Source organism: Variovorax ginsengisoli (assembly GCF_030486595.1).
In the GTDB taxonomy this organism is placed as follows: Bacteria; Pseudomonadota; Gammaproteobacteria; order Burkholderiales; family Burkholderiaceae_C; genus Variovorax; species Variovorax ginsengisoli_B.
In genome coordinates, this window is the sequence record NZ_JAUJZH010000008.1 from 223,045 (window position 1) to 265,405 (window position 42,361).

A 42,361-nucleotide genomic window follows, 5' to 3' on the forward strand; every position below is an offset into this window, starting at 1 on the left:
CCGCGAACAGCAAGGCGAAGAGCACGGTCAGCTCGAAGCCGCGGGCGCAGGCGCGCCGCGCGAGCGCGGCGTCGCCGGCGCCGAGCCAGTAGCTGACGCGCGCACTGGTCGCGATCGAGAGCGACAGCGGCACCATGTAGGCGACCGCCGTGAGGTTGGCGGCGATCTGGTGGGCCGCCGAGGCCGCGGTGCCCAGCCGGGCGATGAACAGCGCCATCAGCGTGAACGACGTCACTTCGACCAGCACCGAGAGCCCGGCCGGCACGCCCAGCCGGGCGAACTGGCGCAGCTGGCGCCAGTCGGGCGGCTCGATGCGCTGCCAGAAGCGGTAGCCGGTGTAGAAGGGATCGCTGCGCAGAAGCCAGACGGCGGCGCCGAGCATCGCGTAGTTGACCACCAGCGTGGCCCAGCCGCAGCCCACCAGTCCCAGCGCCGGCAGCCCGGCGCCGCCGAAGGCGAACCAGATCGACAGCGGCAGCTTCAGGCCCAGCGACGCCAACTGCAGCCAGGTCACGAGCTGGGGCTTGCCCAGGCTCTGGCTGAGAGTGCTGAAGACGCGGAACAGCAGCGCCGGCGCCAGCGCGAAGGCCAGCACCTGGAGGTAGGCCTCGACGTCATGTCGCATGGCCGCTGGCACCTCGGTCCAGCGCAGCAGCGGTGCGGGAAAGAGCAGCAGCCCCATGCCGAGCGCGATCGCGGCGGCGCAGAGGTAGAGCGACTGGCGCACCGAGCGGCCGACATCGGCGGTGCGGCGGCCGCCGTGCAGTTCGGCCCAGATCGGCAGAAGGGCCTGCAGCCCGCCCATCAACGAGACGTAGACGCTGATGAAGATCGCCGAGCCGACCGACAGGGCGGCCAGTGCGCCTTCGGCGTAGCGGCCGGCCACGATCGTGTCGGTGACGCCGAAAGCCATCACCGCGAGCTGGCCGACCAGCACCGTCGCGGCGTGGCGTGCGATCAGGCCTCGGTCCCGGCTGGCGCCCGGCTTGCTAGCCACCGCCACCGGCCGGCGTGATGCGTTGGTAGAGCAGCAGGTCGTCGCTCGGGCTGGTCGGGCGGCGCAAGGTGCCGATCAGGCGCCAGCCGTCGAGGCTCACGATGTCATGCAGGCGGGCGATCGCCGCCGGGCTCACCAGCAGCCAGGGGCAGGGCGCCTCGGTGGCGAGCGACCTCAGCTTGAAATTGCCGTGGTAGCGCAGCGCGGCGATGTGCGGCCGGCTGAGCGCGAGTTCGGAGATGCACTCGGTCTGGCCGACTTTTTCGGAAATCGCGTGGACCTGGGGGATGTAGCTGCGCGCGTAGTCGAGCAGCGGCAGCCACAGCGTCATCAGCAGCATCCAGCACAGCGCGGCGCCGCCGGCCGGCAGCACCAGGGTCTTCCAGAGCGCGGCGCGATGGCGGCCGGTGCGCCAGCGCACCAGCCAGGCCCAGGCCAGCGTCGCGACCAGCGCGAAGACGAAGGCCACGGCCGAGAAATGCGGCACGAAGCCGGGCGCCAGCTTGGCGACGTTGGCGGCCGGCTTGGCCGGCACGCCGGTCTGCATCGCCACCCACATCACCCAGATGATGATGGCCGAGCCGGTGAAGAACAGCAGCGTGAACCAGTCGATCAGCGCCGCCACGCTGCGCCGCAGGGTCGGCAGCGCGAATGCCGCCAGCGTGGCGAGGGCCGGCAGCCCGAGCAGCAGCGAGCGCTCGGAGAAATCGGTGGTCCAGGTCGCCAGCAGCGGCACCAGGGCGAACCACAGCGGCAGCGCCACGTGGCGCGCGAGCAGCTGCCGACGCCAGCGCCAGAGGGTCCACACCGCCAGCGGCCAGGTCGGCCAGGTGAACCACAGCAGCAGCTTGGCCTGGTCGCGCAAGTCGGCGATCAGGCGCACGTTCGGGTCGCTGCCGGGCAGGTCGATCTTCCATTGGAAAAGGCCGAGCCCGACGCCGAGCGCCGCAGCCAGCAGCGTCGTGCCGAGCACGGCGGCGATGGCGCCGCGGCTGTAGATCGGCTCGGATTCAGGCTCTTCATCGTCGCTGCTGCGGCGGCGCTCGGCGACGAGCACCCCGACGCAGCCGAGACCCAGTGCCAGGCCGACCGTCGGTCCGCCGGACAGCACCAGGCCGAGGCTGCCGACCAGCAACGCGACGAAGGCGCCGATGCGGTGATGGGGCAGCGCCGCGACGCCGTAGAAGAGGTGCGCGGCGAAGAACAGCTGGGCCAGCGCCGGCGTGGTCTCATGGCCCAGTTGCGCCAGGCCCAGCGAGGCGATCAGCGCCATCAGGGCGCCGTCGGCGATGGCCCGCGCATAGTCGGTGGGCCGGGCCTCGCCGCCGAAGGCGAAGGCCACCGGCTGCGCCCGCCGCGTGCGCGCCAGGTAGTAGGCGGCATACCAGGTGGCCGCAAAGGCACCGGCCAGGAGCAGGGCGAAAGCGATCCGCACGGCGAGGTCGGGATTGATCCAGGCCGGTGCGATCTTGATCGCCCAGGCGCCGATCCAGTACGGCAGCAGCGCTGGCGTCTCGGGACTCAGGCTCAGCAGCAACGGATCGAACCAGCGGGCCAGGCCGCCGCCGCCCTGCGCAAGCTCGGCCATGAAGCCGAAGGCCGCGATATCGGCGCTCTTCCATGGCCCTCGGCCCAGCAACCCCGGCATCAGGTAAGCCGCACACAGCAGCAGCAGCGCGATCCGCGGCAGGCGGCGCACGGCGCTTTGGGCAACGATCGCGGGCGTCGGCTGGTTCAAGGGTCGGGAGTTGGAGAGAGGCAGATGTGAAAAAGGGCAGCGCGGTAAACCGGGCTGCCCTCGACGCGGAAGCGCCTTCCTTACTTGGAGGCGGCGCCGGTCGTCTTGCCGAAGCGGTTGCGGAACTTCTCGACGCGGCCACCCATGTTGTCGACCGACTTTTGCGTGCCGGTGTAGAAGGGGTGCGACTCGCTCGAGGTGTCGAGCTTGAAGAGAGGCAGTTCGCGACCGTCGTCGGTCTTGCCCATTTCCTTGGTGTTCGCGCACGAACGGGTCACGAACTTGAAGCCGTTCGAGAGGTCAACGAACAGAACTTCGCGGTAGTTGGGGTGAATGCCTTCTTTAGCCATGATTCAAATCCTTTGGGTCGATGCGAGAGCCACTTGCCGGGCAGGACGCCAACGAGAGCACTTTTCGCTAAGCCCGCAATTATCGCATACTGGCCTGTTTCAGCGCCAGAGGCCCGTTTCAACATGCCATCTCCCACCCTGAAGGCCGGCCTGGTCGGCTACGGATTCGCCGGCCAGACCTTTCATGCGCCCGTGCTGTCGGCGGTTCCGGGGCTCGAGCTCGGTGCTGTGGCCAGCTCCCAGCCGAACAAGGTGCATGCCAACTGGCCGCGTGTCGACGTGGTCCCGGACGTCGGTGCGCTGTTGCGTCGAAGCGACATCGATCTGGTGGTGGTGGCCGCCCCCAACGCCCAGCATCATCCGGTCGCGCGGGCGGCGCTGGAGGCCGGCAAGCACGTCGTGGTCGACAAGCCCTTCACCCTCGATGCGGCCCAGGCGCGCGATCTCGCGGCGCTGGCGAAGCGCCAGGGGCGGCTGCTGTCGGTGTACCAGAACCGGCGTTTCGACTCGGACTTCCTGAGCCTGCGCGACCTGCTCGCGCGCCGCGAGCTCGGTCGTCCGGTGTTCTTCGAATCGCACTTCGATCGCTTCCGGCCGCAGGTGCGCGAGCGCTGGCGCGAGCAGCCGGTGCCTGGCGCCGGCCTGTGGGTCGATCTGGGCGCCCACCTGGTCGACCAGGCGGTGCAGCTCTTCGGGCGGCCCGACACGCTGCAGCTGGACACCGCCGCGCTGCGCGAGCGGGCGCTGGTCGAGGACTATTTTCATGCCGTGCTGCGCTACGAGAGCGGCGAGCACGCGCCCTTGCGGGTGGTGCTGCACGCGACCACGCTGGCGGCGTTTCCGGCGCCGCGCTACATCGTGCACGGCACTCGCGGCAGCTACCTGAAGCGCGGGGTCGATCCGCAGGAAGACGCACTGCGCGCCGGTGGCCGGCCCGGCGATGCGCAATGGGGCGCCGACCCGGTCGATGGCGAACTCACGCTGGTGGGGCTGGATGGCAGCGCACGCACGCAGAAGCTTCCCACGCAGTCGGGGAACTACGTGAGCTACTACGCGGCGGTGCGCGATGCGATCCTGGGGAAGGGCCCGAATCCGGTGACGCCGGAGCAGGCGGTCGAGCTGATGGAACTGCTGGACCTGGGGCGCCAGAGCGCGGCGGAAGGCCGGGCCCTGGCGGCGCGCTGACAAGGCGTCAGCGCGAGGAGGCGTTCAGCCTCCGCGACGCATCATGTCGAAGAACTCGACATTGGTTTTCGTCGCCTTCATGTTCTTGAGCATCAGCTCCATCGACTCGATCTCGTCCATGTTGTACATGAGCTGGCGCAGGATGCGGGTCTTCTGCAGGATCTCGGGCGCGAGCAGCAGCTCTTCGCGGCGGGTGCCGCTGCGGTTGAGCTGGATCGAGGGGAACACGCGCTTTTCGTAGAGGCGGCGGTCGAGGTGGATTTCGGAGTTGCCGGTGCCCTTGAACTCTTCGAAGATCACTTCGTCCATGCGGCTGCCGGTGTCGATCAGGGCGGTGCCGATGATCGTCAGCGAGCCGCCTTCTTCGACGTTGCGGGCCGCGCCGAGGAAGCGCTTGGGGCGCTGCAGCGCGTTGGAGTCGACACCGCCGGTGAGCACCTTGCCCGACGACGGCACGACGTTGTTGTAGGCGCGGGCCAGGCGGGTGATCGAGTCGAGCAGGATCACGACGTCCTTCTTGAGCTCGACCAGGCGCTTGGCGCGCTCGATCACCATTTCGGCGACGTGTACGTGGCGCGCGGCGGGCTCGTCGAAAGTCGAGGCGATGACCTCGCCCTTCACGGTGCGCTGCATCTCGGTGACTTCTTCGGGCCGCTCGTCCACCAGCAGCACCATCATGTGCACTTCGGGGTAGTTGGCGCTGATCGCGTGCGCGATGTGCTGCATCATCACGGTCTTGCCGCTCTTGGGCGGCGCCACCAGCAGGGCTCGCTGCCCCTTGCCGATGGGGGCGATGATGTCGATGATCCGGCCGGTGATGTTCTCTTCGCCCTTGAAGCCGTCGCGCTCGAGCTTCATCTGCTCCTTCGGGAACAGCGGCGTCAGGTTCTCGAACATGACCTTGTGCTTGTTGTTCTCGGGCAGGCCGTCGTTGACCTTGTCGAGCTTGGTCAGCGCGAAGTAGCGCTCGCCATCCTTGGGCGTGCGCACTTCGCCTTCGATCATGTCGCCGGTGTGCAGGTTGAAGCGGCGCACCTGGCTCGGCGAGATGTAGATGTCGTCGGTGCTGGCCGTGAAGCTGGTGTCGGGGCTGCGCAGGAAGCCGAAGCCGTCGGGCAGGATCTCGAGCACGCCGTCGGCAAACACCTGTTCGCCGGCCTTTGCGCGCTTCTTGATGATCGCGAACATGAGCTCCTGCTTGCGCATGCGCCCGACGTTTTCGATCTCAAGGGCTTCGGCCTGCTTGAGGACTTCGGACACGTGGAGTGCCTTGAGTTCGTTTAAGTGCATGGAATGACCCCGTGCGGGGAAATCAGTCTGAAACCAGGAGGGGGAGGTTTGAGGAGAGGCGAGAAATGCCTCACAAACCGGGGAACTCGAACCGGGTCCCTGGAAGGGCCGGTGATCTGCGGGAGATTATGACAGGAAAATCGGCGGCTGCCGGCGCATTGCGCGCAGGCAGCCGGACAAAGCTTCAGGCGAGCTGCTGGTCGATGAAGGCCGTGAGTTGCGCCTTGCTCATCGCGCCGACCTTGGTGGCGGCGAGCTGGCCGTCCTTGAACAGCATCAGGGTGGGGATGCCGCGGATGCCGAACTTGGCGGGGATGTCGCGGTTCTCGTCGACATTCATCTTGGCGATCTGCAGCTTGCCCTCGTAGGTGTTGGACACCTCGTCGAGGATGGGCGCGATCATCTTGCACGGGCCGCACCATTCGGCCCAGTAGTCGACCAGCACGGGCTTGCCGGACTTGAGCACGTCGGCTTCGAAGGAGGAGTCGGAGATGTGTTTGATGAGGTCGCTGGCCATGGGGTTGTGTCCTTCTGCGCGGAGAGTTTCGGTGTCGCCAAAGTGCAGGTCATTGTGACAGAAACCAAGTGGCGACGTGCCCGGCGCGGACGCTATGGCGCCGATAGCCAAAGCGGTGACACTCGACGCATGAATCAGACAAGAAATGTTGCGGTGGTCGGTGGCGGCCCCGCCGGATTGATGGCCGCGGAAGTGCTCGCAAAAGAGGGCGCCGAGGTGCACGTCTACGACGCCATGCCCTCGGTCGGGCGCAAGTTCCTGCTTGCCGGCCGCGGTGGCCTCAACCTCACGCACTCCGAGCCCGGCGAGCTCTTCGCCACCCGCTTCGGCGAACGCAATGCGCAGATCGAGCCGCTGCTGCGGGTCTTCGGTCCGGACCAGATCCGCGCCTGGGCGCACGGCCTGGGCATCGAGACCTTCGTCGGCACCTCGGGGCGCGTGTTCCCGAAGGACATGAAGGCCGCGCCGCTGCTGCGTGCCTGGCTGCATCGGCTGCGGCAGGCCGGCGTGCGCTTTCACATGCGCCATCGCTGGCTCGGCTGGGACGACGCGCAGGCCGTGGCCACCACGCTGCGCTTCGCCGCGCCGGACGGCGAAGCCGCGGCCTCCCATGACGCCGTCGTGCTGGCGCTCGGCGGTGCCAGCTGGTCGCGGCTGGGGTCCGATGGCGCCTGGGTGCCGTGGGTGGCTGGGCGCGGCGTCGGGGTGGCGCCCCTGCTGCCGGCCAATTGCGGCTTCGACCTCGGCTGGACGCCGCACTTCGCCGAGCGTTTCGCCGGCATGCCCTTCAAGTCCGTGGCGATCGCGTTCAGCGATTCGCACGGTCGCAGCTTTGCGCGCAAGGGGGAGTTCGTCGCCACCGCCACCGGCATCGAGGGCAGCCTGGTCTATGCGGCGTCGGCCTTGCTGCGCGACGAGATCGCCGAGCGCGGCAGCGCCACGCTGATGCTCGACCTGCTGCCCGATCGCAGCGCCGAGCAGGTGCGCGCCGCGGTGCTGCACCCACGCGGCGCACGGTCGCTGGCCAGTCACTTGAAGAGCCGGCTCGGCATCGAGGGCATCAAGGCCGGTGTGCTGCACGAGGTGCTCGACCGCGACGAGATGCATGCGCCGGACAAGCTGGCCGAGACCCTCAAGGCGGTGCCGCTCCGGCTGAAGGCCGCGCGACCCATCGACGAGGCGATCAGCACCGCCGGCGGCGTGCGTTTCGATGCGCTCGACGACCAGTTGATGGGGGTCGCGCTGCCGGGAGTTTTCTTTGCCGGCGAGATGCTCGACTGGGAGGCGCCGACCGGCGGCTACCTGCTGACCGCATCGATGGCCAGCGGTGCAGCGGCCGCGCGCGGCGTGCTGGCACGCTTGAAGTAGCGTCCGTTGGCCTCAGGCCGGGCCCAGCCAGTGGCGGGCGGTGGTGGCGATGACCTGTGCCGCCCGGGCCTTGATCTGCGGCGCTGCGGGCAGCTCGCAGGCCACCGGAAACGGCCAGGACCTGCGCCTCGCAACGCGGGGCCGAGGCTCGAACGGCAGCACCCTGCCGGCGTTCGACGAGGGCGTGGGGTGGGGCATGGTCTCGCCTTGCGTGGTGATGGTGGGCGGTTCATTCTACAGAAGTAACTGTATAAAAACACAGGATCTTCAAAACTCGACCAATACCTTCGACTTAAGGCAGTCCTCAGCAACCTCGTCGATGCTAGGGTCATGAGCCCGAACCCCACACACACCGCCGCGGACCTGCTTGCCAGGGGTGGCCGCGCGGACGCACAAGCTTCAGCCCTGAGCCCCGAGACATCGACCGCCTGCCGACGCGCTGCGCGCGCGCTGACGGCCCATCTGCGCGCCTGCGGCGAGCAGGCGCTGAGCTATCCGCAGGTCAACCTGGTTCGGGCCCTGTATCTGGCCGAGACGGCCACCGGCCGCCCGCTGCGCAGCGCCAACCAGACCATGGGCATGGTGGCGCAGTTCTTCACGCCGACGCAGATGGACTTCGCCGTCGAGTTGCTGACCGAGGCTTTCGATGGGGAGGAGGGCGAAGCCTGGGCCATCCTCTCGGAGCTCGAGCGCATCGCCGATGAAGCGGTGCCGGGTCGCCCGGACGCGAGCCGGCATCCCGACTGAGCGTGGAGGCGCCGCAGCCCATGTTCACCAAGCTTCTGGCGCTGGCCGGGGACTGCGCGCGCCCGCGACCGCCCCGGCGGCCCCTGGCTCCGATCCACATCGAGGTCCAGTGGGAGACGGCCTTCGAGGAGCGGCCCCGGATCCGGGTCCTGCCCCTCCGGGGCGCGGTCTGGGTGCCGACATCGGATGTGCGCCATGCGTTGAGCCCGTCGGCCGACGAACTGGCGCACGGGATGCGGCAGTCGATCGCCACCCACCGACCGGCGCCGGTTCCCGTGACGCTTCCGGTGTTGTCGGGGTGCCCCGGTGCGGCGCACGAGGCGCTCGGCTGCGTGCGGATTTCCCAGTTGGACGCGCTCGGGGCTTATTGGGGGTGCGAGGCCCGCGCTCGCTACCTCCGGCATTACCTGTCGCTGGCCTTGGGCGAAGGGGGGCGGGTGCTGACGCGCTAGATGGCCTGCTTCCGCTGTCCGACCGCCGCCGACGGCACATCGGCACGCAGCAGTGCGCAGATCCCGCGAACCTGCTTCTGGATGATTTTCGCCACCTCGACCCGCCGCGCGGGGCCGAGCCGGCTCGATATGGCGGCCACGCTGATGGCGGCGATAGGGTTCTTTGGAGGAAAGGCGACCCCGACGGCTGCCGTGCCCGGCGTTGCGGCACTGTCCAGGAACGAATAGCCCCGGGCACGGCTTTCGATCAGTGCCGCACGCAGGAAGCCAGGGTCGAAGGCGGAGCCGAACTTCGCATATTGCGCGCCGCTGGCCTCGACGATGTGATCGGCTTCGGCTTCGGGCAGCGCGCTGAGGATGGCGAGCCCACCTGCGCCGACTCCCATCGGCCGGCGGATCCCGACGTCGAGCGTCAGCGCCTTGATGGGGTAGTCGCCGAGCGCGCGGCTGGTGCAGATCGATTCGGCTCCGCGCCGCTCGCTCAGGTAGACCGTGTCCTGCGTCTGATCGGCGATCACCAGCAGCGCTTCGTTGCACAGTTCGCTCAGTTGATAGCGCGGCTGCGCCAGCAGTCCGAGCTCGTAGAGCAGCGGGCCCAGGTGGTATTTGCGCGTCAGAGGATCGCGATAGACCAGCCCTTCGAGTTCCAGACGCTGGAGCATGCGAAAGCAGGTGGACATCGGCAGACCGCTGACGTCGACCACGTCTGCGATGCGCATGCCACGACGTCCGCGCGTTGCGATCACGCGCAGCATGCCCACCACCCGCTCGATGCTCTGGGTGCCGCTTCGTGCCTGCTGCTCTGGAACTTCGGAAGTCGCGGGCACGCGCTTTTTACCTGGCTTGTCTTTAGTTTCCACCATGTGGCAGTAATTCGGGTTGCACCCGAACGGTATCAAAGGGAGGGTCAATATAGTCGAAAGCACTGACAAACGAAAACCTCCCACATAGTGGGAGTGAAACGGAATCACCCATGCCCCACACGATGACCGAGAAGATCCTGGCCCGCGCCTCCGGCAAGGAGAGCGTGATGCCGGGCGAAGAGATCACGGCGCGCCCGGACTTCGTCATCACCTACGACTTTCCCGGCTACACCGACGTCTTCTTCAAGGAGACGCGCGAGGATTTCGGCATCGAGAAGGTGACCAGCCCGGAGCGATTCGTCCTCTTCATCGATCACATGGTCCCGGCTGCGGCGCCGAAGGAAGAAGAGCTGCACAAGATCACCCGCGCCTGGGGCAGGGAGCAGGGCGTTCCGGTCTACGAGCGCGAAGGCATCGGCCACCAGGTGGCGGCCGAACTGGGCTATGCCACGCCGGGCGGCTTCGTCGTGCACTTCGACGGCCATGTCAGCCAGCTGGGTGCCTTCGGCAGCTTCGCGTTCGGTGCCCGCAAGGGCGTGATCGAATCCTTCGTGACGGAGAACGTGACGATGACCGTGCCGGCGACGGTCAAGGTGGAGCTGGTCGGTACGCTTCAGCCCGGCGTGATGGCGCGCGACGTGTTCCATCAGATGGTGCGCGTGATGGGGCCGGATTCATGCTGCTTCAAGGCGGTCGAACTCTGCGGTCCCGTCATCGACCAGATGAGCATCGAAGGCCGACAGACCATCTGCGGCCAGGCGATGTTCCTCGGCGCGACCACCATGCTCATCGCACCCGATGCGAAGACCCTGGCTTACGTGGAGGGCCGCTCGAAGGTCGACCTGGCGCCGGTCTATCCCGACGCCGATGCCGTCTACGAGCGCGTCGTGACCATCGATGTGTCCACGCTCGAGCCCATCGTGGTGGTGCCGCCCAGCCCGGCCAACACGCGCGACCTCAAGGACTACGTCGGGGTGGAAGTTCATACCGGCTACCTCGGTTCATGCGCCAGCGGGCGGCTGGAAGACCTGCGCGTGGCGGCCCAGGTGCTGCGCGGCCGCCGCATCCAGCCCGGCTTCCAGCTGCATGTGGTGCCCACGTCGAAGGCCATCATGGCGGCAGCGGCACGCGAAGGCCTGATCGAATGCCTGGTCGAAGCCGGCGCCTTCATCAGCTCGCCCAGCTGCGACTACTGCTTCGGTCGGATCGCCACCATGAGCGCCGGCCAGCGCGCCGTGTCCACCGGCACGCTGAACACGCCGGGCCGCATGGGAAGCGTCGATTCCGAGATCTACATCTGCAACGCGGCCGTGGTGGCGGCATCTGCGCTGGAGGGCCGCATCGCCGATCCGCGCCCGTACCTGGCCGAAGCGGCCAATGTCGCCGGAGCCGCCGCATGAGCCTCGTCAACCTGCGCGGGCGCGTGGCCTGGATCTTCGACGAAGACGATTTCGACATCGACCTGATCGTCGGCGTGCGCAACATCAAGATCACCGACGTATCGGAACTCGCCGCCCTGGCAATGGCCGACTACCTGCCCGACTTCGCCAGCACCGTGCAGCAGGGGGACGTGCTCATCGGCGGGCGCAACTTCGGCTACGGCCATCCGCACTATCCGGCCATGCGTGCGATGCGGCACCTGGGAATTTCCTGCGTGATCGCGGAGTCGTTCTCGCCGGGATTCTTCCGCGGAGAAATGAGCATGGGCTTTCCGCTGGTCACCTGTCCCGGCATCCGCGCCGCGGTCGCGCGAGGCGATGCGCTGGAAGTGAACTGGGACACCAGCGAAGTGAGCATCACCCGCACCGGCCAGACCTTGCCGCTTCAGCCGTTCTCGGCATCCGAGCGCGGCATGCTCGATGCGGGCGGCCTGATCCCCTATCTCAAGGCGCGCATCGCGAAAGCCGAGAACCGCGAGGCGCATGCGCCCTGACGCCATTGGCGCCCGCGCGCCATGCGGACTTTTCTCAATCAACCGTGCCGCGGACCGCCTCGGACAAGCGCACGATCTTCTGGAGTAGTGAAATGACCCCAAGCCGCCAGGCGCTTCGCCAACGCATCACCCACGGGCCCACCTTCTGGTTCGGCGGCGCACAGGACGCCCTGTCGGCCCTGCTCGTCGACCAGTCGGACTTCGATGGCGTCTTCAGCACGGGCTTCGGCATTTCAGCCTCGCTGCTCGGGCAGCCCGACATGGAGCTGTATACGCTGAGCGAGAACGTGGCGACCGTCAACCGGATGGTCAATGCGGTTCGCAAGCCGGTCTTTGCCGATGCCGATACCGGCTACGGCAACGTGCTGAACGTCGGGCGTACCGTGCGCGAGTTCGAGAAGGCCGGCGTGGCCGCGCTCTCGCTGGAAGACCAGGTCAGCCCCAAGCGCTGCCCGGCTGCGGCTACGCAATCGATCGTGGTGTCGATGGAGGCGGCGGTGGCGCGCATCAAGGCCGCCGTGGACGCGCGCCAGGACTCCGACTTGCTCATCGTCGCGCGCACCGATGCGATGGATGCGGGCGAGGCCCTCGAGCGTGCAGCCCGGTATGCCGAAGCCGGCGCCGATCTGATCCAGCCCATCTCGCGCACTTTCAGCAGCTACGAGCAACTGGTCCAGCTGCGCGAGGTGTGCGGCCGCCGCCTGTCGCTGCAGCTCATGGCGGGCACCTGGATGACGTCGCTGAGCCGGGCCCAGATCGAGCAAGTCGCGGCCTTCGCGACCTACCCCATTGCCAGTCTGCTGAGCATCGTGCAGGCGGTGCGCGGCAACCTGCAGGAACTGGCGCGGCGACGCTCCGGCGATTTCGACGGTCTGCCCTTCGAACAGACGACGATGGCGGCCTTCAAGGACATCATCGGCTGGCATGCCCTCGAGGAGCGGCAGGCCCACTACGAAGTCGGCGGCAGCCACTGAACGCGCGACTTCTTCCACCCAACCTTTCCTTTCCTCCCAGCAAAACGATCAGGAGCAAACGTGCGTACTTTCAAGCTGATGGGCCACCTCGTGGTGGCCGGCACTCTGGCGCTGGCTTTTGGCGCAGCGATGGCGCAAGGCAGCGCCTATCCGACGAAGCCGATCCGGATCATCGTGCCGTACCCGGCGGGTGGCGCGACCGACGTGGCGGCGCGCATGCTTGTCCCTCGACTCCAGGAGGAACTCGGCCAGCCCATCGTGGTCGAGAACCGCCCCGGCGCCGGCGGCAACATCGCGATGAACGCCGTGGCGCAAAGCAGCCCCGATGGCCACACCCTGGCGATGACGCTGACGGGGATGCTGTCGATCAACCCGGTGATCTACAAGAAGGCCGGGTTTGCTGCTTCCGACTTCGTGCCGGTCGCCCAGGTTTCGCTGGCGCCGCTGCTGCTGGTCGTGCCGGAAAACTCTCCCTACAAGAACGTGCAGGAACTGCTGGCGGCGGGCAAGAAGGCCGGCAAGGACGGGCTGGCCTTCGGTTCGGCTGGTGCGGGCGGCCTGTCGCACCTGGCTTCCGAATCGATCAATGCGCACGCGAACGGCAACTTCGTGCACGTGCCCTACAAGGGCGGCGCGCCGCTGGTGCAGGCGCTGATGGCCAACGAGGTGGCGTGGGGCCTGCTCGGTACGGGCGATGCGCGCAGCTTCGTGCAATCGGGCAAGCTGCGCGCCATCGGCGTGCTGCGCAACGGCCGCTCAGAGCTGTGGCCGGGCATCCCCACACTGACCGAGCAGGGCGTGCCAGGGGGCGTGGACTTCGACGTCTGGTTCGGCGTGGTGGCGCCGGCCAAGACGCCGGCGCCGGTGGTGAAGCTCCTGAACGAAAAGATCGCGCAGATCGTCGCCGAACCGGGCTTTCGCAAGCGGCTGAACGAACTCGGCGGCGTGGCGCCGGTCAGTGGCAACAGCACCGCGGATTTCGCGGAGGTGCTCAAGCGCGAGTTGGCGGTTCTCCCCAAGGCAGCGCAGGCGGCCGGCCTGCAGCTCGACTGACCGAGAGGCCTGCGGCTTCAGCATCGCGGATCGACAGGGAGGATTTGCAAGTCCTTGTCAGCGCGTGAGTTGTTGAAAAACTCACGGCTTTTTTATAGGTTGACGAGCCTTACCCCCGGCACTGGCTACGCAGTTAGGGCTGCTTGGTTCCCCACCTGACCCGGTTGGCCACTTCACCATGCGGGGAGGCCCGTCAACCGAGGATTGTAAGCGACCGCGAAAGCCTCGGCCTTCACCAGACCATCAACGAGGTTTCGAGCGCCGCGTCGGCGTAGTAGAGGCGCACGCCCACCTGGTACTTGCGGCCCTTCAGCAGCCGCATCGTCACCTTGGCATTGAGGTCGGTGCCGCTGTCGTCCGCGCCGGCGATCTGCACGTTGCCGGTCGGCGTGACCTCGAACAGCACCAGCACGGTGTCCGAGGTGCCGAAGGTGCCGATGTTGTAGGTACGGGTGCGGGTCGGCGAGAACTCGAAGGTGCGGGTCTCCCCGGCCTTGAGCTTCAGCAGTTGCGACAGCCCGATCTTCAGCGGCGTCGCCGCCGGCGTCCGGACGCCCGGGTACGACTCCACCACCCAGGCCTTGTCCGCGAAAGAGAGCCCGCCCTTGGGCTGCAGGCCGGCCTGGTATTTCTCCGGCGCGATGATCAACCCGGCATCGAACTGGTACTCCATGACCGAGTCCGGGTCCCAGGTCGTGCCCTTGATCTCCGACACCGGGATCTTGCGCAGGATGTTCCACTCGATCTGCGACTCGTCCCAGTTGTTCGGCGGCCCCTTGAAATAGCTCAGCACGGCGTCGCGGTTCCAGGAGATGCCGGCGTTCGGGTTCTGGTGCTCGTGCTCGAGGCCGAGCGTATGGCCGATCTCGTGCAGCGCCGTGTCATGCCCGTAGGCGGTGGTCAGCGACCAGCCGAAGTTCATCGTGCGTTCCTGCGGCGACCGGGTGTTGAGCACATCGCGCCCGACATAGGACCAGGAACCGTCCTGCGGATCGAAGCCGATCCGCACCATCGCATCCTCGGGCGCCTCCACGCGCCGGAATCCGATGCTGAGCCCGAGCTTGGCCCAGGTTTCGAAGGAACTGTCGACGACCGCGATATCGGCGCCGCTGCCCTGCCAGGCGGCGGGCACGCTGTCGCCGCGCTTGAAGCAGTAGTAGGTGATCTGGGTGCCGCCGACCCACTTCTTGCCTGCGGCCAGGATGGCACGCACGCGGCCGGCAGCGACGCCGGCGTCGAACTGGCGCACCGGCTGCACCGGCTGCGCACAATAGCGCCGCGCCTCGACGGCGCCGCGCGCGCTGGATTTCTTGGCGGCAGCCGGGCGGGCCGCCTTGCGGGTCGCAGTGGGCATGTCGATCTCCTCGTGTTTTTCCATGCTAGGCGCGGCGAGCGCGAAAGCCATCCGCAAGATGGCCTAGGCCGCTGCGCGAGGTGGTCGCCGCGTCGCCCTAAAATGCGGCGATGGCCTACCTCGTGCTCGCTCGCAAACACCGTCCCCGAACCTTCAGCGAGATGGTCGGCCAGGAGCACGTCGTCCAGGCGCTCGAGAACGCGCTGACCTCGCAGCGGCTGCATCACGCCTACCTCTTCACCGGCACGCGCGGCGTCGGCAAGACCACCGTCTCCCGCATCCTGGCCAAGTCGCTCAATTGCCAGGGGCCCGACGGGCAGGGTGGCATCACGGCCACGCCGTGCGGCCTATGCCAGGCGTGCAAGGACATCGACGCCGGCCGCTTCGTCGACTACACCGAGCTCGATGCCGCCTCCAACCGGGGCGTCGACGAGGTCCAGGCGCTGCTGGAGCAGGCGGTCTACAAGCCGGTGCAGGGCCGTTTCAAGGTCTTCATGATCGACGAAGTCCACATGCTCACCGGCCACGCGTTCAACGCGATGCTGAAGACGCTCGAGGAGCCGCCCGAATATCTCAAGTTCGTGCTGGCCACGACCGACCCGCAGAAGGTGCCGGTCACGGTGCTGTCGCGCTGCCTGCAGTTCAACCTGCGGCCGATGGCGCCCGAGACCGTGCTCGAACACCTCACGCAGGTGCTGCAGTCTGAAGCCGTGCCGGCCGAACCCCTGGCGCTGCGCCTGATTTCGCGCGCCGCCCGCGGCTCGATGCGCGATGCGCTGTCGCTGACCGACCAGGCCATTGCCTTCGGCAACGGCGAACTGCTGGAGACGGGCGTACGCCAGATGCTCGGCAGCGTCGATCGCGGGCACGTGTTCCGGCTGATCGAGGCGCTGTCGCAGGGCGATGGAAAGACGGTGGTCGAGACCTCCGAAGGGCTGCGCCGCGACGGTCTCTCCGCCGCTTCCACGCTGGAGGAAATGACCACCGTGCTGCAGGCGATGGCGGTGCTGCAGGCGGTGCCTTCGCGGGCCGAGTCGCGCGATGGCGCCGACCCAGACGCGGCGGAGACGGCCCGCCTCGCGGCCCTGCTGCCGGCCGACGAAACCCAGCTGCTCTACAGCCTCTGCCTGCACGGCCGCGGCGAGCTCGGCCTGGCGCCCGACGAGTACGCGGCGCTCACGATGGTGCTGCTGCGCCTGCTGGCCTTCAAGCCCACCGCTTCGGCCGGCGCGGAAAAAAAAACTCTGAATGACGCCGTGCCTGCGGCTGCGCAGGCACCCACGGCCGCGCCGCTGTCTCCTCCCCCGGTGGCTGCGCCAGTGCCGGTCGAGCCGGTGCGGCCCCCAGCGGTGGCGGCTCCCGCGGCGCCGGGCCATCGGCTGCCGGTGGTCGAGGCCCCGGCGCTGAGCGCTGCCGCGCCGCCCAGGGCGGCCGCCACGCCCGAACCGGCCGCCAGGCTGATGGCGATGCCGGTGCGCGTGCAGCCGCCGGCCGGCGCCCGCGAGGCGCCGTCGGCGGTAGCCTCGACGCCGATCCCGCCGAGCGAGGAGGGCGATTTCTGGCATGCCACCGTGACGCGGATGGTGGTGGCCGAGGCGATCACTGCGCTGACGCGCGAGCTCGCCCTGCAATCGCAGCTGGTGGCGCGCGATGTGGACCAGTGGCTGCTGCGGGTGGAGCGCGAGTCGCTCAACCAGACCAGCAGCCGCGAGAAGCTGCAGGCGGCGCTCGCGGCCCTCGGCCACTCGGTGACAATCGCCATCGAGATCGGCGGCGTGGTCGACAGCCCGGCCCGCCGCAACCGGCAGGCCGCCGAAGAACGCCAGCGCATCGCCGAGGAAGCGATCCACAACGACCCCGAGGTGCAGTCGATGATGCGCGACTGGGACGCGAGAATCGTTCCGGGGACGCTGCGGCCCTCCTGAGACCTTGCGGGACAGATCAAGAAACTGCGAAGCAGTTTTTGCTCTGTCCTCAACTGATTAGAACCTTGCGGGACAGATCAAGAAACTGCAAAGCAGTTTTTGCCGTGTCCCCAACTGACTAAACTCTTTTTTCAACGATCAACAGGATCCCCCCATGTTCAACAAAGGACAACTGGCCGGCCTCATGAAGCAGGCGCAGGCGATGCAGGACAACCTCAAGAAGGCCCAGGAAGAACTGGCCACCATCGAGGTCGAAGGCGAATCGGGTGCCGGTCTCGTGAAAGTCGTCATGACCTGCAAGCACGACGTCAAGCGCATCACGATCGACCCCAGCCTGCTGGCCGACGACAAGGACATGCTCGAAGACCTGGTGGCCGCAGCCTTCAATGCCGCCGTGCGAAAGGCCGAGGAAACCAGCGAGCAGAAGATGGGCAAGCTGACCGCCGGCATGCCCGGCCTGCCGCCCGGCATGAAGCTGCCCTTCTGAGCCTCCATCGGTCCTCGATGGCGGATTCCAGTTCGCTCGATGCGCTGGTCGAGGCGCTGCGCCGGTTGCCCGGCGTCGGGGCCAAGTCGGCCTCGCGCATGGCCTTCCACCTGCTGCAGCACGACCGCGAAGGCACGTTGATGCTCGCGCGCGCCCTGCAGCAGGCGGCCAGCAACGTGCGCCATTGCGAGCGCTGCAACACCTTCACGGAAGGCCAGGTCTGCAGCGTCTGCCAGGATGCCCGGCGCGACGGCACCAAGCTGTGCGTGGTCGAGACCCCGGCCGACCAGGCCGCGCTCGAGCGCACCGGCGTGTTCCGCGGCTACTACTTCGTGCTGATGGGCAAGCTGAGCCCGCTCGATGGCGTGGGGCCGAACGACATCGGACTCGCGAAGCTGTTCGCGCGCGCGCTCGACGGCACCGTGAGCGAAGTGATTCTCGCCACCAACTTCACAGCCGAGGGTGAGGCCACGGCCCATGTGATCGGCGATGCGCTCAAGCAGCGCGGACTCTCGGTGACCCGGCTGGCGCGCGGCGTGCCGGCCGGCAGCGAGCTCGAATACGTCGATCTCGGCACCATCGCCCATGCGCTGGTCGACCGTCGCTGAGGGCCGGGCAACGGCCTTTCAGTTTACGTAAAAACCCGCACGGGATGTTCCCGATGCAGGGGCAGGGGGCCGCCCCTAAGCTCGATTCGAATCACACGAAAAGAGCCTGCGGGCGCCACTCATGCTCAATCGCCGTACCTTTACCGTTGCCGCAGCGCTGGGCGCCGCTGCGATTGGGGCGCCGCTGGTCCACAGCCAGCCGAAGCTCGAAAAATCCAAGGTGTCCATCGCGGTCGGCGGCAAGGCGGCGTTCTACTACCTGCCGCTCACCATCTCCGAGCAGCTCGGCTACTTCAAGGCCGAAGGACTCGACGTCGAGATCTCGGACTTCGCCGGCGGCGCACGAGCGTTGCAGGCGGTGGTCGGCGGCTCGGCCGATGTCTGCTCGGGCGCCTTCGAGCACACCATCAACCTGCAGGCCAAGAACCAGTTCTTCCAGGCCTTCGTGCTGCAGGGGCGCGCGCCGCAGATCGCGATCGGCGTGTCGACCAAGAACATGCCCGGCTACACGGGCATCGCCGACCTCAAGGGCCGCAAGATCGGGGTCTCGGCGCCGGGCTCGTCGACCAACATGGTGGCCAACCTGGTGCTGTCGCGCGGCGGGCTCAAGGCCAGCGACGTGAGCTATATCGGCGTCGGCGTGGCCGCCGGCGCGCTGACGGCGCTGCGCTCGGGCCAGATCGACGCGATCAGCAACACCGATCCGGTGATGACCATGCTCGAGCAGAAGGGCGACGTGAAGATCATCAGCGACACCCGCACGCTGAAGGGCACGCAGGAGGTGTTCGGCGGCCTGATGCCGGCCGCCTGCCTCTATGCCTCGTCGGAATTCATCCAGAAGAATCCGAACACCTGCCAGGCGCTCGCCAATGCCATCGTGCATGGCCTCAAGTGGCTGCAGACCGCCGGCCCGGGTGACATCATCAAGACCGTGCCAGAGACCTACCTGCTGGGCGACCGGGCCCTGTACCTTGCATCGTTCGACAAGGTGCGCGAGGCCATCGCCGTCGATGGACTGGTGCCGGCCGACGGCCCCAAGACCGCGCTCACCGCCATCGCGAGCTTCGATCCCACGGTCAAGGCCGACAAGATCGACCTGGCGAAGCTCTACACCAACGAATTTGCGCGGCGCGCCAAGGACAAGTTCAAAGCTTGACCCCGGTGTCGCTGCAACCCGGCCCAGGCCGGGTTTTTTCTTCCAAGCCCATGGCCGTCCACGCGCTCGAACTGATCGATATCCGCTGCACCTTCCGCGCGAAAGACGACCACAGCCAGCGCTACACCGCGGTGGCGGACACCACGCTGCGCATCGCCGACGGCGAGTTCGTCTCGGTGGTCGGACCGACCGGCTGCGGCAAGTCGACCTTGCTGAATGTCGGCGCCGGCCTGCTCGAACCCTCGTCGGGTTCGGTGCGGGTGTTCGGCCAGCCGCTGTCCGGCATCAACACGCGTGCCGGCTACATGTTCCAGAGCGAAGCCCTGTTGCCCTGGCGCAGCGCGCTGGACAACGTGAAGGTGGGCCTGCAGTACCGCGGCGTGCCCGATGCCCAGGCCAGGGAGCAGGCCGAGGCCTGGCTCGCGCGGGTCGGCCTCGCTGGCTTCGGCGACCGTTATCCGCATCAACTTTCCGGCGGCATGCGCAAGCGCACCGCGCTGGCACAAGTACTGGCGCTCGATCCGGACATCATCCTGATGGACGAGCCCTTCAGCGCGCTCGACATCCAGACCCGGCAATTGATGGAGAACGAAGTGCTGGATCTCTGGGCTGCGAAGAAGAAGGCGGTGCTTTTCATCACCCACGATCTCGATGAAGCGATCGCGATGAGCGACCGCGTGGTGGTGCTCTCCGCCGGCCCCGCGACCCACCCGATCGGCGAGTTCGAGATCGACCTGCCGCGGCCGCGGGACGTCGCCGAGGTCCGGGTGCATCCGCGCTTCGTCGAACTTCACACGCAGATCTGGAACGTGCTGCGCGACGAGGTGCTCAAGGGCTATGCGCAGCAGTTGAAGGCAGTGGCATGAGCTCGCCCCCAGGTTGGCTCACTTCGTGTAGCCGCCCACCCCCTACCGGGGGCAACACCAGCGGGCTGGCAAAGCCAGTTCCGCGGTGTTTCACGAAGGGGCCTGGCTGCGCCGGCCAACTCAACCCGGTCGGCATCTGTTTTTCGGCTGCGCGCAGCGCGCCCATTCGTGGGCAGTCGCGGAACCGGCTTTGCCGGGCCGCTGACTGCGCCCCCGGCAGGGGGTGGGCGCCCGGACACGAAGTGCCGGGCAACCTGGGGGCGAGATGAAGCTCCGACCCAGGGAGAGCAATGCGCGCCTCTGGCAGCTGGCGGTGCTGGTCGCGCTGCTGGCGGGCTGGCACCTGGCGTCGCGCAACCAGCAGTTCGCCTTCTTCGTCGGCGAACCGATCCAGGTGGCCGGCCGGATCTGGAGCTGGTTCATGCCGTTCGCGATTCCACCCAATCCGCTGTTCCCCGATGGGCTCGCGGGCAACGCCGACATCTACCTGCACCTGGGCACCACCTTGCTCGAGACCGTACTGGCCTTCGTGATCGGCACCGTGCTGGGCCTGGCCTGCGGCCTCTGGCTGGCCCTGGCGCCGACCGCGAGCCTGGTCTTCGATCCCTACATCAAGGCGGCGAACTCGATGCCGCGCGTGATCCTGGCGCCGATCTTCGCGCTGTGGTTCGGCCTCGGCATCTGGAGCAAGGTGGCGCTGGCGGTCACGCTGGTGTTCTTCATCGTCTTCTTCAACGTCTACCAGGGCGTGCGCGAAGTCAGCCCGGTGGTGCTGGCGAATGCGCGCATGCTCGGCGCCAGCCAGCGGCAGCTGCTGCGCACGGTCTACCTGCCGAGCGCGACCAGCTGGGTGTTCTCCAGCCTGCACACCTCGGTCGGGCTGGCCTTCGTGGGTGCGGTGGTGGGCGAGTACCTGGGCTCGGCGCGCGGCGTGGGCTACCTCATCCTGCAGGCCGAGGGCACCTTCGACGTCAACACGGTGTTTGCGGGCATCGTGGTGCTGACCGGTTTTGCGCTGCTGCTCGATGCGATCGTCGGCGTGCTCGAGAAGCGCCTCATGAAATGGCAGCCTCGCAGTGGCGAGACCGAAAAGCTCTAACGCTTTTTCTTCGACGGCGTGCCGCCGCGCTTCTCGCGCACGACTTCCTTGCTGCTGCTCGACGTCTTGGTCAGCTTGGCGGTTGAGCTCTTGGCGGTCGTGCCGCCGCGGGGCGCCACGGCGCTGCTCTTGAGCACCGGCGCGCGGCCGAAGCCCGAGCCCACGCCGGCGGTCTTCGCGGCCCGCACCGGCAGGAACACCACCACTTCATAGCCGCGCTGGAAGGTGTGGTTGGCCTTGACGTCGTTCCATTCGGCCACGCTGGCCGGGCTCAGCCGGTAGCGCCGCGCGATGCTGGCGACGCTGTCCTGGCGCCCGGCCTTGATCACCGTGCGGCGGGTGACGATCTCGGGCTGGAAGCTCAGCTGCCCGGTGTCGGCGACCACCGCCGCGACGTCTTCCTGGACTCGCGCGCTGCGCGGAACGATCAAGGTCGAGCCCGACTTGATCAGCATGCGCGGCGGCACGTTGTTGATGGCCCGCAGGTCGGCTTCGCTCATGCCCGAGCGCTGTGCGGCGTCGGCCACGGTCATGGTCGAGGGCACGGTCCAGGCGGTCCAGCTGGCGTACTGGCCCTGGCTGTAGGCCTCGAAGTTGCGCTGGAACACGGCGGCGTTGTCCCACGGCAGAAGGATCTCGGGCGTGCCGGCCGCCAGCAGCACCGGTTTGTGGGCCGACGGATTGAGGGCCCGGAAGTCCTCGATCTGCACGTCCGCCAGCTTGGCCGCCAGCGAGACGTCGAGATCGCGCTTGAGCGTGACGGTCTGGAAGTAGGGGTGGTTGGCGATCAGCGGCAGGTCGACATTGAAGCGGGCCGGATTGGCGACGATGTTCTTCACGGCCTGCAGCTTCGGCACGTAGAGCCGGGTCTCGGCCGGCATCGACAGGTCGCTGTAGGTGGCCGGCAGGCCGGCGCGCTGGTTCTTGGCGATCGCCTTGGCCACGTTGCCTTCGCCCCAGTTGTAGGCCGCCAGCGCGAGCTGCCAGTCACCGAACATGCCGTAGAGCCGCTGCAGATAGTCGAGCGCCGCGCGGGTCGAGGCGACCACATCGCGGCGGTCGTCGCGGAAGATGTTCTGCTTCAGGTCGTAGTCGGTGCCGGTGGCCGGCATGAACTGCCACATGCCGGCGGCGCGCGCGCTCGACACGGCCTGCGGATTGAAGGCGCTCTCGATGTAGGGCAGCAGCGCGATCTCGGTCGGCATGTCGCGACGTTCGAGTTCCTCGACGATGTGGAAGATGTAGCGGTTGGAGCGCTCGGTCATGCGCTGGATGTAGTCGGGCCGGGTGGCATACCACTGCTCGCGATCGCGCACCAGGTCGCCGTCGAGGTCGGGCATCTTGAAGCCGCGGCGGATGCGGTCCCACATGTCGACCGGCGGGGCGAGCGTGACCACGGGGCGCGACTTGGTGTCGCCGGAGGTGATCGGCGTGAGGCTGCCGCGCGGGTAGACCGGCGAGGCACCGCCCGAGGCGGCACCGGACGACGACCCATCCATCGACGGACCGGTGCCTGTGGCGCAGCCCGCCAGGAACAGGGAGCCCGCGAGGCAGGCAGCTAGCAGAAATTTCATCGAAAATCGTTCTTCCATTGGTGCGGGGCAGCGAGCAAGGGCCGTGGCAGCTCGCAGCGCGCACGCAATGCGGCGCAAGGCGCCGTGGAGTGAGTGGGATCCGGCTTGCGGGGTTCCATGCTTTGCACGAATCTCAGGTTAGCAAGTGTGTATCCATGGTGCGTCGCCACACCGTCGACGCCGTCGGCGCGAGGGCGCGTGACTAGAATCGCGGCCAGTTGCAGTTGCTCGCGCCCGGGTGCATCGAACACGGGTGTTGCATCCCCTGGGTCGACCTCGATCGCGTTGCGCCCCTGCTGCAGCATCCAGATGTAGTTGTCGGCACGGGCGGGCAGCGGAACGAGGGTCATGAGCGGTCAAATTATAGGTTTGCACGATTGGTTCGAGACCCCCCCGGGCCGCTACCTGCTGGCTTGGGAGCAGGCCCAGTTCGACCAGGCGGTGGCCGACATCTTCGGTTATCACGCGCTGCAGCTGGGCCTCAGCGAGGTCCAGGGGCTGCGTGCCAATCGAATGCCGCACCGCTGGCTGGCGCTGTCCGATCCGGCGCAGGCCGGCGCGCCCGCGCTCTGGACCGACTTTTCGGCCCTCCCTTTTCCGGCCAACAGCCTTGACCTCGTGGTGCTGCCGCACACGCTCGAGCTCAGCCCGGACCCCCACGCGACCCTGCGCGAGGTCGAGCGGGTGCTGGTGCCCGAAGGGCGGGTCGTCATCTGCGGCCTGAATCCGGCCAGCCTCTGGGGCATGCGGCAGCGGCGCGCCCACCTCTACCGCGGACTCGGGTTCGGCGAGCTGTTCCTGCCCGAGGCCGGTGACTTCATCGGCTACCGGCGCATGCGCGACTGGTTGCGGCTGCTGAGCTTCGAGGTCGAGTCCGGGCGATTCGGCGTCTACCGGCCGGCGGTCCGCAGCGAGGCCTGGCTGGAGCGCTGCCGCTGGTTCGATGCCGCCGGCGAGCGCTGGTGGCCGATCTTCGGTGCGGTCTATTTCCTGGTGGCCGTGAAGCGGGTGCGGGGGCTGCGCCTCTTGAGCGCCGACTGGCGCCGCGCCGCATCGCGCGCCAGCGCGCCGGTACCGATCGCCGGCAAGATGCACCGGGGGCGCGACAATGGCGGCCAGCTAGAAGAAGGAAGCGGTTCTTGAACGAAGTACAGATCTACACCGACGGTGCCTGCAAGGGCAACCCCGGTCCCGGCGGCTGGGGCGCATGGCTCAAGTCGGGCGCCACCGAAAAAGAACTTTTCGGCGGCGAACTCAACACCACCAACAACCGCATGGAACTGCAGGCCGTGATCGAAGGCCTGGGCGCGCTCAAGCGCCCGTGCAAGGTCGTCCTCTACCTGGACAGCCAGTACGTGCGCATGGGCATCACCGAGTGGATTCGCGGCTGGAAGGCCAAGGGCTGGCGGACCTCGACCAAGCAGCCGGTGAAGAACGTCGAGCTCTGGCAGCAGCTCGACAAGCTGGTGGCCGAGGGCGGCCACCAGATCGAATGGCGCTGGGTCAAGGGCCATTCGGGCGATCCGGGCAACGAGCGCGCGGATGCGCTCGCCAACAAGGGCGTCGAGCGCGCGCTCGGCCGGATCTAGCGCCGCAGCAGCCGTTCCGGTGTCTCGGGCACGTCGCCCATGCTGGCCCTGAAGAGCAGGTCGTCCGTGATCCGCAAGCGGCGGCTCATCTCGCGGGCGATGTTCATCTGGATCAGCGCGAACTGCTCGACATCGCGCTCGAACACCCGGTACAGGTTCGCGGAAGTGAGTTCGATCGCGCTGCAGTCGACGTCGGCCCGGACCGAGGCGCTGCGCGGGAAAAGGTCGAGCAGCGCCATCTCGCCGAAACAATCGCCCTGTGCCAGGCGCCGGATGAGCAATTCGTGCTGCTGCCAGCTCTTGGAGATCGTCACGCTGCCGCGCTCGAGCACGAACATGCCGTGGCCGGGCTCGCCCTCGCGGAAGAAGTAGCCCCCGCGCGGCACCTCGACCACCGGCGCAGCCGCCAGCAGGAACTCGACGGTGTCCGCGGCAATGGCGCCGAAGATCGGCATCTGCTGCAACAATTCGATCCTGCTCGCTGCCATGCGCAACTCCGGTGAGGCCAGGGCGGGGACAGACCTTACACCACGCCGTCGAAGATCATGACGTCGACCGTGTCGCCCGGCGCCACGCCGGCCTGGTCATGGTGCAGCACCACCAGGCCGTTGGCCTCGACCATCGAACTCAGCACGCCCGAGCCTTGGTTGCCGGCGATGCGCACCTGCGGCAAGGCACCCGCCACCTGCTCGACCCGGCCCCGCTGGTACTCCGTGCGTCCGGGCTTCTTGCGGATCGCGTCGACGCTGGTGGCGCGCAGCAGCGGCGGCGGCGCGGCGCAGGCGGGGTTGCAGCCCATCATCCTGAGCAGCGCCGGGCGCACGAAGGCGAGAAAAGTGACCATCACGGCGACCGGGTTGCCCGGCAGCCCGAACAGCACGGCCGGCCCGCGGGGCGCGCCTGGGGCGGGGATCAGGCCGACCGCCATCGGCCGGCCGGGCCGCATGGCGACGCGCCAGAACGCCATGTCGCCGAGCCGCTGCATGACGGCGCGCGTGTGGTCGGCCTCGCCGACGCTGACGCCCCCGCTGGTGATGATGGCGTCGGCCTGCGCGGCGGCGCGGCGCAGCGCCGATTCGAGCGCCGCCGGGTCGTCGCGCACCAGGCCGAGGTCGATCACCTCGCAGCCCAGCCGCGTCAGCAGGCCGAACACCGTGTAGCGGTTGCTGTCGTAGACCGCGCCTTCGCGCGGAAGCTCGCCAAGACTCAGGATCTCGTCGCCGGTGGAGAAGTAGGCGACGCGCAGGCGCCGCAGCACCGGCACCATCGGCAGCCCGAGGCTGGCCACCATGCCGAGCGCGGCCGGGGTGACGATCTGGCCGCGCCGCAGCGCCGGCTGGCCCTGCATCAGGTCTTCGCCGGCGAAGCGGCGGTTGTCGCCGCGTCGCAGCGCCTGGGCCGGGAAGCTCACCCGGTCACCCTCGACCGTGCAGAACTCCTGCGGGACCACGGTGTCGAGGCCGGCCGGCATCACGGCACCGGTCATGATCTTGACGGCGTCGCCGGTGCCGGTCGCGCCGCGCCAGGCGGCGCCGGCCAGTGCGGTGCCGACCACCCGCAGGCTCAGCGCGGTGTCGCCGGCCGCTTCGAGCTGCGCGCCATCGAAGGCGAAGCCGTCCATGGCCGAGTTGTCGTGCGGCGGCACGCTGACCGGCGAGACGATGTCCTCGGCCAGCACCCGTCCGAGCGCATCCCGCAGGGCCAGGCGCTCGACCTCGGTGACGATGGCAGGCTCGGCCAGCTGCGCCAGGAAGGCCTGCACGGCATCGACACCCAGCGCCTTGGGGTCGTAGCCCGCCAGCGCGGCGGCGATTTCGGCGATTCGGCTCATGACGGGACGGGCCTCACGAACGCTGGCGCTCGAGCGTGTGCAACTCGGTCAGCGTGTTGGCATTGAAGAAGGCGTCGGCGGCATCGCCCGGGCGATCGAAGGGCACCAGCACGGTGTGGTGCTGCGCGGTCCATTTGTCGATCTTGCGGCCGCCGCCCTGGGTGAAGCGCACCAGGCTGTCGAGCAGCGTGGCGCGCAGCAGGCAGAACACCGGCTGCGGGAACAGCGACGCTGCGGCGCCGGGCGGACCCGCCGCCTCGGGCGCGGAGACCATCGCGATGTCCGCCTGCTGGTCCGCCAGAGCCGCCGCCAGCCGGCTGGCGAGGTCGAGCGGGAACAGCGGGGTGTCGCACGGCACGGTGAGCAGGTAGGGCGTCTCGCAGCGCTCCAGCCCGGTCAGGAAGCCGGCCAGCGGACCGGCATAGTCGGCCAGCCCGTCGGGCCAGACCGGCACGCCGAAGGATTCGTAGGCGGCCAGGTTGCGATTGGCGTTGACCAGCACCTGGCCGACCTGCGGACCTAGCCGCAGCACCGCATGCAGCGCCAGCGGCGTACCGTTGAAGTTCTGCAGGCCCTTGTCGACGCCGCCCATGCGCGAGCCGCGCCCGCCGGCGAGAACGAGGCCGGTGATTTCGCTGGCGACGATGGGGGCCGGCGCGCTCATCCGCCGATGTAGCTCATCTCGACCCGGCGCGCCGCGCCGGCATCGGTGTCGGGGACCCGCGACGCGCGCAGCTCGGAGTAGCGATCGCTGCGGCCCTGCCAGATGTGGCCGAGCGCGGAGGCGATCTGCGCGTCGTCGGCATCGCCGCGCAAGAGCGGCCGCAGGTCGTGCCCCTGGCTCGCGAACAGGCAGAGGTAGAGCTTGCCTTCGGTCGACAGGCGGGCCCGGCTGCAGTCGTGGCAGAAGGCCTGCGTCACGCTGCTGATGACGCCGATCTCGCCGCCGCCGTCGGCGTAGGCCCAGCGCTGTGCGGTCTCTCCGGGGGCGCTGGCTTCCAGCGGCACGAGCGGGAATTCGGCGCCGATGCGGCGCACCACCTCGGCCGATGGCAGCACCTCGTCCATGCGCCAGCCGTTGGTGGCGCCGACGTCCATGTATTCGATGAAGCGCAGCACCACGCCGCTGCCGCGGAAGTGGCGCGCCATCGGCAGGATCTCCTGCTCGTTGGTGCCGCGCTTGACCACCATGTTGACCTTGATCGGGCCCAGGCCGGCCGCCTTCGCAGCCTCGATGCCGGCCAGCACTTCGGCGACCGGGAAGTCGACGTCGTTCATGCGCCGGAACACCGTGTCGTCGAGGCCGTCGAGGCTGACGGTCACCCGATTCAGGCCGGCGGCCTTCAAGGCCCCGGCCTTGCGCGCCAGCAAGGATCCGTTGGTGGTCAGCGTGAGGTCCAGCGGCTGGCCCTGCGGCGTGCGCAGCGCGGCGAGCTGCTCGACCAGCACCTCGAGGTTCTTGCGCAGCAGCGGCTCGCCACCGGTGAGCCGGATCTTGCGCACGCCGTGGCTGGCGAACAGGCGCGCCAGACGGGTGATCTCCTCGAAGCTCAGCAGCGCGCTGTGGGGCAGGTACTGGTAGTCCTTGTCGAACACTTCTTTCGGCATGCAGTAGCTGCAGCGGAAGTTGCAGCGGTCGGTGACGCTGATGCGCAGGTCGGTCAGCGGCCGGGCCAGCCGGTCGAGCAGCACGCCGGTGGCCGGCACGGCGTGCGCGGCCGGCGCGGCGCGGGGCGCGCGACCGATCTCGGCGATCTTGACGACATGCTGCGAACTCATGGGAGGGCCAATTTACCGCATCGCCCGGCCTGATACCGCTGCAAGGCCTTGGCGCCGATCAGACGCAGCGGGCGCCGTCGACTTCGATGCAGACCCCGCTGATGAACGAGGCCTCGTCGCTGGCCAGGTAGAGCGCCGCGTTGGCGACGTCGAGCGCGGTCGAGAAGCGGCCCAGCGGGATGGTGGCGCGGAACTTGGCCTTGCGCTCTTCGGTGACCGGACCGCCGGCGAACTCGGCCGCCAGGCCGGTGTCCGGGTTGAACACCGGGTTGATGCAATTGACCCGGATGTTGTCGGGTCCGAGTTCGGCCGCCAGCGACTTGCTGGTCGTGATCACGGCGCCCTTGGAGCCGTTGTACCAGGTGAGGCCCGGGCGGGGGCGCACGCCCGCGGTCGAGGCGATGTTGATGAACGATCCGCCGCCGTTGGCCCGGAAGGCCGGCACCGCATGGATGGTCGACAGGTAGATGCTCTTGACGTTGACCAAATAGCAGCGGTCGAACTCGTCCTCGCTGACTTCCAGTGCGGGCCGGTTGCGGTGGGTCCAGCCGGCGTTGTTGACCATCACGTCGAGCTTGCCATGGCGCTGCACGGCGGCATCGACCAGGGCCTTCATCTGGTCGGACTTGGTGACGTCGGCGGCGAAGAACGAGGCCCGGCCGCCGTCGCGCAGGACGGCCTCGACCACCTGTTCGCCGAGCGCCTGGTTGATGTCGTTGACGATGACCTGCGCGCCCTCGGCCGCCAGCCGCTTCGCGATGCCTTCGCCGATGCCGCCGCCGGCACCGGTCACGATGATGGATTTGTCCTTGACGCGCACAGGTGTCTCCTCGAATTAAAGTGCAGCCGGCCAGTGTATCGGCCGTCCCGTCCCTCGCGTTCAGCCGTGCTTGACGGCCACGGTCTTGAGGGTGGTGAAGCCGTACAGCGCCTCGAAGCCCTTCTCGCGCCCGTAGCCCGAGGACTTGACGCCGCCGAAGGGCAGTTCGACACCGCCGCCGGCGCCGTAGTTGTTGATGAACACCTGGCCGCTCTTCACGCGCTTGGCCATCCGGAACTGCCGTCCGCCATCGTTCGTCCAGATGCCCGCGACCAGCCCGAACTGCGTGGCATTGGCCAGCGCCACGGCCTCGTCCTCGTCGCGGAACGGCATCGCGGCCAGCACCGGGCCGAACACTTCCTCCTGTGCCAGGCGGTGGTCCACCGGCACGTCGCGCAGCAGGGTGGGGGCCTGGTAGAAGCCCGCCTGGGGCGCCTCGTCGACCACGACGCCCTGCGCCACCATCGGAATGCCGGCCACATGGGCGTCCGAGAGAAAGTCCCAGACGCGCTGCTGCTGCGTCTGGCGGATCAGCGGGCCGACATCGAGGTCCATCGCCGCCGGACCGACCCGAAGCGCCTCGAAGGCGTGGCCGAGGCGCTGCAGCAGCGGCTCGTAGATGGCCTGGTCGATCAGGACCCGCGAGCCGGCCGAGCAGGTCTGGCCGGCGTTCTGCACGATCGCGTTGATCAGCACCGGGATCGCCGCGCTCAGGTCGGCATCGGCGAACACGATCTGCGGGCTCTTGCCGCCGAGCTCGAGCGTCACCGGGCAATGCCGCTCGGCGGCCACCTGCTGGATCAGCGTGCCCACCTTGGGGCTGCCGGTGAAGCTGATGTGGTCGATGCCCGGGTGCCGCGCCAGGGCGTCGCCGACCTCGTGGCCCAGGCCGGTGACGATGTTCAGCGCACCCGGCGGAAAGCCGGCTTCGGCCGCCAGCTTGGCGACCCGGATCAGCGACAGGCAGGCGTCCTCGGACGGCTTCACCACGCAGACATTGCCCGCGGCCAGGGCGCCGCCGACGCTGCGCCCGAAGATCTGCATCGGGTAGTTCCACGGGATGATGTGGCCGGTGACCCCGTGCGGCTCGCGCCAGGTGAAGACGCTGTAGCCGTCCTGGTAGGGAATCGTCTCGCCGTGCAGCTTGTCGCAGGCGCCGGCATAGAACTCGAAGTAGCGCACCAGCGCGAGCGCGTCGGCGCGCGCCTGCTTGACCGGCTTGCCGCAGTCGCGCTGCTCGATCAGCGCCAGCTCGTCGACATGCTCGGCGATCTTCTGCGACAGCTTGTAGAGCAGCCGGCCGCGCTCGGCCGCGCTGACCTTGTGCCAACCGGTCTCGAAGCAATGGCGCGCCGCCTGCACCGCGGCGTCGATGTCGGCGGCATTGCTGCGCTGCAGTTCGTCGAAGGGCTGGCCGTCCGAGGGGTCGATCACCGGCAGCGTGCGGCCGGACGAGGAAGCAAGGTTTTCGTTGCCGATGTAGTTGAGTTGCATGGGGCAAATCTTAAGGTCAGCGCGAAGGCGTCGCCTTCGGCAGGGCCCGGAGCGCGTTGAGCATGCGCTCGACGTGCTTGTCCGGATTCAGGTTCTGATAGTAGTAGGCCACCTTGCCGCTGGGCGCGATCACGTAGGACAGGCGATTGGCGAAATCCGGGCGGGTCTGCATCAGGGCGTCGAAGCCCTCGATCACGGTCTTGGCCTCGTCGGACGCGACTGGAAAGCGGCTCTGGCAGGACTTGACCGAGAACTTCGCCAGCGTGTCGATGTCGTCGGCCGACACCCCGATCACCGTGGCGCCGAGCGCCGCGAACTGATCGATGGCCTCGGCGAAGGCGTGGGCCTCGATCGAGCAGTCGGCCGAGTCCGCCGCCGGAAAGAAGTAGAGCACCACCGGCCCCTTGGCCAGCGCATCGGCGAGCGAATAGCGAAAGGTCTTGCCGCCGAGCGCCGCGTTGGCCGTGAATTTCGGCACCGGGTCCCCGATGTCGAGCGCGGCGACGGCCGGCAGGGCCAGCATGGCGGCGGCCGCCATGAAAATTGCGCGCGCGCTGATAGAGAACGTCATGATGTAACCCCGGGTGGAAGCGTTTCGAATTCTAGGACTGCATGCCGCGGTCCATGACGCCTGCCCGCCGCCACGAAAGCACACACGACATGAGGATTGACCTGGACCGCTGGCTTCGCCTGGTGCTGGTCGCGGCCGGCATCGCATTGCTGGGCGCCTGCGGCTCGCTGCCGATCGCCCGCGACCGTCCGGCCGACTACGCTGCGGCGCCCGACCGATCGACCCGGCTGGCCAAGATCGTGGCCGATTCGACACCGCCGGGGGAGCAGTCGGGATTCCGGCTGATGCCCCTGGGCGTCTATTCGCTCGACGCCCGCATCCAGCTCGCCCAGCGGGCCCAGCAATCGCTGGTGGTGCAGTACTACCAACTCGAGAACGACGCCACCGGGCGGCTGCTGATGCGCGCCGTGCGCGAAGCCGCCGCCCGCGGCGTCAAGGTTCGGGTGCTGGTCGACGACCTCTACACCGCCAAGAGCCAGCAGCCGCTGCTGGCGCTATCCCGCACGCCCAACGTGGAGGTGCGGCTCTTCAACCCCTTCTGCTGCGGCCGCGACGGCTTCCTGTCGCGCTTCATCGCCTCGCCGCAGGACATCGCGCGGCTCAACCACCGCATGCACAACAAGCTCTTCATCGCCGACGGCGTGGTGGCGGTGGTCGGCGGGCGCAACATCGCGGACGAGTACTTCGTGCTCAGCCAGGCGCAGAACTTCATCGACATGGACGCCCTGGTGGTCGGCCGGGTGGTGGCCGAGCTCGAGGCGATCTTCGACGCCTACTGGAACGCCGAACAGGCCTGGCCGATTGCCGAGATCGTGCGCGGGCCCGGCGGCCGCCCGCCCGGCCCGGACGACTTCGATGCTTGGATCGGCATGAGTTCCCCGGCGCCTAAGATCGAGCTGCCGCCCTCGGATGTGCTTGGCTACGGGCCGATCACCGAGGAGCTCGACGGCGGTCGCATGGGCCTGCTGTGGGGCGAGGCGCATGCGGTGGCCGATCCGCCGACCAAACTGGCCACGATGAGCGCCGACGAGGCGCTCGCGACCAGCGTGACCATGAAGGTCTGGGGCCTCCTGATGGATGCGCGGTTCGAGGTCGACCTGACCTCGCCCTACCTGGTGCCGGGCGAGAAGGGGATGGCCGCATTCGAGGACCTGTCGCGGCGCAAGGTCAAGCTGACGCTGCTGACCAATTCCCTGGCCGCCAATGACGAGCCGCTGGTACACACCGGCTATGCGCGCTACCGCCAGCGCCTGCTCGCCAGCGGCGCCGACCTCTACGAGCTGAGCCCCGAGCGCACCACCGCCAACAAGCGCTTCGACATGTTCGGCAACTCGCTCGGTCGGCTGCATGCCAAGACAGCTGCGATCGACCGGCGGCGCATTTTCATCGGCTCGATGAACCTGGACCCGCGCTCGGCGACCCAGAACACCGAAATGGGCGTGGTGGTCGACAGCCCCCAGCTGGCGCGCGAAATGCTGCGCGTGATCAACATCAGCAAGCTGCAGAACTCCTACCGCCTGCGGCTGGACAAGGACACCGGCGCCCTCGAATGGCTCACCACCGACGGCGAAAAAGAGATGATCCTCCACTCGGAACCCGAATCCGGCTTTTTCAAGCGTTTCTACAATTCGCTGATTGCCCCGATCGTGCCGGAGATGCTGTTGTAGGCTCGGGGGATGGTTCTTTCACGCCCTTGCAATCCTTTGGCACCGCCCCACATGCTGTGCATGAACGCTACCCACACCCCCGCGCACAAGGCCGACCTGGCCGTCACGCATGTCCTGGCCCAGCTCCTCGAGCGGCTGGAACACAGCGCCGTGCCGGTAGGCCCCGAGCAATACCGGTCGGTGGTGACGCACCTGGTCGAGCAATTCCGCGACGCCGAGCCCGGCTCCGAGCTGGGCCGGCTGCTGGATGCCTATCCGGCCGCCTCCGAGGTGTACGAAAACCTCAACTACCAGCACGCCGGCCTCTGCCGCTCGGCGCTCGACACCTCGCTGGCCGCCGAATTGGCCGCCCGCAAGGCGATCGAACGCGCCATGCACGCCGCTGGACCGGAAGCCGCCCATGAGTAAGGCCGAGGTCAAGACCGCCGTGGTGGCCGACGGGCTGCGCTACAAGGCCAAGGCACCCGGCTCGCCGTTCCGGGCCTCGGCCTCGTTCAGCGGCGCCACCATGTCCTGCTTCATGTGCGGCAAGCATCGGGTCCGCTCGCAAATGCGCACCCGGCAGCTGCTGGGCAAGTCGCAGACCGTCTGCGCGCCGTCCTGCAAGGCACTCGACGAATTGGTGGAAGCCGGCGGCGGCGCCTGAAACGGCGAGCCGGCGGCCGGCTATCGGCCGCTCATTGGCAATTGATTGAGTCAATTTAATACTTCGTGTTGCCTATCCATTGAAGGCAATTCGGACTACAGTTAGAAACAATTGATGCAAGCGATTTGCATCAATACCTAAGTTCTAATTGAGTAGATTCAATGCTTCCAATGAAACCCATTGCCTGCAACGGGTCGAAACTGACTCGAATGCTTGCGAAAGGACGGCCTCTGTGAGCCAGCTGCGTCACGTCATCATGCAGGTCGTCAAGCGCTCGGGTGGCGCGACGCACCATGTCGAGTTCTGCATCGACGACAACTTTGCCGAACGCCTGCGGCAGTTGCGTTCGCTGGTGCCTCCGCTCAATGCGCTCAACAAGCAGCGTGACTTGGTCATCGACAAGGTGCGCGTGCGGTTGCCGACCGCCATCTGGCGCTGCGGGGGCGACATCGACAGCTCCGTCGAAGGATCGTGCATCGTGATCGCTGCCGAAGGCTTCTTCAATTGCGGTGCCAAGGATCGCAAGACGAAGGAAAAGCTGGTCACCTACACCTTCCCGATCGCGCGCCTCATCGAGCTGCACATGGAGCGCCCGGCGGGCGAGACCTTCTACATCCGCGACGGCATCTTCACCAACGACGAGCCGGCGGAGTCCGCCGCCGGCCGTTGGGTCGCCTCGCTGCATGAGCTCGAGGAAATGCGCGTGCCCGAGGCGCCGTCGGATTTCGACACCCTGCAGGGTGTGCCGCTGCGCACCGAGCAGGGCGCGCTGCCGGTGCAACGCGCCAGCCTGAACTGAGCGTCGCGGCCGAGGGCAGGGCCTTACTGCAGCTTGACTTCGACCCGGCGCGCTTCGGCCGGCGGCCCGTCGGCCTGGGTCTGGGCCGGCTTGGCGAGTTCGAGCTTGTCTTCAGGCACGCCGGCAATCTTGAGCGCGGCACCCACGGCCATCGCACGCTGCTTGGCGAGTTCGGCGTTTTTCTCGGGGTCGCCGGTCGCGTCGTGGTAGCCGCTCACCAGCACCCGGCCCCCGCTCTGCACGGCCTTTACGACATCGGCCAGCGCCGCACTGGATCCGGCAGGCACTTCGGCGCTGTTGGTGGCGAAGTAGAACTTGACGACGCCGCCTTCAGTCTTGATCGACGCGTCGGCGGCGGCGACCGGCGCCGCGGCAGGCGCTGCCGCGGCGGGGCCCGGTGACGGTGCGGCCGGTGCGGCCGGCGCGCTGACCGGCGGCGGGGCCACGGCGGGGGTCGTCATCGCGCCCGCTTCGCCGGCGTGGAACTTGACCACCAGCGGCACGATCAGCAGCGCCACGATGTTGATGATCTTGATCAGCGGATTGACCGCCGGGCCGGCCGTGTCCTTGTAAGGGTCGCCCACGGTATCGCCCGTGACCGCCGCCTTGTGCGCCTCCGAACCCTTGCCGCCGTGGTGGCCGTCCTCGATGTACTTCTTGGCGTTGTCCCACGCGCCGCCGCCGGTGCACATCGAGATCGCGACGAACAGGCCGGTGACGATGGTGCCCATCAACAGCCCGCCGAGGGCCTTGGGTCCGAGCAGCAGGCCGACCAGGATCGGCACCACCACCGGCAGCAGCGAAGGGATCATCATTTCCTTGATCGCGGCGCCGGTCAGCATGCTCACGGCGCGGCCGTACTCGGGCTTGCCGGTGCCTTCCATGATCCCGGGGATCTCGCGGAACTGCCTGCGCACCTCCTCGACCACCGAGCCGGCCGCGCGGCCCACGGCTTCCATGGCCATGGCGCCGAAGAGGTAGGGGATGAGGCCGCCGATGAAGAGGCCGACGATCACCATCGGGTCGCTGAGGTTGAAGCTGATGTTGAGCCCGTAGCTCTCGAGCTTGTGGGTGTAGTCGGCAAACAGCACCAGAGCCGCCAGGCCGGCCGAGCCGATCGCGTAGCCCTTGGTCACGGCCTTGGTGGTGTTGCCCACGGCATCGAGCGGGTCGGTGACGTCGCGCACGCTGGCCGGCAGTTCGGACATTTCGGCGATGCCGCCGGCGTTGTCGGTGATCGGGCCGTAGGCGTCGAGTGCGACCACGATGCCGGCCATGCTCAGCATCGCGGTGGCGGCCACCGCGATGCCGTAGAGGCCGGCCAGCATGTAGGAGGCCAGGATCGCGATGCAGACGAAGATCACCGGCCAGGCGGTGGAACGCATCGAGACGCCGAGGCCGGCAATGATGTTGGTGCCGTGGCCGGTGGTCGAGGCCTGCGCGATGTGCTGCACCGGTGAATACTGCGTGCCGGTGTAGAACTCGGTGATCCACACCAGCGCCGCGGTCAGCGCCAGGCCGACGAAGCAGGCGCCGAAGAGCTTCAGCTGGCTGCCGCTGGCGGCGATCGCGTTGTCCGGGATCAGCCAGGCGGTGACGAACCAGAAGGCGATCAGCGACAGGATGCCCGCCACCGCGAGGCCCTTGTAGAGCGCCGGCATCACGTTGACCATGCCCGGCGAGGCCTTGACGAAGAAGCAGCCGATGATCGACGCGATGATCGACACGCCGCCCAGCGCCAGCGGATACAGCACCGCGTTGACCGGCGCCGCGGCCACCATCAGCGCACCGAGCACCATGGTGGCGATCAAGGTCACGGCGTAGGTCTCGAACAGGTCGGCGGCCATGCCGGCGCAGTCGCCGACGTTGTCGCCCACGTTGTCGGCGATCACGGCCGGGTTGCGCGGATCGTCCTCGGGGATGCCGGCCTCGACCTTGCCCACCAGGTCGGCGCCGACGTCGGCGCCCTTGGTGAAGATGCCGCCGCCGAGGCGGGCGAAGATCGAGATCAGCGAGGAGCCGAAGGCGAAGCCGATCAGTGGATTGAGCAGGCTGGCCAGGCTCTTGTCAGGTGTCAGGCTGCCGTTGCCGGTCAGGAACCAATAGAAGCCCGACACGCCGAGCAGGCCCAGGCCGACCACCAGCATGCCGGTGATGGCACCGCCGCGGAAGGCGACGTCGAGGGCCGGGCCGATGCCTTGCGTGGCAGCCTGCGCGGTGCGCACGTTGGCCCGCACGGAAACGTTCATGCCGATGAAGCCGCAGGCGCCCGAGAGCACCGCGCCGATGACGAATCCCACGGCCGTGGTGAAGTCGAGGAAGAGGGCGATCAGGATCGCCAGCACCAGGCCGACGACCGCGATGGTGCGGTATTGCTTCGCGAGGTAGGCCGCGGCGCCGGTCTGGATCGCGGCCGCGATCTCCTGCATTCGGGCATTGCCCGGGTCTTTCGAAAGAATCCAACTGCGCGCCCAGAATCCATAGGCCACGGCCACCAGGCCGCAGACCATGGCAAGGACGAGAGGGGTGTTGCCAGTCATGCCGTTGCTTCTCCAGTCGTTCGTTGTAACTAATGGAGACGAAAGCCGGACCCTGTGCGCAACGCGTACGGGACAGTGCTTCCGCCGCGTTGCTTCCTCGAAGCCCCGGTGCCGTGAAAGGCAGGGACCGATTGGCCAACGTGGGCAATTTACAGGCAAAAACGGCTTTGTGTGCGACTGTCCGGTGACATGGAAAGTAAACTTCGGGTTTGTCCGCATCCCGCTAACACTTTCAACTACTCCAAGTCAGACCATGTCCCTCGGCCAAGTTTCCCCCGGCAAAGACGCCCCCGAAGCCTTCAATGTCGTCATCGAGATCCCGATGAACGCCGACCCGATCAAGTACGAAGTCGACAAGGAATCGGGCGCGATCTTCGTCGACCGCTTCATGACCACCGCGATGCACTACCCGACCAACTACGGCTACGTGCCGCAGACGCTGTCGGGCGACGGCGATCCGGTCGACGTGCTGGTGATCACCCCCTGGGCGCTGGTGCCTGGCGTGGTGGTGCCGTGCCGCCCGATCGGCATCCTGATGATGGAAGACGAGGCCGGTGTCGACGGCAAGGTGCTGGCCGTGCCGACCACCAAGGTGCTGCCCATCTACAGCCACTGGAAGACGGTGGAAGACGTGAACCAGATGCGCCTCAAGGCCATCACGCACTTCTTCGAGCACTACAAGGACCTCGAGGCCGGCAAGTGGGTCAAGGTGCTCGGCTGGGAAGGCATCGATGCCGCCAAGAAGGAAATCATGGACGGCATCGCGAACTACAAGAAGTAAACGCCGCCGCAGCAAATCAACGCCTCGCGATCTCGGTCGCGGGGCGTTTGTTCATTCGGCTGCGGTGTGGCGGAACGGGCTGCGTTCGCCCAGGTGGTCCATGTAGTTCTCGATGCCTGCGCCTTCGCGCTCCAGAAAGCGCTCGACCGCGTCGGCGAAGGCCGGGTGGGCCAGCCAGTGGGCACTGGTCGTGCGTACCGGCATCAGCGCGCGCGCCATCTTGTGCTCGCCCTGGGCGCCGCCTTCGAAGCGACGCACGCCGTGCTCGATGCACCACTGCAGCGGCTGGTAGTAGCAGGCCTCGAAATGCAGGCAGTCGACCCGTTCGAGCGCACCCCAGTAGCGGCCGTAGGCGACCCGCGGCGCGGGCGAGTCGTCCGCGCCGCCGGGCCCGGCCGACAGCGCGATCAGGCTGGACGCGATCGGCTTGCCCTCGCGCTCGGCGATGAACAGCAGCCAGGCCTCGGGCATGGCCGCGGCCATGCGATGGAAGAAGTCGCGGTTCAGGTAGGGCGGATTGCCGTGCTCGCGATAGGTGCGGGCATAGCAGCGGTAGAAGAAATCCCAGTCGGCCGCGCGGATGTCGGTGCCGCGCGACCAGCGGAAGGAGACGCCGGCGTCGTGCACCTTGCGGCGTTCCTGGCGAATCTTCTTGCGCTTGTCGTGGGCGAGGCTGGCGAGGAAAGCGTCGAAGCTTGGCCAGTCGGCATTGTCCCAGTGGAACTGGACCGTGTGACGCAGCATCAGGCCGGCTTCCGAGCAGGCGGCGATGTCCTCGTCGGCGCCGAACAGCAGGTGCAGCGACGACAGTTCCTCCTCCTTGCACCAGGCGACCAGGGCCTGCACCAGCAAGGCGCGGCTCTCGGCATCGCGGGCCAGCAGGCGCGTCCCCGGCACCGGCGTGAAGGGCACCGCGCAGACCGCCTTCGGGTAGTAGGCCAGCCCGTGCTGCTCGTAGGCGTTGGCCCAGGCCCAGTCGAACACGTACTCGCCGTACGAATGGTCCTTGATGTAGAGCGGGCAGGCCGCCATCAACTGCTTGCCGCGCCAGAGCGTGACGAACTGCGGCGTCCAGCCGCTCGCCGGCGAGGCGCTGGCGCTGGCGTCGAGCGCGGCCAGGTAGGCGTGGCGCATGAACGGGGAGGGCGCAGGCTGCAGGGCCAGCAGTGCGTCCCAGTCGGCGTCGTCGATCTCGGACGGCGAGCGGTGGATGCGGACGATCGGCGTGGTCAAGGGCGTGGGGTCAGCGTTGCTTGCCGGGCCCGAAGGACTCGGCGATATAGATGCCGCCCAGCACCAGCGCCAATGCGAGCGCGTGGTAGGCGGAGAGCGGCTCGCCGAGGACCAGCACCGCCAGCAGCGGGCCGAAGATCGGCACCAGGTTCAGGAACAGCCCGGCCCGCGCCGGCCCGATCGCCTCGACCGCCTGGATGAAGAAGATCTGCGAGACGAAGCTCGGCAGCAGGCCGATGAAGATGATCAGGGCGACCCCGGTGGCGGTCGGCATGAAGAAGTGGCCGGTGACGATCTCGGCCACCACCAGCGGCACCGAGGTGAGGGCCGCCACCGCCGCCATCGCGGCGAAGAAGACGATGGCCGGCACCGCCGGCCGGTTGCGCAGCGCGAGCGCATAGCCGGCATACAGCAGGCACGCCAGCACGATCCAGAGGTCGCCGATGTTGAAGGCGAGGCCGGCCAGCAGCGCGAACTGCCCGCGCGATGCCACGACCACGATGCCGGTCAGCGTCACCAGCACGCCGACGATCTGCAGCAGGCCGATCCGGCTGCCGAAGAAGATGAAACCGCCCAGCAGCACGAGCACCGGAATGGTGCCCTGGATGATCGCGATGTTGATGGCGGTGGTGTGGTGCGCCGCGGCGTAGAAGAGGGCGTTGAAGCCGGTGAAGCCGAGCGTGCCCATCAAGGCGATGGAGCGCCAGGACGGCCGCAAGGCCCGCCAGTGCGTCGAGATCTCGCGTCGCGAACTCAGGGCCAGTGCGAGGCAGCAGACGATCCAGCGCGAGAAGGTCAGCATCATCGGCGAGACCTCACCCACCGCCAGCCGGGCCGCCACGGCATTGGCGCCCCAGGTCAGCGTCGCCAGTACCAGCAGCAGGTAGGCCCGGCCCTGGGGCCGGGGCGCAACGGCGCCGGAGAAGCTGGGGGAAGAAGAACCTGTGCGCATCGCCCGTCGAGGGTAACAGCCCGCGCCGCGGCGCGTGGAACGTGGTCCGCAAGCCATGCGATTCGAAGGCCGATGACATAATCGACCAGCCTTTTTTTCTACATCGACATGACCCTGAAACTCGCCATCGCGCAGCTCAATTTCGTCGTGGGCGACCTCGCCGGCAACGCTCGCAAGATCGTCGACGCGGCCCGCGACGCCTATGGACAGGGTGCGCGCCTGCTGCTCACGCCCGAACTGTCGATCTGCGGCTATGCCGCCGAGGACATGTTCCTGCGGCCGGCCTTCGTCACTGCCTGCGACGACGCGGTGCGCGCCGTGGCCGCCGAACTGGCCGACCTCGACGGCATGGTGGTGGTGGTGGGACATCCCACGGGCGGCAGCCTGCGCAGCCGGTCGGTCGCGGTGCAGCTGCGCCACAACGCCGCCAGCGTGCTCAGCGAAGGCCGCATCCTCGACACCTACGCCAAGCGCGAACTGCCGAACTACCAGGTGTTCGACGAGCGCCGCTACTTCACGCCGGGCGACGGCGTCTGCGTGTTCGAGGCCGGCGGCATCCGGGTCGGTCTGCTGATCTGCGAGGACGCCTGGTTCGACGCCCCGGCCCAGCTCGCCAAGGACGGCGGCGCCGAGATCCTCGCGGTCATCAATGCCTCGCCTTTCCATGTCGGCAAGGAGGGCGAGCGGGTCGCGCGCATGGCCGAGCGCGCCACCGCGGTGGGGCTGCCGCTGGTCTACGCGCACCTGGTGGGCGGCCAGGACGAGGTGGTGTTCGACGGCGCCTCCTTCGCCCTCGAGGCCGACGGCGCCAGGGTCGTGCAGGCCGAGAGCTTCCAGGAGCGCCTGGTCTTCGCCCAGCTCGAACTGCGCGCGACCGGCGTCGGCTTCGTGCGCAGCGAGGGCGCTGTCGCCGCGCCGCGCGCGCCCGAGGCCCAGCTCTGGGATGCGCTGGTCGTGGGCGTGCGCGACTACATCGGCAAGAACGGTTTTCCGGGCGCCATCCTCGGCCTGTCGGGCGGCATCGACTCCGCGCTGGTGCTGGCGATCGCGGTCGACGCGCTCGGCAAGGACCGCGTGCGGGCCGTGATGATGCCCTCGCCCTATACCGCCGACATCAGCTGGATCGACGCCCGCGAAATGGCAAAGCGGCTCGGCGTGCGCTATGACGAGATCTCCATCAAGCACACCTTCGAGTCCTTCCGCGGCGCGCTGGCCGAGGAGTTCAAGGGCCTGGCCGAGGACACGACCGAAGAGAACCTGCAGGCCCGCATCCGCGGCACCCTGCTCATGGCGCTGTCGAACAAGTTCGGCTCGATCGTGCTGACCACCGGCAACAAGAGCGAGATGGCCACCGGCTACTGCACGCTGTACGGCGACATGGCGGGCGGATTCGCGGTCATCAAGGACCTGCTGAAGACCACCGTGTTCGCCCTGGCGCGCTGGCGCAATGCGCACGACCCGTACGGCACCGGCACCGAGCCGATCCCCGAGCGGATCATCACCCGGCCGCCCAGCGCCGAACTGCGGCCTGACCAGACCGACCAGGACAGCCTGCCGCCATACGACATCCTGGACGGCATCCTGGCGCGCTACATGGAAGACGACGAAGGCATCGACGAAATCATCGCCGCCGGCTACGAACGCGCTGTCGTCGAGCGGGTGGCGCGCCTCATCAAGATCAACGAGTACAAAAGGCGCCAGGCGCCGGTGGGTATCCGCGTCACCCATCGCAGCTTCGGCAAGGATTGGCGCTACCCTATCACCAGCAAGTTCAACGAAACCGCCGGAAGAAAGACCGTATGAAGCAAATCACCGCCATCCTCAAACCGTTCAAGCTCGATGACGTGCGCGAGGCCCTGGCTGAGGTCGGCGTCACCGGACTCACCGTCACGGAGGTCAAGGGCTTCGGCCGCCAGAAGGGCCACACCGAGCTCTACCGCGGCGCCGAGTACGTGGTCGACTTCCTGCCCAAGATGCGCGTGGAGGTGGTCGTCAACGAGGCCGACGTCGAACGCTGCGTCGACGCCATCGTCAGTGCCGCGCGCACCGGCAAGATCGGCGACGGCAAGATCTTCGTCACCAACGTCGAGCGCGTGGTTCGGATCCGCACCGGCGAAGAAGACGAAGCCGCTGTATAGGCTCGCCCCCAGGTTGCCCGGCACTTCGTGTCCGGGCGCCCACCCCCGTCCGGGGGCGACACCGGCGGCCTGGCAGAGCCAGTTCCGCGGTGTCTCACCAACTTGGGCCTGGCTGCGCCAGCCCCTTCGCGATCAAAGAACTTCGGCCAGCTTGTCGCCTTTGGGGTGGCGCCTGGCTTCGTCGGCCAGGGACTCGAGCAGGGCGGGGGCGTCGGTGCCGGTGCGCACCAGGGTCATCTGCCAGTCGTTCATGAAGCCGGCGCGCACGCTCTCGGCCAGGAAGGAGAGCATGCCGTCGTAGTAGCCGCCGGCGTTCAGGATGCCCACCGGCTTGTCGTGGTAGCCGAGTTGGCGCCAGGTCCAGATCTCGAACAGTTCCTCGAAGGTGCCGATGCCGCCGGGCAGGGCCAGGAAGGCGTCGGCGCGTTCGCCCATCATGGCCTTGCGCTCGTGCATGGTGTCGACCACGTGCAGTTCGTCGCTCTGGCGGTTGGCGAGTTCCTTGTCGACCAGGGCCTTGGGAATGATGCCGACCACCCGGCCGCCGGCCGCGCGGGTGGCCTCGGCCACGGTGCCCATGAGGCCGGTGCGACCGCCGCCGTAGACCAGCTGGCCGCCGCGCTCGCCGATCCAGCGGCCCACCGCCTGCGCCACGATGGTGAATTCAGGACGCTCGCCGGGACGCGAGCCGCAATAGACGCAAATCGAGAAAGAGGGGGGAGTCATCATCCCCCGATCATGCCGCGGGCCTGAGACTTTGCGGGACAGTCCAAGAAACTGCGCAGCAGTTTTTGCTCTGTCCTCGACTTCCTGAGACCTTGCGGGACAGACCAAGAAACTGCGCAGCAGTTTTTGCTCTGTCCTCAACTGACTAAGAACTTATCCGTAAATTATGTTGACGTCGGCAGGTACCTTGCGGAAGGCAATGATGGCAGCGGCAAGGTGGTTGAGGGCGACGAAGCTGCGCTCGAGTTTCTCGTAGCGC

General features: G+C 67.9%; 44 protein-coding genes, 1 other RNA gene and 1 pseudogene (1 of these 46 cut by a window edge). 23 read left to right on the plus strand and 23 right to left on the minus strand.

The window, feature by feature from the left end:
- The 3 genes from QZH52_RS13815 to QZH52_RS13825 form a co-directional block, all read right to left on the minus strand.
- Positions 1–997 carry the 5' portion of an MATE family efflux transporter gene (locus tag QZH52_RS13815; RefSeq protein WP_301809808.1) on the minus strand. The gene continues 362 nt to the left of window position 1, outside the view, so only the first 997 of its 1,359 coding nucleotides appear in the window; the start codon lies at positions 995–997; its stop codon lies beyond the left edge, outside the window.
- The gene (locus tag QZH52_RS13820; protein WP_301809810.1) at positions 990–2,735 is read right to left on the minus strand and encodes a hypothetical protein; all 1,746 of its coding nucleotides are present in this window, start codon (positions 2,733–2,735) and stop codon (positions 990–992) included. Before QZH52_RS13820 ends, QZH52_RS13815 begins: the two co-directional genes overlap by 8 nt.
- Before the next feature lie 80 nt (positions 2,736–2,815).
- Positions 2,816–3,085 carry a type B 50S ribosomal protein L31 gene (locus tag QZH52_RS13825; protein ID WP_158722485.1) on the minus strand — a complete coding sequence of 90 codons (270 nt, stop codon included), beginning with the start codon at positions 3,083–3,085 and terminating at the stop codon, positions 2,816–2,818.
- A 123-nt stretch (positions 3,086–3,208) separates the two neighbouring features.
- Between QZH52_RS13825 and QZH52_RS13830 the strand changes: the two genes are divergently transcribed.
- The gene (locus QZH52_RS13830; protein WP_301809814.1) at positions 3,209–4,270 is read left to right on the plus strand and encodes an oxidoreductase; all 1,062 of its coding nucleotides are present in this window, start codon (positions 3,209–3,211) and stop codon (positions 4,268–4,270) included.
- 24 nt (positions 4,271–4,294) lie between these two features.
- On the opposite strand, the gene rho is transcribed toward QZH52_RS13830, so the two are convergent.
- Together rho and trxA are read right to left on the minus strand one after the other, a co-directional pair.
- On the minus strand, positions 4,295–5,560 hold the full coding sequence (gene rho / locus QZH52_RS13835) for a transcription termination factor Rho (protein WP_158722484.1): 1,266 nt from the start codon (positions 5,558–5,560) through the stop codon (positions 4,295–4,297).
- Positions 5,561–5,744: 184 nt separating this feature from the next.
- Complete coding sequence (gene trxA, locus QZH52_RS13840) at positions 5,745–6,077, minus strand: thioredoxin TrxA (RefSeq protein WP_028253873.1); 333 nt, start codon at positions 6,075–6,077, stop codon at positions 5,745–5,747.
- 129 nt (positions 6,078–6,206) lie between these two features.
- Between trxA and QZH52_RS13845 the strand changes: the two genes are divergently transcribed.
- Entirely contained in the window at positions 6,207–7,445 is a 1,239-nt protein-coding gene (locus QZH52_RS13845; RefSeq protein WP_301809824.1) for a TIGR03862 family flavoprotein, read from the plus strand.
- A gap of 12 nt (positions 7,446–7,457) precedes the next feature.
- Here QZH52_RS13845 and QZH52_RS13850 read toward each other — a convergent pair whose 3' ends face one another.
- The gene (locus QZH52_RS13850) at positions 7,458–7,643 is read right to left on the minus strand and encodes a hypothetical protein (protein WP_286532091.1); all 186 of its coding nucleotides are present in this window, start codon (positions 7,641–7,643) and stop codon (positions 7,458–7,460) included.
- A gap of 132 nt (positions 7,644–7,775) precedes the next feature.
- On the opposite strand from QZH52_RS13850, the gene QZH52_RS13855 reads away from it, so the two are divergent.
- Positions 7,776–8,192 (plus strand): hypothetical protein, encoded by a 417-nt coding sequence (locus QZH52_RS13855; RefSeq protein ID WP_301809831.1) that lies wholly within the window; start codon positions 7,776–7,778, stop codon positions 8,190–8,192.
- Positions 8,193–8,212: 20 nt separating this feature from the next.
- Positions 8,213–8,644, plus strand: a complete 432-nt coding sequence (locus QZH52_RS13860; protein WP_301809835.1) for a hypothetical protein — start codon at positions 8,213–8,215, stop codon at positions 8,642–8,644.
- On the opposite strand, the gene QZH52_RS13865 is transcribed toward QZH52_RS13860, so the two are convergent.
- Positions 8,641–9,471 (minus strand): IclR family transcriptional regulator, encoded by an 831-nt coding sequence (locus QZH52_RS13865; protein ID WP_301809838.1) that lies wholly within the window; start codon positions 9,469–9,471, stop codon positions 8,641–8,643. The two genes, QZH52_RS13860 and QZH52_RS13865, sit on opposite strands and share 4 nt — an antisense overlap.
- A gap of 146 nt (positions 9,472–9,617) precedes the next feature.
- Between QZH52_RS13865 and QZH52_RS13870 the strand changes: the two genes are divergently transcribed.
- The 4 genes from QZH52_RS13870 (at position 9,618) to QZH52_RS13885 (ending at position 13,467) form a co-directional block, all read left to right on the plus strand.
- Entirely contained in the window at positions 9,618–10,907 is a 1,290-nt protein-coding gene (locus QZH52_RS13870; protein ID WP_301809840.1) for a 3-isopropylmalate dehydratase large subunit, read from the plus strand.
- Positions 10,904–11,440 (plus strand): LeuD/DmdB family oxidoreductase small subunit, encoded by a 537-nt coding sequence (locus QZH52_RS13875; RefSeq protein ID WP_286532081.1) that lies wholly within the window; start codon positions 10,904–10,906, stop codon positions 11,438–11,440. The genes QZH52_RS13870 and QZH52_RS13875 overlap by 4 nt, the downstream gene beginning before the upstream one ends.
- A gap of 92 nt (positions 11,441–11,532) precedes the next feature.
- Positions 11,533–12,414 carry an isocitrate lyase/PEP mutase family protein gene (locus tag QZH52_RS13880; RefSeq protein ID WP_301809844.1) on the plus strand — a complete coding sequence of 294 codons (882 nt, stop codon included), beginning with the start codon at positions 11,533–11,535 and terminating at the stop codon, positions 12,412–12,414.
- 60 nt (positions 12,415–12,474) lie between these two features.
- The gene (locus QZH52_RS13885; RefSeq protein WP_301809848.1) at positions 12,475–13,467 is read left to right on the plus strand and encodes a Bug family tripartite tricarboxylate transporter substrate binding protein; all 993 of its coding nucleotides are present in this window, start codon (positions 12,475–12,477) and stop codon (positions 13,465–13,467) included.
- Positions 13,468–13,565: 98 nt separating this feature from the next.
- On the opposite strand, the gene ffs is transcribed toward QZH52_RS13885, so the two are convergent.
- Together ffs and QZH52_RS13895 are read right to left on the minus strand one after the other, a co-directional pair.
- An RNA gene (gene ffs, locus QZH52_RS13890) (signal recognition particle sRNA small type) lies at positions 13,566–13,662 on the minus strand.
- A gap of 37 nt (positions 13,663–13,699) precedes the next feature.
- A complete protein-coding gene (locus QZH52_RS13895; protein ID WP_301809852.1) occupies positions 13,700–14,821 on the minus strand; it encodes a M12 family metallopeptidase in 1,122 nt (373 codons plus the stop codon).
- Positions 14,822–14,931: 110 nt separating this feature from the next.
- Between QZH52_RS13895 and dnaX the strand changes: the two genes are divergently transcribed.
- The 6 genes from dnaX to QZH52_RS13925 all read left to right on the plus strand — a co-directional run bounded on the left by dnaX (position 14,932) and on the right by QZH52_RS13925 (position 20,962).
- Positions 14,932–16,746 carry a DNA polymerase III subunit gamma/tau gene (gene dnaX / locus QZH52_RS13900; protein WP_286532074.1) on the plus strand — a complete coding sequence of 605 codons (1,815 nt, stop codon included), beginning with the start codon at positions 14,932–14,934 and terminating at the stop codon, positions 16,744–16,746.
- 154 nt (positions 16,747–16,900) lie between these two features.
- Positions 16,901–17,233, plus strand: coding sequence for a YbaB/EbfC family nucleoid-associated protein (locus QZH52_RS13905; RefSeq protein WP_012747441.1), 333 nt, complete (start codon positions 16,901–16,903; stop codon positions 17,231–17,233).
- Positions 17,234–17,250: 17 nt separating this feature from the next.
- On the plus strand, positions 17,251–17,841 hold the full coding sequence (gene recR, locus QZH52_RS13910) for a recombination mediator RecR (protein WP_286528760.1): 591 nt from the start codon (positions 17,251–17,253) through the stop codon (positions 17,839–17,841).
- A gap of 121 nt (positions 17,842–17,962) precedes the next feature.
- The gene (locus QZH52_RS13915) at positions 17,963–18,997 is read left to right on the plus strand and encodes an ABC transporter substrate-binding protein (protein WP_286528762.1); all 1,035 of its coding nucleotides are present in this window, start codon (positions 17,963–17,965) and stop codon (positions 18,995–18,997) included.
- 50 nt (positions 18,998–19,047) lie between these two features.
- Positions 19,048–19,863: an ABC transporter ATP-binding protein gene (locus QZH52_RS13920; RefSeq protein ID WP_301809897.1), complete on the plus strand. Its 816-nt coding sequence runs from the start codon at positions 19,048–19,050 to the stop codon at positions 19,861–19,863.
- Between the two features lie 265 nt (positions 19,864–20,128).
- Positions 20,129–20,962 (plus strand): ABC transporter permease, encoded by an 834-nt coding sequence (locus QZH52_RS13925; protein WP_301809901.1) that lies wholly within the window; start codon positions 20,129–20,131, stop codon positions 20,960–20,962.
- Here QZH52_RS13925 and QZH52_RS13930 read toward each other — a convergent pair.
- Positions 20,959–22,536: a transglycosylase SLT domain-containing protein gene (locus QZH52_RS13930; protein ID WP_301809904.1), complete on the minus strand. Its 1,578-nt coding sequence runs from the start codon at positions 22,534–22,536 to the stop codon at positions 20,959–20,961. The two genes, QZH52_RS13925 and QZH52_RS13930, sit on opposite strands and share 4 nt — an antisense overlap.
- Complete coding sequence (locus QZH52_RS38630; protein WP_366919296.1) at positions 22,533–22,886, minus strand: MBL fold metallo-hydrolase; 354 nt, start codon at positions 22,884–22,886, stop codon at positions 22,533–22,535. Before QZH52_RS38630 ends, QZH52_RS13930 begins: the two co-directional genes overlap by 4 nt.
- Between QZH52_RS38630 and QZH52_RS13940 the strand changes: the two genes are divergently transcribed.
- Both QZH52_RS13940 and rnhA read left to right on the plus strand, forming a co-directional pair.
- Positions 22,885–23,679, plus strand: coding sequence for a class I SAM-dependent methyltransferase (locus QZH52_RS13940; protein ID WP_286532065.1), 795 nt, complete (start codon positions 22,885–22,887; stop codon positions 23,677–23,679). The genes QZH52_RS38630 and QZH52_RS13940 overlap by 2 nt on opposite strands.
- Positions 23,676–24,125, plus strand: coding sequence for a ribonuclease HI (rnhA, locus tag QZH52_RS13945; protein ID WP_286509015.1), 450 nt, complete (start codon positions 23,676–23,678; stop codon positions 24,123–24,125). Before QZH52_RS13940 ends, rnhA begins: the two co-directional genes overlap by 4 nt.
- Here rnhA and QZH52_RS13950 read toward each other — a convergent pair.
- From QZH52_RS13950 to QZH52_RS13980, 7 genes are read right to left on the minus strand one after another with little or no spacing between them, the layout of a single operon-like run.
- Positions 24,122–24,613, minus strand: a complete 492-nt coding sequence (locus tag QZH52_RS13950) for a Crp/Fnr family transcriptional regulator (RefSeq protein WP_301809915.1) — start codon at positions 24,611–24,613, stop codon at positions 24,122–24,124. The two genes, rnhA and QZH52_RS13950, sit on opposite strands and share 4 nt — an antisense overlap.
- Before the next feature lie 35 nt (positions 24,614–24,648).
- Positions 24,649–25,956, minus strand: a complete 1,308-nt coding sequence (moeA, locus tag QZH52_RS13955; protein ID WP_301809917.1) for a molybdopterin molybdotransferase MoeA — start codon at positions 25,954–25,956, stop codon at positions 24,649–24,651.
- Between the two features lie 13 nt (positions 25,957–25,969).
- Positions 25,970–26,620, minus strand: a complete 651-nt coding sequence (gene mobA / locus QZH52_RS13960) for a molybdenum cofactor guanylyltransferase MobA (protein WP_286532060.1) — start codon at positions 26,618–26,620, stop codon at positions 25,970–25,972.
- On the minus strand, positions 26,617–27,735 hold the full coding sequence (gene moaA, locus QZH52_RS13965) for a GTP 3',8-cyclase MoaA (protein ID WP_286532058.1): 1,119 nt from the start codon (positions 27,733–27,735) through the stop codon (positions 26,617–26,619). Before moaA ends, mobA begins: the two co-directional genes overlap by 4 nt.
- Before the next feature lie 58 nt (positions 27,736–27,793).
- Positions 27,794–28,555 carry an SDR family oxidoreductase gene (locus QZH52_RS13970; protein WP_301809922.1) on the minus strand — a complete coding sequence of 254 codons (762 nt, stop codon included), beginning with the start codon at positions 28,553–28,555 and terminating at the stop codon, positions 27,794–27,796.
- Positions 28,556–28,615: 60 nt separating this feature from the next.
- Positions 28,616–30,049: an aldehyde dehydrogenase family protein gene (locus QZH52_RS13975; RefSeq protein ID WP_301809923.1), complete on the minus strand. Its 1,434-nt coding sequence runs from the start codon at positions 30,047–30,049 to the stop codon at positions 28,616–28,618.
- A 16-nt stretch (positions 30,050–30,065) separates the two neighbouring features.
- Positions 30,066–30,620 carry a peroxiredoxin gene (locus QZH52_RS13980; RefSeq protein WP_436411581.1) on the minus strand — a complete coding sequence of 185 codons (555 nt, stop codon included), beginning with the start codon at positions 30,618–30,620 and terminating at the stop codon, positions 30,066–30,068.
- Between the two features lie 89 nt (positions 30,621–30,709).
- On the opposite strand from QZH52_RS13980, the gene QZH52_RS13985 reads away from it, so the two are divergent.
- The 4 genes from QZH52_RS13985 (at position 30,710) to QZH52_RS14000 (ending at position 33,732) form a co-directional block, all read left to right on the plus strand.
- Positions 30,710–32,287: a phospholipase D family protein gene (locus tag QZH52_RS13985; protein ID WP_301809926.1), complete on the plus strand. Its 1,578-nt coding sequence runs from the start codon at positions 30,710–30,712 to the stop codon at positions 32,285–32,287.
- Between the two features lie 60 nt (positions 32,288–32,347).
- Positions 32,348–32,695, plus strand: coding sequence for a hypothetical protein (locus tag QZH52_RS13990; RefSeq protein ID WP_301809928.1), 348 nt, complete (start codon positions 32,348–32,350; stop codon positions 32,693–32,695).
- Positions 32,688–32,933, plus strand: coding sequence for a hypothetical protein (locus QZH52_RS13995; RefSeq protein ID WP_286509024.1), 246 nt, complete (start codon positions 32,688–32,690; stop codon positions 32,931–32,933). The genes QZH52_RS13990 and QZH52_RS13995 overlap by 8 nt, the downstream gene beginning before the upstream one ends.
- A 232-nt stretch (positions 32,934–33,165) precedes the next feature.
- Entirely contained in the window at positions 33,166–33,732 is a 567-nt protein-coding gene (locus QZH52_RS14000) for a hypothetical protein (protein WP_286528790.1), read from the plus strand.
- Between the two features lie 23 nt (positions 33,733–33,755).
- Here QZH52_RS14000 and QZH52_RS14005 read toward each other — a convergent pair whose 3' ends face one another.
- The gene (locus tag QZH52_RS14005; RefSeq protein ID WP_301809931.1) at positions 33,756–36,272 is read right to left on the minus strand and encodes a sodium-translocating pyrophosphatase; all 2,517 of its coding nucleotides are present in this window, start codon (positions 36,270–36,272) and stop codon (positions 33,756–33,758) included.
- 253 nt (positions 36,273–36,525) lie between these two features.
- Here QZH52_RS14005 and ppa point away from each other — a divergent pair, with 253 nt between their 5' ends.
- Positions 36,526–37,053 carry an inorganic diphosphatase gene (gene ppa / locus QZH52_RS14010; RefSeq protein WP_286528793.1) on the plus strand — a complete coding sequence of 176 codons (528 nt, stop codon included), beginning with the start codon at positions 36,526–36,528 and terminating at the stop codon, positions 37,051–37,053.
- 51 nt (positions 37,054–37,104) lie between these two features.
- On the opposite strand, the gene QZH52_RS14015 is transcribed toward ppa, so the two are convergent.
- Positions 37,105–38,286, minus strand: a complete 1,182-nt coding sequence (locus QZH52_RS14015; protein WP_301809934.1) for a GNAT family N-acetyltransferase — start codon at positions 38,284–38,286, stop codon at positions 37,105–37,107.
- 10 nt (positions 38,287–38,296) lie between these two features.
- Complete coding sequence (locus QZH52_RS14020) at positions 38,297–39,238, minus strand: DMT family transporter (RefSeq protein WP_301809936.1); 942 nt, start codon at positions 39,236–39,238, stop codon at positions 38,297–38,299.
- A gap of 108 nt (positions 39,239–39,346) precedes the next feature.
- Here QZH52_RS14020 and QZH52_RS14025 point away from each other — a divergent pair, with 108 nt between their 5' ends.
- Positions 39,347–41,041, plus strand: a complete 1,695-nt coding sequence (locus QZH52_RS14025; protein WP_301809939.1) for an NAD+ synthase — start codon at positions 39,347–39,349, stop codon at positions 41,039–41,041.
- Positions 41,038–41,376: a P-II family nitrogen regulator gene (locus QZH52_RS14030; RefSeq protein ID WP_286368035.1), complete on the plus strand. Its 339-nt coding sequence runs from the start codon at positions 41,038–41,040 to the stop codon at positions 41,374–41,376. The genes QZH52_RS14025 and QZH52_RS14030 overlap by 4 nt, the downstream gene beginning before the upstream one ends.
- A 132-nt stretch (positions 41,377–41,508) precedes the next feature.
- On the opposite strand, the gene QZH52_RS14035 is transcribed toward QZH52_RS14030, so the two are convergent.
- Entirely contained in the window at positions 41,509–42,102 is a 594-nt protein-coding gene (locus QZH52_RS14035; RefSeq protein ID WP_301809970.1) for an LOG family protein, read from the minus strand.
- 153 nt (positions 42,103–42,255) lie between these two features.
- Positions 42,256–42,361: pseudogene (locus tag QZH52_RS14040) on the minus strand (IS5/IS1182 family transposase); the annotation flags it as partial.

Bases quoted from the DNA above. Each gene is read 5' to 3' on its own strand.
- QZH52_RS13825 (WP_158722485.1), bottom strand. From the start codon at position 3,085: ATGGCTAAAGAAGGCATTCACCCCAACTACCGCGAAGTTCTGTTCGTT.
- QZH52_RS13830 (WP_301809814.1), top strand. From the start codon at position 3,209: ATGCCATCTCCCACCCTGAAGGCCGGCCTGGTCGGCTACGGATTCGCC.
- rho (WP_158722484.1), bottom strand. From the start codon at position 5,560: ATGCACTTAAACGAACTCAAGGCACTCCACGTGTCCGAAGTCCTCAAG.
- trxA (WP_028253873.1), bottom strand. From the start codon at position 6,077: ATGGCCAGCGACCTCATCAAACACATCTCCGACTCCTCCTTCGAAGCC.
- QZH52_RS13845 (WP_301809824.1), top strand. From the start codon at position 6,207: ATGAATCAGACAAGAAATGTTGCGGTGGTCGGTGGCGGCCCCGCCGGA.
- QZH52_RS13850 (WP_286532091.1), bottom strand. From the start codon at position 7,643: ATGCCCCACCCCACGCCCTCGTCGAACGCCGGCAGGGTGCTGCCGTTC.
- QZH52_RS13855 (WP_301809831.1), top strand. From the start codon at position 7,776: ATGAGCCCGAACCCCACACACACCGCCGCGGACCTGCTTGCCAGGGGT.
- QZH52_RS13860 (WP_301809835.1), top strand. From the start codon at position 8,213: ATGTTCACCAAGCTTCTGGCGCTGGCCGGGGACTGCGCGCGCCCGCGA.
- QZH52_RS13870 (WP_301809840.1), top strand. From the start codon at position 9,618: ATGCCCCACACGATGACCGAGAAGATCCTGGCCCGCGCCTCCGGCAAG.
- QZH52_RS13875 (WP_286532081.1), top strand. From the start codon at position 10,904: ATGAGCCTCGTCAACCTGCGCGGGCGCGTGGCCTGGATCTTCGACGAA.
- QZH52_RS13880 (WP_301809844.1), top strand. From the start codon at position 11,533: ATGACCCCAAGCCGCCAGGCGCTTCGCCAACGCATCACCCACGGGCCC.
- QZH52_RS13895 (WP_301809852.1), bottom strand. From the start codon at position 14,821: ATGCCCACTGCGACCCGCAAGGCGGCCCGCCCGGCTGCCGCCAAGAAA.
- dnaX (WP_286532074.1), top strand. From the start codon at position 14,932: ATGGCCTACCTCGTGCTCGCTCGCAAACACCGTCCCCGAACCTTCAGC.
- QZH52_RS13905 (WP_012747441.1), top strand. From the start codon at position 16,901: ATGTTCAACAAAGGACAACTGGCCGGCCTCATGAAGCAGGCGCAGGCG.
- recR (WP_286528760.1), top strand. From the start codon at position 17,251: ATGGCGGATTCCAGTTCGCTCGATGCGCTGGTCGAGGCGCTGCGCCGG.
- QZH52_RS13915 (WP_286528762.1), top strand. From the start codon at position 17,963: ATGCTCAATCGCCGTACCTTTACCGTTGCCGCAGCGCTGGGCGCCGCT.
- QZH52_RS13920 (WP_301809897.1), top strand. From the start codon at position 19,048: ATGGCCGTCCACGCGCTCGAACTGATCGATATCCGCTGCACCTTCCGC.
- QZH52_RS13925 (WP_301809901.1), top strand. From the start codon at position 20,129: ATGAAGCTCCGACCCAGGGAGAGCAATGCGCGCCTCTGGCAGCTGGCG.
- QZH52_RS13930 (WP_301809904.1), bottom strand. From the start codon at position 22,536: ATGAAATTTCTGCTAGCTGCCTGCCTCGCGGGCTCCCTGTTCCTGGCG.
- QZH52_RS13940 (WP_286532065.1), top strand. From the start codon at position 22,885: ATGAGCGGTCAAATTATAGGTTTGCACGATTGGTTCGAGACCCCCCCG.
- QZH52_RS38630 (WP_366919296.1), bottom strand. From the start codon at position 22,886: ATGACCCTCGTTCCGCTGCCCGCCCGTGCCGACAACTACATCTGGATG.
- QZH52_RS13950 (WP_301809915.1), bottom strand. From the start codon at position 24,613: ATGGCAGCGAGCAGGATCGAATTGTTGCAGCAGATGCCGATCTTCGGC.
- moeA (WP_301809917.1), bottom strand. From the start codon at position 25,956: ATGAGCCGAATCGCCGAAATCGCCGCCGCGCTGGCGGGCTACGACCCC.
- mobA (WP_286532060.1), bottom strand. From the start codon at position 26,620: ATGAGCGCGCCGGCCCCCATCGTCGCCAGCGAAATCACCGGCCTCGTT.
- moaA (WP_286532058.1), bottom strand. From the start codon at position 27,735: ATGAGTTCGCAGCATGTCGTCAAGATCGCCGAGATCGGTCGCGCGCCC.
- QZH52_RS13975 (WP_301809923.1), bottom strand. From the start codon at position 30,049: ATGCAACTCAACTACATCGGCAACGAAAACCTTGCTTCCTCGTCCGGC.
- QZH52_RS13980 (WP_436411581.1), bottom strand. From the start codon at position 30,620: ATGACGTTCTCTATCAGCGCGCGCGCAATTTTCATGGCGGCCGCCGCC.
- QZH52_RS13985 (WP_301809926.1), top strand. From the start codon at position 30,710: ATGAGGATTGACCTGGACCGCTGGCTTCGCCTGGTGCTGGTCGCGGCC.
- QZH52_RS13990 (WP_301809928.1), top strand. From the start codon at position 32,348: ATGAACGCTACCCACACCCCCGCGCACAAGGCCGACCTGGCCGTCACG.
- QZH52_RS13995 (WP_286509024.1), top strand. From the start codon at position 32,688: ATGAGTAAGGCCGAGGTCAAGACCGCCGTGGTGGCCGACGGGCTGCGC.
- QZH52_RS14005 (WP_301809931.1), bottom strand. From the start codon at position 36,272: ATGACTGGCAACACCCCTCTCGTCCTTGCCATGGTCTGCGGCCTGGTG.
- ppa (WP_286528793.1), top strand. From the start codon at position 36,526: ATGTCCCTCGGCCAAGTTTCCCCCGGCAAAGACGCCCCCGAAGCCTTC.
- QZH52_RS14020 (WP_301809936.1), bottom strand. From the start codon at position 39,238: ATGCGCACAGGTTCTTCTTCCCCCAGCTTCTCCGGCGCCGTTGCGCCC.
- QZH52_RS14025 (WP_301809939.1), top strand. From the start codon at position 39,347: ATGACCCTGAAACTCGCCATCGCGCAGCTCAATTTCGTCGTGGGCGAC.
- QZH52_RS14030 (WP_286368035.1), top strand. From the start codon at position 41,038: ATGAAGCAAATCACCGCCATCCTCAAACCGTTCAAGCTCGATGACGTG.
- QZH52_RS14035 (WP_301809970.1), bottom strand. From the start codon at position 42,102: ATGACTCCCCCCTCTTTCTCGATTTGCGTCTATTGCGGCTCGCGTCCC.